Annotated in this window: 47 protein-coding genes (1 of these 47 cut by a window edge); 17 read left to right on the top strand and 30 right to left on the bottom strand. The window is 37.4% G+C overall.

The features are described 5' to 3' along the window. Nucleotides 1-557, top strand: the 3' end of a protein-coding gene (locus KG732_RS06650) for a methylmalonyl-CoA mutase family protein (RefSeq protein WP_213521669.1). 2977 nt of this gene lie to the left of the window's left edge; the window shows 557 of its 3534 coding nt (coding positions 2978-3534); its start codon lies off the left edge, out of view; the stop codon is at nt 555-557. Nucleotides 558-1314: 757 nt separating this feature from the next. On the opposite strand, the gene crcB is transcribed toward KG732_RS06650, so the two are convergent. From crcB to KG732_RS06580, 14 genes are all read right to left on the bottom strand, one after another. Continuing rightward, nucleotides 1315-1686, bottom strand: a complete 372-nt coding sequence (gene crcB / locus KG732_RS06645) for a fluoride efflux transporter CrcB (RefSeq protein ID WP_213521668.1) — start codon at nt 1684-1686, stop codon at nt 1315-1317. Continuing rightward, nucleotides 1687-2676, bottom strand: a complete 990-nt coding sequence (locus KG732_RS06640; RefSeq protein ID WP_300980351.1) for an SRPBCC family protein — start codon at nt 2674-2676, stop codon at nt 1687-1689. It lies immediately after the preceding gene. 268 nt (nt 2677-2944) lie between these two features. After that, the gene (locus KG732_RS06635) at nt 2945-4282 is read right to left on the bottom strand and encodes a M28 family peptidase (RefSeq protein ID WP_213521666.1); all 1338 of its coding nucleotides are present in this window, start codon (nt 4280-4282) and stop codon (nt 2945-2947) included. Nucleotides 4283-4374: 92 nt separating this feature from the next. After that, a complete protein-coding gene (locus KG732_RS06630) occupies nt 4375-5034 on the bottom strand; it encodes a hypothetical protein (protein ID WP_213521665.1) in 660 nt (219 codons plus the stop codon). A gap of 133 nt (nt 5035-5167) precedes the next feature. Next, nucleotides 5168-5983, bottom strand: coding sequence for a mechanosensitive ion channel domain-containing protein (locus tag KG732_RS06625; protein ID WP_213521664.1), 816 nt, complete (start codon nt 5981-5983; stop codon nt 5168-5170). Between the two features lie 202 nt (nt 5984-6185). Then, complete coding sequence (locus KG732_RS06620) at nt 6186-7997, bottom strand: acyl-CoA dehydrogenase family protein (protein WP_213521663.1); 1812 nt, start codon at nt 7995-7997, stop codon at nt 6186-6188. A gap of 38 nt (nt 7998-8035) precedes the next feature. Further along, entirely contained in the window at nt 8036-9226 is a 1191-nt protein-coding gene (locus KG732_RS06615) for an acetyl-CoA C-acyltransferase (RefSeq protein WP_213521662.1), read from the bottom strand. Between the two features lie 4 nt (nt 9227-9230). Next, nucleotides 9231-11639, bottom strand: coding sequence for a 3-hydroxyacyl-CoA dehydrogenase/enoyl-CoA hydratase family protein (locus KG732_RS06610; RefSeq protein WP_213521661.1), 2409 nt, complete (start codon nt 11637-11639; stop codon nt 9231-9233). A 1-nt stretch (nt 11640) separates the two neighbouring features. After that, complete coding sequence (locus tag KG732_RS06605; protein ID WP_213521660.1) at nt 11641-12099, bottom strand: MarR family transcriptional regulator; 459 nt, start codon at nt 12097-12099, stop codon at nt 11641-11643. Between the two features lie 171 nt (nt 12100-12270). After that, nucleotides 12271-15189 (bottom strand): gliding motility-associated C-terminal domain-containing protein, encoded by a 2919-nt coding sequence (locus KG732_RS06600; RefSeq protein ID WP_213521659.1) that lies wholly within the window; start codon nt 15187-15189, stop codon nt 12271-12273. A 23-nt stretch (nt 15190-15212) separates the two neighbouring features. Further along, nucleotides 15213-17261, bottom strand: a complete 2049-nt coding sequence (locus KG732_RS06595; RefSeq protein WP_213521658.1) for a gliding motility-associated C-terminal domain-containing protein — start codon at nt 17259-17261, stop codon at nt 15213-15215. Between the two features lie 35 nt (nt 17262-17296). Then, on the bottom strand, nt 17297-20578 hold the full coding sequence (locus KG732_RS06590) for a T9SS type B sorting domain-containing protein (RefSeq protein ID WP_213521657.1): 3282 nt from the start codon (nt 20576-20578) through the stop codon (nt 17297-17299). An 80-nt stretch (nt 20579-20658) separates the two neighbouring features. Beyond that, complete coding sequence (locus KG732_RS06585; protein WP_213521656.1) at nt 20659-21501, bottom strand: ABC transporter permease subunit; 843 nt, start codon at nt 21499-21501, stop codon at nt 20659-20661. Nucleotides 21502-21509: 8 nt separating this feature from the next. After that, nucleotides 21510-22406, bottom strand: a complete 897-nt coding sequence (locus KG732_RS06580) for an ATP-binding cassette domain-containing protein (RefSeq protein ID WP_213521655.1) — start codon at nt 22404-22406, stop codon at nt 21510-21512. A 59-nt stretch (nt 22407-22465) separates the two neighbouring features. Here KG732_RS06580 and KG732_RS06575 point away from each other — a divergent pair, with 59 nt between their 5' ends. Next, complete coding sequence (locus tag KG732_RS06575; RefSeq protein WP_213521654.1) at nt 22466-23548, top strand: hypothetical protein; 1083 nt, start codon at nt 22466-22468, stop codon at nt 23546-23548. A 115-nt stretch (nt 23549-23663) separates the two neighbouring features. Here the strand turns inward: KG732_RS06575 and KG732_RS06570 are convergent, their stop codons facing one another. The 5 genes from KG732_RS06570 to KG732_RS06550 all read right to left on the bottom strand — a co-directional run bounded on the left by KG732_RS06570 (nt 23664) and on the right by KG732_RS06550 (nt 29179). Next, nucleotides 23664-24722 (bottom strand): nucleoid-associated protein, encoded by a 1059-nt coding sequence (locus tag KG732_RS06570; protein ID WP_213521653.1) that lies wholly within the window; start codon nt 24720-24722, stop codon nt 23664-23666. 3 nt (nt 24723-24725) lie between these two features. Then, the gene (locus KG732_RS06565) at nt 24726-25250 is read right to left on the bottom strand and encodes a hypothetical protein (RefSeq protein WP_213521652.1); all 525 of its coding nucleotides are present in this window, start codon (nt 25248-25250) and stop codon (nt 24726-24728) included. A gap of 200 nt (nt 25251-25450) precedes the next feature. Beyond that, complete coding sequence (locus KG732_RS06560; protein WP_213521651.1) at nt 25451-26701, bottom strand: alpha/beta hydrolase-fold protein; 1251 nt, start codon at nt 26699-26701, stop codon at nt 25451-25453. A gap of 628 nt (nt 26702-27329) precedes the next feature. Next, the gene (locus KG732_RS06555) at nt 27330-28379 is read right to left on the bottom strand and encodes a heme A synthase (protein WP_213521650.1); all 1050 of its coding nucleotides are present in this window, start codon (nt 28377-28379) and stop codon (nt 27330-27332) included. A gap of 194 nt (nt 28380-28573) precedes the next feature. Beyond that, on the bottom strand, nt 28574-29179 hold the full coding sequence (locus KG732_RS06550; RefSeq protein WP_213521649.1) for a tRNA-(ms[2]io[6]A)-hydroxylase: 606 nt from the start codon (nt 29177-29179) through the stop codon (nt 28574-28576). A gap of 350 nt (nt 29180-29529) precedes the next feature. Between KG732_RS06550 and mtaB the strand changes: the two genes are divergently transcribed. The 8 genes from mtaB to KG732_RS06510 all read left to right on the top strand — a co-directional run bounded on the left by mtaB (nt 29530) and on the right by KG732_RS06510 (nt 38212). Continuing rightward, on the top strand, nt 29530-30858 hold the full coding sequence (gene mtaB / locus KG732_RS06545) for a tRNA (N(6)-L-threonylcarbamoyladenosine(37)-C(2))-methylthiotransferase MtaB (RefSeq protein WP_213521648.1): 1329 nt from the start codon (nt 29530-29532) through the stop codon (nt 30856-30858). Between the two features lie 80 nt (nt 30859-30938). Then, nucleotides 30939-31952 (top strand): type IX secretion system protein PorQ, encoded by a 1014-nt coding sequence (gene porQ / locus KG732_RS06540; RefSeq protein WP_213521647.1) that lies wholly within the window; start codon nt 30939-30941, stop codon nt 31950-31952. Further along, complete coding sequence (gene cmk / locus KG732_RS06535) at nt 31953-32648, top strand: (d)CMP kinase (RefSeq protein ID WP_213521646.1); 696 nt, start codon at nt 31953-31955, stop codon at nt 32646-32648. A 553-nt stretch (nt 32649-33201) separates the two neighbouring features. Beyond that, nucleotides 33202-35055 (top strand): 30S ribosomal protein S1, encoded by a 1854-nt coding sequence (rpsA, locus tag KG732_RS06530; protein ID WP_213521645.1) that lies wholly within the window; start codon nt 33202-33204, stop codon nt 35053-35055. A 379-nt stretch (nt 35056-35434) separates the two neighbouring features. Beyond that, entirely contained in the window at nt 35435-35980 is a 546-nt protein-coding gene (pyrR, locus tag KG732_RS06525) for a bifunctional pyr operon transcriptional regulator/uracil phosphoribosyltransferase PyrR (RefSeq protein WP_213521644.1), read from the top strand. Continuing rightward, entirely contained in the window at nt 35980-36915 is a 936-nt protein-coding gene (locus KG732_RS06520; RefSeq protein ID WP_213521643.1) for an aspartate carbamoyltransferase catalytic subunit, read from the top strand. Before pyrR ends, KG732_RS06520 begins: the two co-directional genes overlap by 1 nt. Then, entirely contained in the window at nt 36908-37240 is a 333-nt protein-coding gene (locus tag KG732_RS06515) for a ribonuclease Z (protein WP_213521642.1), read from the top strand. The genes KG732_RS06520 and KG732_RS06515 overlap by 8 nt, the downstream gene beginning before the upstream one ends. Before the next feature lie 66 nt (nt 37241-37306). After that, entirely contained in the window at nt 37307-38212 is a 906-nt protein-coding gene (locus tag KG732_RS06510; RefSeq protein ID WP_213521641.1) for a ribonuclease Z, read from the top strand. A 92-nt stretch (nt 38213-38304) separates the two neighbouring features. Here KG732_RS06510 and KG732_RS06505 read toward each other — a convergent pair whose 3' ends face one another. From KG732_RS06505 to KG732_RS06495, 3 genes are all read right to left on the bottom strand, one after another. Continuing rightward, nucleotides 38305-38820 carry a DUF2892 domain-containing protein gene (locus tag KG732_RS06505; RefSeq protein ID WP_213521640.1) on the bottom strand — a complete coding sequence of 172 codons (516 nt, stop codon included), beginning with the start codon at nt 38818-38820 and terminating at the stop codon, nt 38305-38307. A gap of 92 nt (nt 38821-38912) precedes the next feature. After that, complete coding sequence (locus KG732_RS06500; RefSeq protein WP_213521639.1) at nt 38913-40031, bottom strand: GNAT family N-acetyltransferase; 1119 nt, start codon at nt 40029-40031, stop codon at nt 38913-38915. A gap of 3 nt (nt 40032-40034) precedes the next feature. Beyond that, nucleotides 40035-41015 carry a transporter gene (locus KG732_RS06495; RefSeq protein ID WP_300980350.1) on the bottom strand — a complete coding sequence of 327 codons (981 nt, stop codon included), beginning with the start codon at nt 41013-41015 and terminating at the stop codon, nt 40035-40037. A gap of 84 nt (nt 41016-41099) precedes the next feature. On the opposite strand from KG732_RS06495, the gene KG732_RS06490 reads away from it, so the two are divergent. The 4 genes from KG732_RS06490 to KG732_RS06475 are packed head-to-tail and all read left to right on the top strand — an operon-like array spanning nt 41100 to nt 46625. Beyond that, nucleotides 41100-41378 carry a DUF4834 family protein gene (locus KG732_RS06490; protein WP_213521638.1) on the top strand — a complete coding sequence of 93 codons (279 nt, stop codon included), beginning with the start codon at nt 41100-41102 and terminating at the stop codon, nt 41376-41378. Between the two features lie 31 nt (nt 41379-41409). Next, on the top strand, nt 41410-43878 hold the full coding sequence (locus tag KG732_RS06485) for a YfhO family protein (RefSeq protein WP_213521637.1): 2469 nt from the start codon (nt 41410-41412) through the stop codon (nt 43876-43878). 3 nt (nt 43879-43881) lie between these two features. Continuing rightward, on the top strand, nt 43882-45177 hold the full coding sequence (locus tag KG732_RS06480) for a glycosyl transferase family 1 (RefSeq protein ID WP_213521636.1): 1296 nt from the start codon (nt 43882-43884) through the stop codon (nt 45175-45177). Continuing rightward, nucleotides 45168-46625 carry an oligosaccharide flippase family protein gene (locus KG732_RS06475; protein ID WP_213521635.1) on the top strand — a complete coding sequence of 486 codons (1458 nt, stop codon included), beginning with the start codon at nt 45168-45170 and terminating at the stop codon, nt 46623-46625. Before KG732_RS06480 ends, KG732_RS06475 begins: the two co-directional genes overlap by 10 nt. 126 nt (nt 46626-46751) lie before the next feature. On the opposite strand, the gene KG732_RS06470 is transcribed toward KG732_RS06475, so the two are convergent. The 8 genes from KG732_RS06470 to KG732_RS06435 form a co-directional block, all read right to left on the bottom strand. Beyond that, nucleotides 46752-48056, bottom strand: coding sequence for a hypothetical protein (locus KG732_RS06470; RefSeq protein ID WP_213521634.1), 1305 nt, complete (start codon nt 48054-48056; stop codon nt 46752-46754). A 563-nt stretch (nt 48057-48619) separates the two neighbouring features. After that, nucleotides 48620-50095: an NAD(P)/FAD-dependent oxidoreductase gene (locus tag KG732_RS06465; RefSeq protein WP_213521633.1), complete on the bottom strand. Its 1476-nt coding sequence runs from the start codon at nt 50093-50095 to the stop codon at nt 48620-48622. A gap of 167 nt (nt 50096-50262) precedes the next feature. Next, nucleotides 50263-50490, bottom strand: a complete 228-nt coding sequence (locus tag KG732_RS06460) for a DUF2007 domain-containing protein (RefSeq protein WP_213521632.1) — start codon at nt 50488-50490, stop codon at nt 50263-50265. A 91-nt stretch (nt 50491-50581) separates the two neighbouring features. Further along, nucleotides 50582-52078 (bottom strand): cryptochrome/deoxyribodipyrimidine photo-lyase family protein, encoded by a 1497-nt coding sequence (locus KG732_RS06455; protein ID WP_292889366.1) that lies wholly within the window; start codon nt 52076-52078, stop codon nt 50582-50584. A 294-nt stretch (nt 52079-52372) separates the two neighbouring features. Beyond that, the gene (locus KG732_RS06450; protein ID WP_213521631.1) at nt 52373-53695 is read right to left on the bottom strand and encodes a deoxyribodipyrimidine photo-lyase; all 1323 of its coding nucleotides are present in this window, start codon (nt 53693-53695) and stop codon (nt 52373-52375) included. Between the two features lie 5 nt (nt 53696-53700). Further along, nucleotides 53701-54396 carry an SDR family NAD(P)-dependent oxidoreductase gene (locus KG732_RS06445; protein WP_213521630.1) on the bottom strand — a complete coding sequence of 232 codons (696 nt, stop codon included), beginning with the start codon at nt 54394-54396 and terminating at the stop codon, nt 53701-53703. Between the two features lies 1 nt (nt 54397). Beyond that, nucleotides 54398-54910 (bottom strand): SRPBCC family protein, encoded by a 513-nt coding sequence (locus KG732_RS06440; RefSeq protein WP_213521629.1) that lies wholly within the window; start codon nt 54908-54910, stop codon nt 54398-54400. A 257-nt stretch (nt 54911-55167) separates the two neighbouring features. Next, the gene (locus KG732_RS06435) at nt 55168-55920 is read right to left on the bottom strand and encodes an autotransporter outer membrane beta-barrel domain-containing protein (RefSeq protein ID WP_213521628.1); all 753 of its coding nucleotides are present in this window, start codon (nt 55918-55920) and stop codon (nt 55168-55170) included. Nucleotides 55921-56226: 306 nt separating this feature from the next. Between KG732_RS06435 and KG732_RS06430 the strand changes: the two genes are divergently transcribed. The 3 genes from KG732_RS06430 to KG732_RS06420 all read left to right on the top strand — a co-directional run bounded on the left by KG732_RS06430 (nt 56227) and on the right by KG732_RS06420 (nt 57636). Beyond that, nucleotides 56227-56514, top strand: coding sequence for a 4a-hydroxytetrahydrobiopterin dehydratase (locus KG732_RS06430; protein WP_213521627.1), 288 nt, complete (start codon nt 56227-56229; stop codon nt 56512-56514). Nucleotides 56515-56623: 109 nt separating this feature from the next. Further along, complete coding sequence (locus tag KG732_RS06425; protein WP_213521626.1) at nt 56624-56866, top strand: hypothetical protein; 243 nt, start codon at nt 56624-56626, stop codon at nt 56864-56866. 590 nt (nt 56867-57456) lie between these two features. After that, nucleotides 57457-57636 (top strand): hypothetical protein, encoded by a 180-nt coding sequence (locus KG732_RS06420; RefSeq protein WP_213521625.1) that lies wholly within the window; start codon nt 57457-57459, stop codon nt 57634-57636. Nucleotides 57637-57671 lie beyond the last annotated feature (35 nt).

The raw sequence follows: 57671 nt of genomic DNA, 5'->3' as shown, positions 1-57671 counted from the left end.
CACCTACTGAGGAATCGGTAAGACGTGCGATGGCGATCCAATTGATCATTAATAAAGAATTAGGTCTGGCTAAAAATGAGAATCCAATTCAAGGAGCTTTTATTATTGAAGAGTTAACCGACATGGTAGAGAAGGCTGTTTTGGAAGAATTTGACCGCATTACAGAGCGTGGTGGCGTGCTAGGAGCTATGGAAACAATGTACCAGCGCAGTAAGATTCAGGAAGAATCTATGCACTACGAGATGTTGAAGCATACCGGCGAATTCCCTATCATAGGAGTGAATACCTTCCTAAGTTCAAAAGGTAGCCCAACTGTGTTACCAGCTGAGGTGATTCGTGCGACAGAAGAAGAGAAGCAAGCTCAAATTGCTACTAAGAATAATTTGCATACCGCTTTCGCGAAAGCGCAACAAGTACAACTATCAAAAATCCAAGAAGCAGCCGTACAACAAGGCAATATCTTTGAGCACTTGATGGAAGCCACCAAAATCTGTACACTAGGACAGATCACGGAAGCCTTGTTTGAAGTAGGTGGGCAATATAGACGAAATATGTAAGCAGAGAACCACCAGCTCTGCTGGTGTGTGAATCGCTTATCCCGATGAGTGACGCAGGAGCGATATCGGGATCTGTACCTTTCTCGGTTTGTGTGTGAATCGCTTATCCCGATGAGTGACGCAGGAGCGATATCGGGATCTGTACCATTATTAATCAATGGTGTCCATCCGCTGCAGAGCGGATTCGCTAACAAGCTTTCTCAACAGCTATTTAATAGCATCAAGGTTTCCGTTCCCTAACCTCAAAGGCTGCGGAAACACGAGCTCTATAAAAAATACTATTAAGCACCATGAATTTCCGCACTTGATGCGCAAACTGCTGGAATTTATGAGGTTTGCGCTTTTCTATTCAATGCTGTCGTCAATCCGCTGCATAGCGGATGCGCTAACAAGCTTTCTCAAAAGCTATTTAATAGCATCAAGCTTTCCGTTCCCCACCTCTAAAGGCTGCGGAAACACGAGCTATTTAAAGGAAATGCAATTAAGCACCATGAATTTCCGCACTCGATGCGCAAACTGCTGGAGCACTATCTGTGCTAGTTACCCTCTCTTTCCAGGCGTTCACTTCAGCCGTTGGTATCCAACTAGTGGGGTTTAGGAATATCAAAAAGTAATGAAGCGCCTAATTATTTAGGATTGACTATTCTTAACAATAAAACCAATTTAAGTATGGAAAAGATATAATTAGAGCAAGACTTTATTTTATAATTAAAACAATTCTCTTCTAGATCCTGATAAGTAATTCTATCTTGATCCTTTAAGTCAATAGCTTTTCAATTGACCAATAGCTCCATCCAGCAGCTAAAATCCCTAAAACAAGACTTAAAACGAGGTACAAAATAGCAGAAGAATAAGAACCGTTTTTAATCAAGAAAAAAAGCTCTGCGCTAAATGTCGAAAATGTGGTGAGACCACCACAAAAGCCAACTCCTAGTAACACATACCAGTGATGGGTGAGGTGTTCTTTGTGAAAAGCTGCGAGAAAACCTCCTAATAATAAACAACCCAAGATGTTTACACTAATCGTGGGAATCCACTTCAGACTATTGCTATTTTCTATAATAGAAAAATAAAATCGGAGACTACTTCCCAAGCCGCCGCCAAGAAAAACAAATAAGAATGCTTTCATTTATTGAATAGGTAAGTATATTTCTGTGAGATAATTTGCTGGGTTTGGAGTAAGCATCGGATCTGTTTTATAAACTTCATAGGGTGCTTCTTCAGATCGTACCAATCCGTTTTGATCAATGAACTCTTCTCCTTTTTTTCTTGCTTCTTCTAAATTGCTATAAGCTCCTTTCAGAGTCACCTTTACTGTTTTTCCTGGTTCTTGATAGCTGCACAATATATTGCTGTTAGTAGCGGTAATCTCTCTATTCTGTACAGGTATTGCAGCAGAAAAAATCATATTACCGTCATAAGGATTTATTTTCTCATAGATAACACGAGGCATGCCGTACATATCTATCTTGTTGCGCTGCATATAGGACATGATGTTTTGGAGCATCTGGGTTTTCAATTCTTGAAAATTTTCTTTTTTTGCACTAGAGGACATGTATAAGAAATAACCGCCTCCAGTTTCTATGATGCCGTCAACACTTGAAGAACTTACCTTCATGTTTTTAATGACGATAACTTCTAAGTTTTCTAGTCCTTTTTTATATTTAGGAGTGATCTCCTCTTCCATATGGAAACCAAAAACAGTAGCCATTGCTTTATCTAATAATCCTTGTTCTCCTTTAATATTCCAGCTAACAAGTGTTCCGTCTTTAACTTGTTCTAGCACTATCATCACCTCACTATTAGAACTGGTTATACCGTTATCGTAAAACCTATTCATGCTAATTGACTTATTTGGTTCAAGACCTGTGATGGTTATTTTACCATTGCCATAAGATTCTATAAAAGAATAATTAGCATCCAGACCTTGAGTTGGTATTCCTATTGTGGTTTTAATTTCTTCATCTTTAAACCATGGATTCCAGTTCTCCCATTCTTTAAAATCTTCTATTTGCTCGTATATTACCTCTGGAGGTGCGGCTATGACGCGAGTTTGAGTAATATCGTATGTGCCCTCTTTAAGTGAAAAATATACAGCACCTCCTATGATAAGAATCATTAGAAGAATAAAAATATATTTGAAAGCTTTCATATGTAGTAACAATTAGCATATCAAATATACGATTATTGAACTTCATAGTTTTTTTGTCCGTAAGAGTCATCAGAAAAAAGAAAAATAAAACATAGTTCTAGGTCTACTTAAATACCTTTATAGGGTTTATTTTAATACTATGGGCTCCTAAAGGATGCACTAATTTAAATAAAAAGTTGAAAAAAAGCTCTTGGAAGTGAACACCAAGAGCTGTAATAAGTTGAAAACTTGTTTTTTATCTAAAAACGCCACTAGGAAAACTTACCATACTTTCTATACCATCTGTTCCAACCGCTGCTACTCCAAAAAACGAGTTGTCGATCACAATGCCTTTTAACGTAAACTCAGATAGATCCCCTACATAACGAGAGTGGTCCCAAGTAGGACTGGTAGTATCTCTCCAATAGATTTTATAACCCACCGCTTCTGTTACTCGATCCCATTGTAATTTCACATCAGCTTCTACAATACCGCCAATTTTTACATTTTGTGGTCGAGTAGGAGCCCATGCCAGTTGTGCCAGGTTGATGGCATTTACTGCTGTTAATTTTTTTGCATACGCAAAGTTGACATGCGCTACAACATCTCCATAGTTGATGCCGTCTTCTGTTCTAATGTCTTGGTGCTGTTGGGTGTAATTTTCATGGGCTTCCATGATTCGAATTCCTGGAAACCCAAGGTCGGCGAAAGGCCTGTGGTGTCCACCACGACCAAAACGATCCAATCGGTACACCATCATGGGTTTCATTTCGGGCATATAATCGGTCACTGATTTGTGTATGTATCTTGCTAATTGTCTTGAGATTCCATCTACTTCACCACCGTAAAAACGTCTTCCGTTTTTTTGTCTTTCTGTTTCTGTAGGATCTGTAGGTTCTGAGAAAATTCTGAATTCGCGGTTATTAATCACTCCATCGACGCCTGTTATATTACCTATCATGTCATTGTTTAAAAAGCCTATGACATTCCATTTTTTTTCCTGCGCATATGCCGCAAGTCCCTTACCGCCAAAAAGCCCTTGTTCCTCACCACTTAATCCCACATAAACAATACTATTGTTCAACTTCCTCTTGCTCAATACCCTTGCTGCTTCAATGGTTCCTGCCATCCCGCTAGCATTGTCGTTTGCTCCAGGGGCATCTGTAGTGAAATCCATGGTGTCACTAGCTCTTGAATCTATATCACCGCTCATCATCACCATATCATTAGGGTTTTTTGTACCGCGTTGAATAGCAACCACATTTACCACCCAAGCATCTTTGGGAATGCGGCTCCCCATTTCTTTAGTTACGTAATCTTTTTGATAAAATACTTCCAGACACCCACCACAATCTGCTGATATTTTATCAAATGCTGCTTTTATCCACCTTCTTGCAGCACCTATTCCTCTGGTGTCAGAGATCGTATCGGAGAAGGTGTTTCTAGTTCCAAAGCCAGCCAATATTCTGATATCTGTTTCAATACGGTCGGCACTCACTTCTTCAATAATATTGTAAAGGTCCATTTGATGATCTGTAGGCACTTGTGCGATTCCTGAAAAACTCACCAATAAGGCTATAATAATAATTTTCATACTAAAAATTTGTTTTAAAGATAAGTTATGACTCGCTTTCGCGAAAGCGAGAATAAAAAAAACTGCTTTTATCTAACAACTCGCAATACTAGTCAGTCTTCTATTTCTATGGTCACTTCTTTTTTTAAAGCGGTAAAGGCAGCATCATTGATCCAGTAATGTGAAGTAATAATCTCGTATTCATCGTTTTCTAAAGTTTTGAAATACCAAATAATAGCTGCAGCTTCAACAAATTCTTCTTTTCCTGCCAGCTGGTTGTTATACAAACGTTTGATTACTGAATGGTCATTGATAATAGGAGCCAGACATTTAAGTGCAATTGCTTCATCCACTACCATATCAGTTTTATGATGAGGAACGAGTTGTACTTTGATCACACTGGCTTTGGCATGTGGAAATTTTCCATTATAAGCTTTATAGAGCAATTCATTAATATCAAATAATCTAGAATGAAAAGAGATATCAGAGTAATGTTCGGCCACATTCTCTTTGAGCATATCATGAGAAATTTGCTCTATTTGACCTTGATTTAGTTCTTCTCCTAATTGGTGTTGGAGTATAAGTGCAGCAGCTATTTGAGGTTCAAAGTCGCTAATTGCCATATAGAGCAATTCCTTAAGATCCTGATCAGTAGCTTCACCAGGATCTCCAAATTCAAAAACATTTAGTAATGCCATATAATCATCATGCGACCATCTGCCCTCAATTTCATTTATAGAAGTCACATCTAACAAGCTTACATCGTATATCATAAAATCAACTTTTATATAAGTTGTAGAAAGGTAGCCGAACCGTTTCTGACTTTTACTAAATTGATGGTAAATAATACAACAGAATGCCTGCTGATTTCTAGAGCAGGCATTTCATATTTGTATATCGGAACTTTTATTTTCGAATTTCTACTTGGTGCGGATATGGGATCTCCACACCTATGGAGTCCAAGGTAGGTTTAAAGTTTTCTTGCAGGTAAAAGTTGACGGTCCACACATCGGCTGTAAGTGTATAAGGCCGCACTAAAATATTGATAGAACTACTTGCATTTTCTGACACTTGAACAATAGGAGCTGGGTCTTGAAGCACTAATGGATGGTCAGTACATAATTTTGTAAGTGCTTCTAGGGTTTTTGGTATATCTGCATCATAACTAACACCAATCATGGTATCGCATCTTAAAATTCCTTCTGTATCAAAGTTAATGATGTTCCCATTAAGAAGCGGTCCATTAGGAATAATAGCAAGTTTGCGGGAAAAGGTAACTACTTTAGTCTGTAAAATATCTATTTCTTTGATTGTGCCCGTGATTCCTTGTGCTTCAATGGTATCTCCTACTTTAAAGGGTTTGAAGACCAGTAAAAGCACACCACCAGCAAAATTAGAAAGAGACCCTTGTAAGGCCAGCCCTACAGCCAGTCCAGCGGCAGCAAGAATAGCAGCAAAACCGCTGGTTTCAATACCAAGAGTTCCTACAATGGCAACTAGGAGTAGAATCCATAGCGCCCAACTTATGATTTTATTAAGGAATTTTTGAAGTGTCAATTCAAATTCACGAGCCTCCATAACTTTGCTGGTTATCTTAGCTATCCTTTTAATAAGCCAGCTGCCTATGATATAAATTGCAAGCGCCTTAAATAAAGGGATTCCGTATTCTAGTACGAGTTCAAATCCTTTTTCTAAATTAAAGTTTTCTAGTAGTTGTATCATAATTACAAAGTTAAAGTAAGCTGCTAATTTCCTTCTTTAGGATATGTTAAGAATTAAGGTGTATGAGGTAATTCTCAGTTGCTCTATCACACTTCTATAGTTTTCCTATCAATTTATATGTTGACACACATTAGAAAGAAACACAAAAAAGCCGCTTTACTAATGCTAGTAAGCGGCTTTTTATTCACAATGACTTCAATTTCTAAAATGGATATTTATTAGTTGCGGTTACTTTATCGGCAATAGTATTTCTTAATTCTACGACATTAGGAAGATTTACATATTTTGTAAATCGCTTTAATCCCAAAAGCATCATGCGTTGTTCATCTCCTTCAGCAAAACTTGAAATTCCTTCTTCAGCTCTTGCTTGTACTATTTTTGAAGCACTGTACAAATACAATTTAGACATCGCCATTTGCTCTTTTTGCTCTTTAATACTAGTACGTGCGATGTTCTTTTGGGTTCTAAGAATAGCGCTTTCGGCCATATAGATTTCAATTAAGATATCAGATGCAGCTAGGAGTAACTGTTGGTGCTCTTCTAATTCAGGTCCAAATTTTTGAACAGCGCTTCCTGCAACCATTAGAAATACTTTTTTAAGTTTTTTTACCATATCCATTTCTTCTGATAAGGGCTCAGAGAAGTCTGGGGTATCAAAGGAAGGTATAGAAGTCAATTCATTTCCTACTGCCATAGCTGGCTCTAGCAGGTTGACATGGCCTTTCATTGCTTTTTTAACAAGCATTCCTACAGCTAGCATGCGATTGATTTCATTGGTACCTTCATAAATACGTGAGATACGGGCATCTCTCCAAGCTGCTTCCATCGGAGCGTCTGCACTAAATCCCATTCCGCCATAAATCTGGATGCCTTCATCTGCGCAAGCTTGCATGTCTTCAGATACGGCTACTTTAAGGATGGAACATTCAATAGCAAATTCTTCTACGCCTTTCAATTCGGCCTCGGCAAACGTGGCTCCTGCTTCTTGACGCAAGTGAATTCTGTTTTCAATATCCTTTGCGGCACGGTAAGAAGCACTTTCGCCCACATAAGCATTGGTTGCCATTTCAGCTAGTTTTTTTCTTATGGCTCCAAATTTTGCGATAGGAGTATTGAATTGTTCGCGTTCATTTGCGTACTGTGTTGCAAGAGAAATCACTCGACGTTGAGCATCTAGACAAGCTGCCGCAAGTTTAATGCGGCCTACGTTTAATGCATTCATAGCGATTTTAAACCCTTCCCCACGACCGGCAAGCATGTTTTCTACTGGGACCATACAATCGTTAAAGAATACTTGACGAGTAGAGGAGGAGTGTATACCTAATTTGTGTTCTTCTTCACCCATAGAGATACCATTACTTGCATCATTATCTACGATAAAACCAGTAATATTTTTATCATCTCCTAAACGAGCAAATACTATAAATACGTTACAGAAACCAGCGTTTGAGATCCACATTTTTTGGCCGTTGATTTTGTAATGTTTGCCGTCTTCGGTAAGTTCTGCTTTGGTTTTACCAGAGTTGGCATCAGAACCTGCCCCGGGCTCTGTAAGACAATAGGCGCCAAACCATTCACCAGTAGCAAGTTTAGGTACATATTGTTTTTTTTGAGCTTCAGTTCCATATAAAGTTATAGGCATGGTACCTATTCCTGTATGAGCTCCAAATGCCGTTGCAATGGAACCTGTGGCACCAGATATGTAATCACATACCAACATGGTAGAAACAAATCCCATTCCTAACCCATCGTACTCTTCAGGAACAGCGACTCCCAAGAATCCCATTTCACCAGCTTTGCGCATAACTTCTTCAGTAAGGGCATAGTCTTTCTTTTCAAAGCGCTCTTTATGAGGAATGATTTCCTTATCTACAAATTCTTGTACACTTTCCCGCATCATCTTTTGCTCGTCCGTAAAGTCTTCAGGGCTGAACACATCTTGTGGATTGGTTTCTGTCACGATGAATTGACCACCGCGTATCATTTTTGCTTGATTAATTGTTCCTATTGACATAATATATAGTGTTATCTCGTTTTGTAAAAGCCTTTTTTTTAATTTAAAAACTCAAATATTCCAGCTGCCCCTTGCCCAGTTCCAACACACATGGTTACCATACAATGTTTTCCCTGATGACCTCTTTTGCGCATTTCGTCAAAGATTTGTACCGATAATTTAGCTCCTGAGCATCCCAGAGGATGACCTAGTGCTATAGCTCCACCATTTACGTTAACAATATCCTTGTTGAGTCCAAGTTCTCTAACCACAGCAACTGATTGACTGGCAAAAGCTTCGTTCAATTCAATAAGAGCCATATCTTCTTTTTTAAGTCCTGCTTGTTTAAGGGCTTTAGGAATGGCTATAATCGGGGCGATCCCCATTATTTTGGGCTCAACAGCTGCGACAGCAAAACTGACTAATTTTGCAATAGGTGTAATACCTAATTCTTTAACCATTTCTTCGCTCATTACAAGGGTAAAAGCAGCCCCATCACTCGTCTGTGAAGAATTACCAGCGGTTACACTACCACCAGCAGCAAAAACAGGACGCAGTTTTGCAAGTGCTTCAATACTGGTACCTTGCCTAGGACCTTCATCCTTAGTTACCGTATAAGTTCTAGTTTTTTTCTTTCCGTTCTCGTCTAGATAGGTCTCTTCCACATCAATAGGTACAATTTGATCTTGAAAACGATTTTCGGCTTGAGCTTTTAAAGCCTTCCTGTGAGAGTCATAAGCAAACTGATCTTGCTCTTCTCTAGAAATTTTATATGCATTAGCAACTTCTTCTGCTGTAAGTCCCATTCCCCAGTAGTAATCTTCATGACCTTGTATAGCTAAGCTATATGCTGGAGCAGGCTTGTATCCACCCATAGGAACATAGCTCATACTTTCAACACCACCGGCTACTATACATTGAGCCATTCCAGATTGTATCCTTGCCACAGCTGCACCTATAGCATCAAGTCCAGAAGCGCACCATCTATTGATACTGATTCCGGGAACATCTACTCTGTCCAGTGCCAGGAGTGAAATTTGACGTGCCATATTAAGCCCTTGCTCAGCTTCGGGCATAGCATTTCCAATAATCATGTCATCAATGCGTCCTTTGTCAAATTCAGGAAGATCTTTCAACATTCCTTGAATTGTTTCTGCTGCTAGTTCGTCTGGTCTTTTAAATCTAAAAACACCACGACCTGATTTTCCTACTGCCGTTCTTTTTGCGGCAACTATATATGCGTTTGTCATTTTCTTAATTTCTTAAAGGTTTACCTTTTTGGATCATGTGTTGTAACCTCTCTAAAGTCTTACGTTCTCCTGCAAGGCTTAAGAAAGCTTCACGCTCTAAGTCTAGTAAGTATTGTTCGGTAACTAGTGTAGGAGCACTTAAATCACCACCTGCCATAACATAGGCAAGTTTATTAGCTATTTTCAAATCATGGTCACTAATGTATTTCCCCGCTTTCATAGCATCTGTTCCTACAAGAAACATTCCTAAAGCTTGCTTTCCTAATACTTTTATATCGGTACGTTTCACAGGTTGTGTGTAACCTTTATCAGCTAATAATCTCGCTTGCGCTTTCGCGAAAGCGATACGTCTATGATCATTAACCACTACATGGTCAATTCCTTTTCTAAGGATACCTAGGTCAAATGCCTCGTAAGCACTAGTGGCCACTTTTGCCATACCTATAGTTAAGAAGTATTCTTGCAGTCTGTTCAATTCTACATCGTTTTTCTCAAATGTGTCGCTAGCGCGTAAGGCCATCTCTTTAGATCCACCACCACCAGGAATTACACCTACACCAAATTCTACTAAGCCTATGTACGTTTCTGCACTGGCAACAGCCACGTCTGAGTGCATGGTCATCTCACATCCTCCACCTAAAGCCATTTGATGTGGCGCCACTACAGTAGGAATACTACTGTAACGCAATCTCATCACTGTGTTTTGGAATTGTTTGATTGCCATGTTCAATTCGTCATACTCTTGTTCAACGGCCATCATAAATATCATACCTATGTTTGCTCCTACAGAGAAGTTGGTACCGTTATTTGCTACCACTAGACCATCAAAACGGTCTTCGGCAATATCAATAGCTTTGTTGAGCCCAGCGAGAACGTCTCCACCTATAGAATTCATCTTAGACGTAAATTCTACATTTAGAATACCATCACCTATATCATGAACAGTCACTCCAGAGTTTTTAAATACTGGAGCATTAGCACGCAAGTTATCTAGAATAATAAACCCATCTTGTCCGGGTTTCTTTACATAATCTTTATCTGGAATGGAGTAGTAGTAAGTCGCACCGTCTTTTACCTTGTAAAAAGATTCAAAACCTTTTTCAAGCATTTCTATAACCCAAGCTGCTGGTTCTTTACCAATAGCTTTCATGAGTTCTATACCTTTTGTAACGCCTACAGCGTCCCAAACTTGATAGGGGCCATGTTCCCATCCAAAACCTGCACTCATCGCATCATCGATGCGGTATAGTTCGTCAGATATTTCAGGAATTCTATGTTGCACGTAGGCAAACAAGGAGGCAAATGATTTTCTGTAAAAATCACCAGCTTTATCCTTCCCTTTAATTAAAACTGGAAAACGGTCGGTAACGGTATCAATTGATTTGGTCAATTCTAGTGTAGCAAACTTAGCTTTAGGTTGAATCTCGTATTCCATGGAATCAAGGTTCAAGGCTAGAATTTGTTTCTGTCCATCCTTAGAAACATTCTTTTTATAAAAACCTTGACCGGTTTTAGAACCTAACCATTTCTTTTCCACCATGGTATTGATGAAATCAGGAAGTTTAAAGGTGTCTTTATGCTCGTCATTTGGACAGTTTTCATAAACACCATTAGCAACATGTACCAATGTGTCTAATCCTACTACATCTACTGTTCTAAAAGTAGCTGACTTTGCACGACCTATAACAGGACCCGTTAATTGATCAACCTCAGAAACGGTCAATCCCATTTCTTTTACGGTATGGAACAAGCTTTGTATAGAGAAAATACCCACTCGGTTTCCAATAAACGCTGGAGTATCCTTTGCAAGAACAGAGGTCTTTCCTAAGTATTTTTCACCATATTTCATTAAAAAGTCAGTCACTTTAGGATCACAATTAGGACCTGGGACTACTTCAAATAATTTTAAATATCTCGGCGGATTGAAAAAGTGAGTGACTGCAAAGTGCTTCTGGAAATCTTCACTACGTCCTTCATTCATAAAAGAAATAGGAATTCCAGAAGTGTTTGAAGTAATTAAAGTTCCTGGTTTGCGGTACTTTTCAATTTGTTCAAAAACAGACTTTTTAATGTCCAGTCGCTCTACAACCACCTCAATAATCCAGTCGGTATCTTTTACTTTGACAAGATCATCTTCTAAGTTTCCAGTGGAAATTCTACGGGCAAAGGATTGATTGTACAAAGGCGCCGGTTTACTGTTAATAGAAGCTGTTAATTGATCATTAACCATACGGTTACGAACGACTTGGTCTTCTAAATGAAGACCAGTTGCTTTTTCTTTATCCGTAAGTTCTCTAGGAATGATGTCCAAAAGAAGAACTTCACAACCTATGTTTGCAAAATGGCAGGCAATACCGCTTCCCATAATTCCTGAACCTATAACGGTTACATGTTTTATTCTACGTTTTTCCATTTTATTTTTGAACTACTAGAGTTTGTTTTTTGAATATCTTTTTAGAATTAACTATTTCATTGATTTTGAAGGCAACTTCTAGAAAAGTTTCTAATTTTTCAGGTTCAATTTCATCTTTAACCACTTGGTCAAATGTTTTAACCACTGATTTAGAAAAATTGCGCATTTCCATTCCGAAATCGGTTAGATGTATCAAAACACTTCTCCCATCTTCCGGGTTTTTGCGTCTTTCTATAAGTCCTTTATTCTCCATCATTTTAAGAGTACGCGATAGAGAAGTAGCTTCCATTCCCATCTTTGGACCTAAAGAAGTGCTAGGTGTTCCCGTTTCTGGATCAATACTGATAAGTGCAAACCCTGTAGACATGGTACTGCCTTTTACAGAAGCCTGTTCATTATACATTTTTGATACAGACATCCATGTGGCCCGTAAAATGTAATCAATAGTTTTATCTCTCATGGTTTCAATTATACTGCAATATACATTTTTTTGTTATGCACGCATAATAAAAAGCTAATTATTTCAATCGATATAGTGTATTGGGTGCGCTTTCGCGAAAGCTTAAAATGTAAGACAAAAAAAGATCCCAGTTGATACAACTGAGATCCTTTAAATTAGAGCAGGGAACCTTTAATAGTTGATGTATACCCAACTAGCGGAGTCTGGGGTATCAGCATCATTATATTGGATCACATAGAAGTAAACACCGGTTGGCAGCAATCCGTTGCCAGCTAATACTCCTGTATTAGGTATTCCAGCAAATTCTTGATAGTTAGAAGCGGTTGTTTCATAAACTACCGAACCATTGCGATTAAATACCTTTAGGATAAAGTTATTGTACTGTTCTGCAAGACCAGGTATGGAAAAGGTGTCGTTAATCCCGTCATTATTAGGGCTAAAACCTTCGGGGAAAATAATTTCACATCTTTCAAAAATGATTGTAAAAGCAGACGTATTGAAACATCCAGTAGTATTGTTTTCCAGTCTAGCAAATAATAAATCGGTGGTCACTCCCGCCTGAAAAGGAACTACATAAGTGATGGGAAGTGCATTTGTTCCTGCTTGAGCATCAGCATCTGTAGTGTGGTAGGTTATAGTAACATCTGCTGGATTAGCACCATTAAGTATGATCGCATCTTGAACGCTTAGTTCAAATAGGTTTTGATTAAGGTCTACACTATCATCGCAAATATTAGTTAGATCAGGTGCATTTCCTATAGAAGGAGCTTCTTGCACAGTGATCATAAAACTTGTGGTATTGTAACATCCCTCTAGTGTTTCAGATCTTACAAACAGTTCTTCCGTTCCTGCAACGGAGTAAGGAGAGCTTAGAGGATTGTTTCCAGAATTAGCATCATTTAAGTTGTTGTAATAGCTTACGGTATTTAATCCAGAAGGATCGACTTCAAGATCTAGATCCTCAAGTATAAAATCGTTGCTTCCATCCAAAGGCGCATCATCACAAACTTCAATAGCTACAGGAGTTGAAATAGGAGGAACGTCTCGTACTACCAAGTTAAATGGAGCGGTACCAAAACAGTCTGCATCATTGGTATTTTGAAGTCTTACATAAATTACTTGAGGATTTGTAGTGTTTGTAAAAGGTACACTTGTATCTATAGCAGCCATATTCATGTCTGCATCCGATTGAGAATTATGAAGAGTATAAGCCACATCGGTAGGGTTGCCAGCAGTATTGTCAATGACTGATAGGTAACCTGCTAGGTCAAAACCTTCTAAACCATCTTGACTAGAGTCGTCGCATACTTCAAAGTCAGGAATATTTGAAACACTAGGTGTGGTGCTTACAGTTAAGTCAAATGAAGCAATAGCGCTACAACCGTCATCAATAGGTGAGGTATTATTTGAGATACGCACCCATATTTGAATGGTGCCTACAGCCACATCATAGTTATCAGGTAATGGATTGGTATCCATTTCTGCGTCCATCATCGTTGGGTGGTAACTGATGTCAAATGTAGCGGCATCTTGAGTACCTAACACATCTGCAGTAAATTGGGTTAAATCAATTATTTCAGATCCAGAATTATCATCATCACAGTAATCTAATAAAGTCGTATCAATAGGATCAACAATTCCATTTTCAAAAATCGTGATGTCCTGAGTAAAATTTCTTACGTCACCAGATACGTTGGTGACGTTAACAGTTACAGTATAAGTTCCCGCGGTTGCATAGCTATTTTGTACAATTCCAGGTCCAGTAACCGATAAGGTATTTCCATCCCCAAAATCCCACATAGAAGCAGCAACTTGTGGTAAACAAGCGAGCTGAAAATCAGTTATGTCACCCTGACACTGATCACTTACCGTAAAGAAACTTTGAAAATTGGATTGTATAAATACGGGTAAACCTTGCTTACCTATTCCTGGACTGATGTCAAATGCCGTTGGGTTATATGTAGCAGTAGCCGTTTCAGAGTTTTCAATTTTACCTATGGTGGTTTGGTCAAATCGTGATACGTATATATCACCATCTTTTGCAAGTTGTAAAGTGCTTCTTCCTTCAGAAACATTGGCTATTTGAGTTTTGGAAGAAAGTATATTGGCATCATCACATAATTCGTATTGAAAAATCAATTTAGTGCCATTAAAACCATAGGTCGAACTATCGTCGTGATACAGGTATTGAGAAGAGGCAGAGAACTCAGCTCCGTAAACAGGACCTGTATGAAGGGTTAATCCAGCGCCACTTACCTGGCCATTACCAGGATTGAATTCATATAAATATGCTCCAGTAGAGGTCGTACCTCCAAAACCACCGTTTTGATTACAGATTACTAGCTTAGTACCATCAGGGGAAATACGTAACATACCACGGTCACCACTTGTAACACCTACTGGAGTAGGGAACCATCCTTGGTTGGCATTAGAAGATTGTGGAATAGGGGTCGGGAAAACGAAAGATACATTAGGGCCAGGAATACCTCTTACTTCCCAAGTAAAAAGTGCATTAAAATCTCCAGTTCCATTGTTTTGTGCAGTTGCATTACTCTCTGCAAAGGTCATGACATAGGCATTATTAGAGTTGGTTTTGATCGTAGCAGCAACTTTTTCTGCACAACTTTGAAGTAAAACAATATTTTTAATTCCTCCAACGACATCACCTAAGCCACCGTTTAATGCCATTTCAACTCTTGAATAGGATAAAGGACCTCCGCCAGCTGCACCTACGGTAAATATAAAATAGACACCTGGAGTTTCTGGAGCTTTAACTACTATAGCCGATTGAGTCGAAGAAAAATTTCCGTCGAGTCCAGTTCCATTTGGCATAATGGCTCCATTACTATTCCAAACGTTAGATCCATCTGTAAAAAACAACAGGTTGCCATTGTCATCTGATATTACTGCTACACCTTCATCGGTATCATATCCAGAAGTTAGTACTGCGGGGCTATTGGATCTGTTTTGAGGGTTAGGAGTAAATTCTATACCAGCTCCATCACCAAAAATCCACCAAGAAGATTCATTTTGGGCTGAGAGCGATAAACTAAGAGTTAAAGTTAAGGTAAGAAGTAAAAGTCTTTTCATCTTTACATGTAATTGTTTCAGGCTTATCTAAGATAAACATAGCCTGATTTAGGGTTGATATTTGGTTCGTTTAATTCTAATACATAAAAATAGGTTCCGGTTGGAAGCTTTTCTCTCGAGTGGAATAAACCACTGTTAGAAGTGCCATCCCAACCGCCAGAATTGTTATCTCCTTCCCATATTTTTTGTCCGTACCTGCTAAATATATACATTTTATGGTTAGCATAGATATTATAAAGACCAGAAACGATAAACGTATCATTTAATCCATCACCGTTAGGAGTAACCACATTAAAAACTTCTACAGGACAATTTTTTATCTGTATCAAAAAGGAATAAATCTGGAAGCAATTTGGATTGGATACGCGCACAAAAATTTCTTGAGTAGGAAATAGATTGGTGTAATTCGAAGGATTTAAAATAGAGTTTTGATCTTCTAGCGCATCTACCTCTAATTCATAAAAACGTATTGTTTGATTGTTATTGGTAGAAATAATCCCACCAATTTCCGTCAAGTCAAATACAGCTTTATCAAAACCCTCCTCACAAACTTCTAATAGAGGGGGAAAGCTATTGATAGCAACTTGTTCCAATACTTCTATAGTCTTTGTAATAGTAAAGACTTGAACTAAGGTCTCTACTGTTGCTGAGATGGTATAAACTCCTGGAGCTGAGAATAGATGAAAAGGGTTGAGTTCATTGGAGCTATTAGCAGCTCCTGAGGCAGCATCTCCAAAATCCCAAACTACAGAAACTAAGTTTGCAGAGCTATTGATACTAAAAGATTGTTCTTCACCAAAGCAATGATCTAGTGCTTCAATCTCTCCATTTAGTAAAAAGGATTGCACAAAAATAGGCAACCCATACCATGCTGTGGTATTTTGAGTTAAAGGAAAAGAGTTAAAAGTATAAGTTGCATTGGTTCCTGCGTCATCCGGATTATTAATTACACTCAATGCATTTTGTTGAAATCTAGAATGGTAGATTTTATTGTCCAGCCCCAATTGAAGCGCACCTCTAAAAGGCGTGATGTTATCCTGATGAATAACTGTAGCACTAGTGGCAATATTAGAAGCTGTTAAGTCATATTGAACAATTTCGCCTCTTATTAATTCAAATATTTGAGTAGTGGAGGCATTCATATAATCCACTTCTGCATATAAAAATTGTCCATTTCCAGAAAATTCTACGCCATAAATGGACCCACCATCTTGTCTAGTCAACAAGGGTTGCGGATTTGAAACAACACCTGTAGCATTATCAAAGTCGTATAGGTATAACTCGCCACCGTTAGCATAAGCAGCGCTGCGTGCCGTTAAAATATCTGTAATTCCGGCAAACTCTGCTGTGGTATTATTTGAAAAATGAGCGGCAACCAGTCTATTACCTCTAGCGTTGACCTTAATATACCCTCGCATGGCAGCTACATCAACATTTGTTATAGGTGAAGTAATCAACTCTACAAAAGGAGCCACTTGAGAAATAACAGGACTCGTACTTAAACCACTGGCGGTTAATTCAAAAGAATAAAACAAATCTTGAAACTGCGAAATGATCCAAAATCCATCACCCGTATCGTTTGAAATAGCGGTTAGTTTTTCTGAAGTTATTGGGAGTAAATTGATATTCTTATTAAGTGGATCTATATCTCCGGTGCCTCCATTTAATGACATATCTACGATAGAATAGTGCAGTCCTTCTGTATTGCGGTAGACCAAATCATCAGTATCTACGGTAAAGACATAATATAAATTAGGAGTTCCAGGTAATGGAACGATGATAGCGCTGCTGGTACTGGAAGAGTTTCCTTTTAGACCAGTTCCGTTGGGCATTACGATATGAGCAGCGTCATAAACTAATGAGCCGTCTGTATAGAATAATAAATTACCGAATTCATCAGAGATCGTAGCACAACCTTCTCCAGTTATTAATTGGCCATCATTAATAGCTACAGCACTCCCGGTATTAAAATCAATCCCTGCGTTGATCCCAAAATACCAGAAGGAGGATTCTAGTTGCGCTTTCGCGAAAGCGGAACAAACAAAAACGAAAAAATATAAAATATACTTCATTGCTCTATTCTACGGTAAAAATAGGCAAACTGAATTTATCTTTTTAAAGCAAAGTGAGAAGAAAAGATTGTTCCGTCTATTAACGTAGCTTTGAACCAATAATCGCTGGAAGGTAAAGGAGTGCCGTTATAGGTTCCATCCCAGCCCGGACCTTGCGGGGAAACTTGCTTTAACATTTTTCCGTATCGGTCAAAAATAAAAATTTCAGAATTGGGTTCAAAAACTACAGAAACACCTATTAATTGCCAGTAATCATTATATCCATCATTATTAGGAGTAAAAAAACGAGGATAACCCACAATACTGAAATCTTGAGTGGTAGTACCACATCCGTTTTTATCCCTTACATAGGCGGTATAAAATCCAGGCGCAATGTTGTTAAAAATAGGGCTGTCTTGATAAGAGGCTTCTAAATTGATGCGGTATTCATAATCACCCAATCCAGTTACATTAATGGTTGCAGATCCACCACTTCCCGTACCTGCATTTATAGTTTCTATACTAGTAATAGTTGCAGGCTCACTTATGATTACCGTAATCAGTCTATCTTTAGAACAGCCTTCTAGGTTGAATACGGTCACACGATAATCACCACCAGCAGTTACAGAAACAGATGCTGTTGTAGCTCCAGTATTCCATAAATAGGTGTAGTCACTTACAGATCCAGTTAAGAGGCCGCTATCAAGAATTAAAGCTTGCGGATTGTTACCACAGTAATCATACAATTCGGTTAATTCTATAACCGGTAGTGCCTTCACTGTTAATAACACCTCGCTGATTCCAAAACAGTTTCCATCTGGAGATTCAGCTCTTGCAAAAATGATTTGATTATTGGGAATTGTGTTGGTCAGTAGATTCGGTAGAACGTTTTGCTCGGTTAACGCATCATTTAAGGATGTGTAATAATTTACAGTCACGTTTGATGGAGCATTAATCAACACATTGTTATTGGCAGTAGACAGATCAAACACTGCAAGACCATCCTCGATTCCGTCATCATCACAGATCGACAATTCAGTGTCTTGAGCATCGCTAGCACTAACGGATAAAGTAATAGTAGAAGTAGTATAGCATCCAGTGAGATCATTAGTAACTCTGGCAATGATGTTTTGCATAGGAGTAAGGTTGGTATAACTCACATTATCCAATGAATTTATATTGGTGTCAGCATCGTTTTGATTATTAAAATAGGAGACATTAACATCTAATGCGTTTGCACTGATTGAATCATCAAAACTCATAAAACTAAACACAGTTCTTCCATCTGGAATCCCGTCTTCGTCGCATTGAAAGGCGGAGAAGTCGTTAGCTACAGGTTTAGGATTAACAATTAAATCAAAAGATTGATTGGTATCAGCACAACTGGGTTCTAAAGCGTTTTCTATACGGATAAATAAGGTTTCATTAAAAGGGGTCGTATTGGTATAATTCAATACCAACGCGCCAGAGTTAGTGTCTGCATCATTTTGTGAAGAATGGTACGAGATATTAAAATCAGCCGCATTTTGAGAGCCTAGTATCGTATTGGTCTGGTTGCTCAAATCAAAAGTCATCACACCATCATAATCGTCATCACAAACCTCTAAATCAGTTACCAGATTAGAAATGGGTTGATCAAACAATTTTAAATCAAAGGTTAAGGTTTCATAACAGCTGGCGCTATTACTGTTATAAATTCTAGCAATAAGTGTTTGTTGAGGGACACTTACTAGGTAGGGAGTAGTAATAGCATTTCTGTTCAAATCGGCATCTGCTTGATCAGTAAAATACCGCACGGTAAAAAGGTTAGGGTCTTGAGTACCTAAAATTTGTGGTGTAGCAAATAAGTCTAAATCAACTATTTCTCTGCCGTTTAAATCAGCATCACAGGCAATGATATCGCTTATGGTATTTGCGACAGGAGTGTCATAAATCTGTACATTTTTACGATAGACTCTGGTACTTCCGCCTCTGGTTAATGATAAAACCACATTGTAAATTCTAGCAGTAGCATAAATGTGAGTTGGGTTTTCTAGGGTCGACGTGTTGCCATCACCAAATTCCCATAGCACAGAATCTGGTGGGGTGTCTGATTGAAATTCAAATGTGGTACCATCCCCTAAACACAGATTTTCTACTTCTATCAAAGCAAAGAAACTTTGAATAAAAGGAGGTAACCCTTGAGCTGACATGCGCCCAGCCAAAGGAATGGCATCGTGTTGGTAATTACAACCAGTACCTACGACATTAGGATTGTTAATAACCCCTAAAAAGTTTCTCCCTAGGGTAAAAGTGTCAGCAAGAGCTCGGTAAATTTTCCCATCGATACCCAATTGTATGGCGCCTCGGTAACCTGGACGTGTATCAATTTCCATACCATTCAAAAATGGAGCTGCTAGATTTGCTGGAGTAAGTTCAAATTGATAAAGAGTAGAGGAATGATTTGCTGGATTATTTCCAAAAGTATCATTAGAAGCTGTAATGTACAATAAGCTGCCGTCTGGTGAAAACTCTGCTCCATAACCAGCTTGGTTAGAAGTAGTTAAGTTTATAGCCCTTTCATTAGAAACGATTCCAGTGCTTTGATCAAAATCATAGATATAACTTTGAGCACCCATGGTACAAGAAACTAGAAAGCGACCGTCTGGTGAGAATTTTAGATACCCCCTTCTTGCTAAAGTAGGAGTAGCAACAGTTGAAATAATAGGTATTGGATTCACTCCAGTGGCAGAAACAGTAAATGTGTGGAATGAATCAAAAAAGCCAAAACCTGTAGAGTTAGCATAAGTAGTTACAAATATTTCATCATTAACGGCGTGATTAATTGCGGTCAGTTTTTCAGAAGCCTCATCTACTAACGATGGCGGATTGTTGATATCGGTAGTTACCTCTCCGAGTCCAGAATTACCTCTCATGTCTACTTCGTAATAATGAACTTTATCACCACCACCCTGATTTCCTGGTGGGAGATCCACAGTGAAGATATAATAGATATTGGCATCTTGAGGTTTTGGAATAATAATCGCGCTTTGGCTGCTAGATGGATCCCCTCTTAATCCTTGACCATTGAGCATGATTTGATGGGTGCGATCATACACGATAATTCCATCAGTATAAAACAACAGCTGTCCATTCTCATCTGAAATGGTAGCACAGCCTTCGTTGGTTGAAACCTGACCATTAGTTAAGGGGGTTACCACTCCAGTTGACGGATCAAAATTAATACCAGCATTGAATCCAAAATACCAGTTCGATGCCTGTAATTGAGCACTTACCATTCCGCAAGACAATGTGATGGACGCAATAATTAAGGAAAATAAGAATTTCTTTTTCTGCATATGCGAATTTAACACACCTGTATCACAATTAATACTTTTTTAGTAATTCTTCATTTAGTTGCAGTCCTATAAAATGTAACTTACAAATCTCTTCTTTTTAGTAAGGCATAAGACCAGTATATAAATAAAGCACTCCAGATACTTACGGAAAGGATATCAATCCATTCCATATCATAAGTAAAATCCAGGCCTTGGATATCTATTTGTTTTATTGTAGAAGAAATCAAATCAATTTTAGTTACTGGCTCTTTGATTAAATTAGACATGGCGTTAAGTGGTAAAATGTGTAACAACCAATCATAAATATGCGTTTCATAGAGTTGATCTACACCTCTAGCAATTAAATTTAATACAGCTTCAAAGATCCACCATACAGCTACGAACCCTAAAGCAAAGGCGCTTCTTTTTACTAAAATACCCGCAAATAGGCAAAAACAAAAGAATACCAAATGGGCTAAGAAGAACGCTCCGAGATATCCCATTTGGGAGAAAATTATGGAGGCCTCATTAAAGTCAGAATAAATCAAGCCTAATATTAAAGAGGCTAAGAATACGATCAAAGTAGTGAGTATAGCCAGAGTAAGCGCTAAATAAAACTTAGATAGTATTAATTCCTTTTTACTTAAACCATCTATCAAGTTTTGCTTTAACGTTCTATTACTGTATTCATTTGCCGTTAAGGATACGATCACTATCGCAATAAAAATCTTAAGAAAGCTGGTGAAGTAAGTACTCACGTGCCAGATCAATGGAAAATTAAATATTCCTAAATCGGAGAAGCTGCCATTAAAGCCATTCAATTTGATTCGTATCATGCCCGAAAGCATTAATAGGACTACTATAGCTAAATAAATAATGGTAAGTGTTTTGCTGCTTTTACTGTATCTGAATTTGTGAAACTCGATGTCTAATAATCTTTTCATGGCCGGGATTAGTTTTGGTTGGTTAACTCAATGAATTGGTCTTCGAGACTTTGTTTTTTATGAAATAGCTTGCATAGAATAATACCGTTTTCAAAAGCTTCTTTATTGATTTGTGTAAGATCTACGTCTTCATAAAGTGTTACTTCTAGACCATCATCGTGTACCGTGATGCTTCCAGCATAGGCTTTAGTTTTAAGAAAATGATGCAGGGCTTCTCTGTCAACTGCGTCAATAACTATAGAACCGTGATTTCTATTCATTTCATTTACGGGACCTGAATACAACATTTTACCTAAGCGTAATACCACTACGTCGGTGCATACTTTCTCTACTTCATCAAGTAAATGAGACGCCAGAAGGATCGTAGTTCCATTGGCGGCTATTTTTTGGATAATATCCCGTATTTGTCTTATTCCCTGAGGGTCTAAGCCATTAGTTGGTTCATCAAGGATCAATATTTCCGGATCATTGAGCAGGGCACTTGCAATCGCAAGGCGTTGTTTCATCCCCAAAGAGTAGGTTTTAAAAGCCGAATGCTTGCGCGAAAGCAAATCTACAAGAGCTAATTTTTCTTCTATTTTATAAGGCGCTATATTTTTAATTTTACAGACCAGCTCTAGATTTTGAATCGCACTCATGCTGGGATAAAAATTAGGTCGCTCTATAATAGCTCCTATTCTTTTTAAGGCGTCATGATTAGAGGTGCTTCCTTCAAACCATCTATAATCGCCACTAGTGGGATTCACTACGTTGAGTACCATTCCTAAAGTGGTGGATTTACCACTGCCGTTAGGACCCAGAATTCCATAGACATGGCCTTTTTTTATTTTAAATGAAATATGATCCACTGCGGTGAGCGAACCATATTTTTTATGAAGTTGATTAATTTCAAGGATGGTTTCCACTAATAAAGTTTTTTTGTTGTATTATGGGACTGCAAGAAACACCAAATGTTACACTAGTGATGTCTAATAAGATCCTCAATGATAAATTACTCTCTAATAAGAAACCTACATTTCCTATTGGAACCTCCTTATCAGATTACCTAAAAAGATACAATAGAGCTACTTCTATCCCAGTTTCCTATGATGATTTATTGAGGTTTGCGGGTTGTATTACTGTTTATGATAAAAATGATGAAGACACTTTGTGGGTGCGCTGTTTTTATTCTGATTCTGATCGGGAGCAAATAGATGGCCATTTAAAAAGAATTTACGATATTCTTCACAGTGATGGACGGGACAAATCATTGGATTATCTCAATGTAGACGCTGTGGATTACTGCACCTTTGGTAATACAAAACCATTTCGTATCCGGATACGAAATATTCTTAACGATGGATTTACCTATTTCTATGTAAAAAAAGCAGATGCTTCAAGAGTCTATGGATTAGAAGTAGAACATTTATTATCACCTCACCGCATTAATTTTTTAGTGTATAAGAATACCTTAATTGAAGAACATATCGCGGGTATTCCAGGTGATGAATTCATAGAGAATTATATGGAAGATTGCGATCAGCAAGAGCTGACTCAAATAGCTAAAGAGTTTGTCAAATTTAATGAACGTTGCTTGATCCGATTATTAGGAGATATGAGGTCGTATAACTACGTGGTTATTCCAACTCATGATTTTGACAGAGTTAGTTATGCGATACGCGCTATAGATTTTGATCAGCAAAGTTATGAAGGCAACTTAAAAGTATACCGACCGCAATTTTTTAAAGAGAATTTAGCAATGGTTACTAATGTAGCAACTCATCTTAAGAGCGAAAGTATTGAGCAATATAAAAAAGAAGAAAGGGCACTGATTGCAAAACGATTGATTAATACCCAAAAACGATACCGACAGTTGATAAAATGCATGAAGGCCGATTTTATATCAACTCCTTCAAAGTTCAAACAACTTAAGAAAGAGCTTCATGACTTTACGGGAGATATAGCGTTTAAATCTACTAGAAGTATGGGTGGTGTATTAAACACGGCAATGGAATTCGTAAAAAGAAACTATCATGATGCCGATTATGAAAATAAATTCAGGATATAAGTTACAAATGGCAAGAACCAAGCATTTATAACCTAAAACTAAAGCGGCCTTCACAAAGAAAACCTGAGTTGTATTCCATCAAGAATAAAAATCAGGTTTTTTTAAACCTAATTTTTTATTTTTTCTCTTCTCGATTGAAGTAAACGAGATAATAATACATTTGTTTTTCTTCGTCCCAGCCTTTTTCTATAAACTTCTCTGCACTGCTAGAATTGGTAAAATCCATCTTTATTTGTACATGAGTGTCTAGATGGATAACACTTTTGATCCCTCTACGCGCAGCACTTACTGCAGTATTAGAAATAGGGAATGTGGACACATCTTCTATAGAATGTTTGGCGCCTTTTTCTAATTTATAATTTTTAAATTCCGGAATCAAGTCAGGGTTTTCTAGTGTTTCATTTAAGAAAGCCGATTCTTCAAAAGTGTCGTTTTTAGCAAAGTGATTTACCGCACGGTTCATAAACATGACTTCTTCCTTCTTATCTTCGGCTGGTAATACCACGTCCTTTGCAAAGTCTTGACAAAATTTCAAATACTTCTTTGTAAAGAAATTTTCGTCCTCAAAAACATCAACTCCCAAAAAACTTTCCAGCCAGTACTTAGCATCATAACGATTAGAATCAACAGAAAGAATCTTGTACCCGGCTTCTTCTTCTACGTTTAAAATAATAGCTCCTTTGTCTAATTTGTTCAAATTAACGCCTTGTTGAAGAATCATTTTTAGATCTGTTTCTCCTTCTTCAAACTGTAAAAACTCTTGTTTGATCTCACTTTTGAAAATCCCTATCGCGTTGGTCTTATTGTTGTCCACCATAACATTATCAAAATAACATATATACACTTCTCCACTTCGTATGTGTGGATGGTCTGATTGTTCATAGAGGTGTTTTGCCATCTTCTTACTGTTTTCTAGTAGAGATGCTGGTGTGGAGAATATCGCTTTCGCGAAAGCGTACATTTCATGAAACTCTAAGTCATCTTCATGAAAGAAACTGTAATAGGCTTCTTCTTTAGAGCGAAAAGATTTCAAGAAATATTCCTTTAAAAGGGAGTGCATCTCATCATCCAAACTTGTAGAACTGTTGGAAGTAAGTAAAGCCTCTCCTTTATTTTTATTACCTACACGATGTATGGCAAGATTTTCAATTCTAGTATTGTATAAATTGATCATAGTTTAATAGAGGTCATTTTCATCAAAGGATTCTTCATCATAAAATTCTTCATCTTCATCATCGCTGTATGCTTCGTCATCGTCGTCATCGTGAAAACGAGGGTCTGCTTCAAATTCTTTATCTGGTGCACTGTCTGGTAATTCACCTACAGAAAATATGACTCGCGGATAAGTAGTACCCGGATGATGAGGAACTGCATCTGCTAATTCAACAGAAAAGGTCCACAAACTCAAGAAGTCATAAATATAGATCATTCTTGTTTTCTTTTTACTTAGGGCTTTTTCCAAAAGCGTATCGGCCATCTTTTTTACAGGTGCCATTCCACCACTCATATCAAAAAGACAGTATTCCTCGCCTTGATTCCACTCTTCATCACTGGCATAGAAACTAGCCATTTCATCACCTTGCAGCTGGAAAGCTTGCACAATCACATTATGAAACTCTTCTAAAGTGCTTTTTTCATCTATCTCAATGTCTCTAAAACAGTCGTCGTTTGCATCGAGAAGAACTCGTAATCTATAGATCATTTACTCTAATTTTTAAGGATGGCAAAGATAGGATTTTTGAGTAGGAACTTGAACTTGAAATCGAATTTGAATTTGAAGATCATTGGAGTTTTTTTTATGGTTTAAATATCTTAACTTATTGCTCACGTGCACCTGCATAATACTTCATATAACAAGCCTGTTATAGTAAAGGCTACGCAAAGAATCACCTACAATAAGGCTTATTCTTTTTTCAGTTCATCAATTCTTTTGATATAGGAGTCATCTCCACTTATTTCAAAGGCTTGAGTGAAAAACTTTATGGCATTCTCCTTGTCATTATTTCTTATATAATAGGTTGCCATAGCGCTATAAGCATCGGCATTTTCAGGATAATATTCGAGGGCAAAATCAAAGTACATCTTTGCTTTGTCCATTTGTTCCATATCCATATTCATATCGCCTTGTATATACAATAGGAAATAGGGTAAGGGGGGTACAGAATAACCAAAATAAGTTTGGAGTTTGTTTTGACGGTATCTAAGGACCTTTGTAAGCTCTTCGACCGTTGTAGTAGGCGTGTTGTAGGCATCAACATGTTCCAATTGATACCATTGAAAAATAGAAATTAAACCATCCATAATAGAGGGAACAGCAATAGTTCCATGTAACTCTCTCGGATAAAACTTCCATTCAAAAGATAATTCATTTTGCTTGCTACTATTCAAAAGTTCTGAAAAAGCAAGATTTGATCGTGCAAATAAGGTAAAGTCTGTGGTGTCCTTTTTAACTTCCTCTAAAGTCATATTTGGCTTCTGCATATGCACTTGACCGCCAAGAGACATAAATAAGGCCTTGCCTTTATAATTAGTGCTTGAAATTTTATCTGTTGCTTCTTTAAGTAGTTTTTGGTTGTCCCAATCTAAACTAGGATCAATGGCTAAATAATTTGAAAATTGATGTGGCTGATGAACTAAGGAATACAAGGTGAATAGTCCTGCATAAGAATGGCCAATTAAAGTTCTAAAATTAGTAACCGGATATTTCTTTTCTACAAATGGAATTAACTCAGTTTCTAAGAATTTACTAAAATTGGCTGCCTCTCCATTTTGTTGTTTAAAGGGCATTCCATACATCTCGGTTACTTTTGATGTAGTCAAGTCCCGCATTCTATTCTTATCGTTTGAAACACCTACAATAACCATTTCTGGAATAAAACCACCACTGTAAAACCTATGAACATTAGTTACATTAGGTAAGAATACTTCACCATCTAGCACATAAACTACCGGATACTTTTTATCTTCTGCAGGATTATAATCGGCTGGCAGTTGAATATAAATTTCTCGGTATTCATTTAGTGTTTTGGAATAGAGGCTATCTAGAGTACCTACTTTTTGTAAAAACTGAAGATCGGAATCCGTTTGCCCATTTGTAAATTGTTGAAGCAAAAAGAGCATTACAATAGCTGCTACTATTTGTATCTGATTCATAAAGTTGACTTTTTGTGAATACACATTTGAATTTGTTTTTATTCCAGACGCATTTCTGAAAGTAGCTGTTGTCAACTGACTTCCAATAAGCACCAGTAGAATGATACATAGGTATAGGTTTACAATTCAAAACGTTCATCAGAGAAGACAGATGGATTGCCAGTGGATTTCTAATTATTATTTTTTAGATTTTTTCAACCTCTTTTCTTCCTTTTTTTCTTTTGGAGTTTTGGTAGCTTCTTTTTTTACGTTTTTCTTGGAGTCTTGACTTTTTGCCATGATGTTATTTAGTTAATGAGAAAACATTTCTTTGTTGAACTTTTAAATATAGTTCTATTATTGAATCCATGTATATGCCTTTTAAAAGAATGTGAAATCTTTTATATGGTTAAGGTGTTTGCATTGACGCTTTCGCGAAAGCGTCAATGCAAACACTTATTTTAGAAACACCTTGACTTCATATGGAAACCTCATAACGGTAGCGTCAGCTAAAATTAGGCGCTGAATACACTAGTATCACTAGATCCCACATAAATTGGAAACACTTATTGTTCTTTTCTAAAACTTTTTTATTGATGCTGTGTTCTATTTTGAAAAGAACTATAAACTAGTAAGGCAAGTGGATTTCTTATTTTAATGCCACTCGCAATCGCATCCACAAATAAAACTGCATTCCTAGAATTAAGGAAGCAACTACCAAATGCACTGCTTGAGAACCGAAAGGGAAGTCCAAATAATTCATAAAGACTCCGCTTAGAATCGTGACAATAAATAACGAAGCGAGAACGGAATAGGATTTTTTAGGATGATGGAAGATATGAACCGCTCTATAAATAAACCAACCGTGAAGCACCAGCACTAAAATAGAATAACTTCTATGAATTAAGAAAACCAAAGGGCCCTTTTCTAACCACTCTGAACTTAGTGGGTATCCAAAAAGATCTACTTGCTCATCTATAAATTGGCGTACTTGGGTCCCCATAACTACTTGAATGAGAGTGAGTATAATTAACCCAGCGACAGTACGCACCATTGTTTTATTGCTTGTATATCGGTAGTCTATTGGTTTTACTTCATGAAGCAAATAAATAAGCAATCCTACAATTAATAAAGCAGCGATCATGTGAAAGGTAATGAGCGCAGGAGAAAGATTGGTATCCACAACAATTTTACCTATTACGGCTTGAATACCCATAGAAAGTACCGAGACAAAACTAAGAATAGTAAGTCGTGGTCTTTTCTTAAGGTAGCGTAAGGAAAATAAAAACATGATAAAGACAACTAGGCCCCCCAATGCGCCAATGAGTCTATTAATATATTCGGTCCAAGTATGGTATACGTTAAATACCGAGTAATCGTGTTTGGTATACGGTTCCCAGTTTTGTGGTTGGTAACTGGCACCAGTAAAAAAATCTTCTTTGGCCACCCGCAGTTCCTTATCAACGATAATGACCATTCCTTCTTTATAAGGAGTATCTGGAGAGAACTCTATTTCCACTTGCTCAGTAGGGGGGATCCAATACCCAAAACACTTTGGCCAGTCTGGACATCCCATACCGCTCCCAGTCATTCGTACAATAGCTCCGGCAACAATAATTAAATAAATAATAACAATACTGGCCATGAGCCACCAGCGGTAACGCTTTTCGGAAAAGAAGTTTTTGATCTTTTGGTTCATTTAGTTTAATCTGTTTTTTAGCTTTTCTTCCCAAATGGCAGAATTAATTCTGCCCTTTGGGAAACATAACTTGCCTGCGGCTTTTTTTATTTAGCAGAATACTTCTACAAGCTTAGCACATGGGAATTCCGCTTTTTTTAATTTCTTTTCCAATTTCAATTTCGAGTTCGAGTTCAAGTTCAATTTCGAGTTCATCAATGCATTCGATCACCTCGTACTTCAAGATGAGGTAAAAAACCAGCTTCATGATCCAACCAATACTGCCATCTCGTCATCACTTTTTCTTCTTCAAAAAAGCTTTTGGCAAGCTGAAGAAACAATTTGTAATGAGCTGCTTCAGCCACCATGAATTGATGATAGAACTCTTTTAAATCGGTATCTACTAGTTGTTGAGAAAGGATTTTAAAACGCTCACAACTGCGTGCTTCAATAAGCGCACAAATCAATAACTGATCCAAAAACAACTGATCACGTCCAGTGCCTTTTGGTTTTCCTTTCATCAATTCTTTGATGTATTGATCGGGGCGTTGTATACCAAGAGTTAAGCCTCTTTTCTTTAACTCTGCCAAAACCATTCTAAAATGCCCCCATTCTTCGGTAACTATAGGGGAAAGGGCTTCTACAATTTCAGGTTTATCAGAATGCATTTGAATAATAGAAATGATCGTACTCGCCGCTTTTTGTTCACAAAAGGCATGATCTGTTAGTATATCCTGCAGGCTCATAGCAGCAAGATCAACCCATCGCGGATCTGTAGGTAGGTTCAACCCTAAAGTTGTTTTAGAAACAGTATTTTCCATAATACAAAGGTCGTTTAGAATGTTGATTTATAACAAGAATAAGTGATAATATTCATCCTCCTAGAATTGTACACCATTAGATCCATGCTGATAAGTTGACATTTCCGATTCATAGAACAAGGTTCAAAAGAAACCTGCTATTGTTTCATTCGTCAATAGTAAAGCACATAGAATCAATTGCTCATTTTTTTTAAAAAAAACTTTAGGATTTGAGAATAGGGGAAGAGCTTTGATTTTAAAATAAGAGGTTGTTATTCTAGCTTTCGCGAAAGCGGTAACCACAAACTAAAAAGGCTGATTGCGACTGTAAACTAATACTTACCTTTGCAGCCTTAACTTCATCATACATCATGCTTGTAGAGACAGCTGCAAAATCCGTTGCATTTTATACCTTAGGTTGTAAACTCAATTTTAGTGAGACCAGTACTATTGCTCGTTCTTTTGAGCAAGAAGGGTTTCATAAAGTTGACTTTGAGCAAAAAGCAGACATTTATGTGATCAACACCTGTAGTGTTACTGAAAATGCAGATAAGCGTTTTAAATCCATAGTAAAAAAGGCACAGCAAGTAAATGAGGAGGCTTTTGTTATTGCAGTGGGTTGTTATGCACAACTGCAACCAGAAGAACTGGCTGCTGTAGACGGTGTTGATCTCGTCCTAGGCGCAACAGAAAAATTTAAAATTACCGATTACCTGAATCAATTGTCAAAGGAACAACCTACTCAGGTGCATTCCTGCGAGATTGATGAAGCCGATTTCTATGTGGGATCTTATTCCATAGGAGATAGAACCAGGGCATTTTTAAAGGTACAAGACGGTTGCGATTATAAATGCACTTATTGTACTATACCATTGGCACGGGGGATTTCGCGCAGTGACACTTTAGAAAATGTGATGAAAAACGCACGCCAGATAAGTGATCAAGGAATCAAAGAAATTGTTCTTACCGGAGTGAATATAGGAGATTATGGAAAAGGGGAATTTGGCAATAAACGTCATCAGCATACTTTTTTAGACCTCGTTCATGCACTGGACACTGTAAAAGGGATTGAACGCTTGCGTATTTCTTCCATTGAACCTAATTTATTAAAAAACGAAACCATCGAATTTGTCTCTGGAGCCAATGCTTTTGTTCCGCATTTTCATATTCCCCTTCAAGTTGGTAATAATGAGTTGCTCGGTAAAATGAAGCGCCGTTACAATAGGGAACTGTATACAGATCGAGTGAGTAAGATCAAAGAGGTCATGCCAGACTGTTGTATAGGAGTGGATGTTATCGTGGGTTTTCCAGGCGAGACTGATGATCATTTTCTCGATACGTATAATTATCTGAATGAGTTAAACATTTCTTACTTACACGTTTTTACCTATTCAGAACGAGAAAACACACCAGCTGCCACTATGGAAAATGCGGTTCCACTTAAGGTGCGTAAAAAGCGTTCTAAAATGCTGCGCGGTCTCTCTGTGAAGAAACGACGTGCTTTTTATGAAAGCCAACTAGGAAAAACCAAAACGGTACTTTGGGAAGCTGATAATAGAGAGGGATTTATTCATGGATTCACAGAGAATTATGTAAAAGTAAAATCCTATTGGAATCCAGAATTGGTTAACGAACTCCAAAAAGTGCAATTGGTTGCTATTGATGAGGATGGGCTGGTAAGAATAGAACCAGCAGATTAACTATCAAAATCTCTACTACAAGATAAAAATAAATTAAACTTGCACTCGTTATCTCATTAGCAGTTTTTTAAAGCCATTTAATGCGTCATTTGTTTCTTCTTATTTTTATATGTTCCGCTTTCGCGAAAGCGCAAATAGGAGGACAATCAACTTACCAATTCTTAAATTTGGTTTCCGGTACTAAACAGGCAGCTTTGGGCGGCAGGGTATTGACTGGTGTGGATTACGACCCTACTTCTGGAATCTACAATCCAGCGACCATCAATCCAAAAATGGATAATCAATTACAAGTTAATTATGTCAATTATTTGGGTGACGTGAGTTACGGTACCGCAAGTTATGCGTACACTTGGGATCGACACGTACAGACTTTTCACGCTGGAGTGACTTATTTGAACTATGGGAAATTTGACGGATATGATGAGCAGGGGAATTCTACAGGAGAATTTGGCGGAAATGAAGTTGCTGTTTCTATGGGGTACAGTTATAACATTCCATGGTCCGATTTTTATGTAGGAGCTAACTTAAAATTGATCTCTTCTAAACTCGATAGGTATACCTCTTTTGGTGGTGCAGTGGACATAGGAGTACTTTATTACAATGAAGATAAAGCAGTAAGAGCAGCGCTTGTGGTGCGTAATTTAGGAACCCAATTCACTCCTTATAACGAGATTTATGAAGATTTGCCTTTAGAGATAGCTGTAGGATTTTCTAATACGATGAAAAACCTTCCCTTAAGACTGCATGTTACCTTGGAGAATCTTCAACAATGGAATATTGCTTTTTCAAACGACGCTAATGCGCAAACTGATCTGGATGGCAATGTCACTGAAGACCAACCTGGTTTTGTCAATAATGTTTTACGTCATACGGTTTTGGGATTAGAGATTTTCCCCGAGCAAATTTTTGAAGTGCGATTGGGTTATAGTTTTAGAAGGGCAGAGGAGTTGCGTATTGAAAATACTAGAGCCTTTTCTGGAATCAGTGCCGGATTTTCTTTAAAAATGAACAACTTGCGATTTAGCTATACCCATGCGAGGTATACACTGGCTTCACATACAAGCCTATTTGGTGTTAATATTAATTTACAATAAATGAGTAAAAAAATAACTATTGCCATTGATGGGCATTCCAGTACTGGTAAAAGTACCGCTGCAAAGCAACTGGCTTTGAAATTGCACTATGTTTATGTAGATACAGGGGCCATGTACAGAGCGGTTTCCTATTTCGTTTTACGCGAAGGGCTGCTGGTTCAAGGTAACTTAGACAAGCAACAACTCATTGAACAACTTAAGGATATTCGCATCAGTTTTGTTTTTAATAAAGACACTAATAATGCAGATGTGCATTTGAATGGAGAAAATATTGAAAAGCAAATACGTACGCTGGAAGTAAGTAGTGTCGTAAGTAAGGTGGCGGAAATTCCTGAAGTACGCGCCAAACTCGTGGAACAGCAAAAAGCAATGGGTGAGAAGAAAGGCATTGTTATGGATGGTCGCGATATAGGAAGTGTGGTGTTTCCAGATGCCGAACTCAAAGTATTTATGACCGCAGCGCCTGAAATACGCGCGCAAAGGCGTTATCTAGAGTTGGTAGAAAAAGGCGGTGATGTTTCTCTGGAAGAGGTACTTAACAATGTGGTAGAAAGAGATCATATGGATTCTTCTAGGGAAGACAGTCCGCTGATACAATTGCCAGAAGCAAAATTACTAGACACGTCAGAAATGACTCGAGAAGAGCAATTTGAATTATTGGTTTCTTGGGCTGAGGAGGCAATAGAAAAAGCGTAGTTATTTTCGTGTCATTCCCCACTCGATGCGGAATCGCTTAGAAGTGTTCTTGATTTGTTTTTTAATAACAGCCTCATCAAGTCCATACATTCATTCGAAGTCATTTTGCTTCACAATCCTGCAATCAACTCTAAAGGAATTGCATCATAACCGACTTGTTTAGAGCGAGGTTTTCCTTGATATGCGCTGATGCATTTAATGAAAAGAGAATAATTGAGTGTGCCTGATGATTTTTACTGTATAAAATATTGAAAAACAAATGGTTGTGATGGTGTAAAAGCAGTAAGTAATTTAATAACTTTTAAGTGTTTAGTCCAGTAGTGGTAGGTGAGAGATTTTAGTAATGATTCCGCTTTCGCGAAAGCGATATAAAAAACAAGCTATTTCATGCAATGAGGTATTGGTAATGAGGAAAAAAGAACGTATTTTTGCAAACCCAAATCGAGAACAAGGAAACCGGTTGGGAATCAAAACGTTATAACCATATCTTCTAGAGCAGTTCTGTGAGTTTCCGAAAGTCTTTAGAATACAAATTTTAATCAGCAAACAAATCATGGCTGAAGAAACAAACAAACAAGAACTTGAAGCTGTACAAGAAGGTGCAACTGATATCCAAGTTCAAGAACAAGTAGAAGAAGTGACTGCAACAGCTACTTCTCCACAACAAGAAGACCCAACCGCATTTCTAGACTCTTTTGACTGGGACCGTTATAGTGAGGGTATTGAAAAAGTGGATGAAGCTCAGTTAAAAGCATTTGAAAAATTAGTATCGGACAACTTTGTTGACACTATAGATACTGATGTTATTGAAGGGATTGTGATCAAAATTACGGATCGTGATGCCATCATTGATATCAATGCAAAGTCTGAAGGTGTTATTTCTCTAAATGAGTTTCGTTACAACCAAAACCTGAAAGAAGGTGATAAGGTTGAGGTTCTTGTAGATGTACGTGAAGATGCGACGGGACAATTGATCCTTTCTCACCGTAAGGCACGTCTTATCAAGGCTTGGGAACGCGTTAACAATGCACACGACACTGGCGAAATCGTAAACGGTTATGTGAAATGTCGTACAAAAGGGGGTATGATCGTAGATGTATTCGGTATCGAAGCATTCTTACCAGGTTCACAAATTGATGTGAAACCTATACGTGACTATGACCAGTACGTTGATAAAACAATGGAATTCAAGGTGGTGAAAATCAACCACGAATTCAAAAACGTTGTAGTATCTCACAAAGCGCTTATCGAAGCAGATATTGAAGAGCAGAAAAAAGAGATCATCTCTCGTCTAGAAAAAGGACAAGTACTAGAAGGTGTTGTTAAAAACATTACTTCATATGGTGTATTTGTTGATCTAGGTGGTGTAGATGGATTGGTGCATATTACGGACCTTTCTTGGTCGCGTATCAATCATCCTAACGAGATTGTAGAATTAGATCAAACACTTAACGTGGTAATTCTTGACTTTGATGAAGATAAGTCACGTATACAGTTAGGCCTAAAGCAGTTAGAGGCTCACCCATGGGAAGCGCTATCTGACAAGATCAAGCCAGGAGACAAGGTAAAAGGTAAAGTAGTTGTTATCGCAGATTACGGTGCATTTGTAGAGGTAGAAGAAGGAGTTGAAGGACTTGTTCACGTATCTGAAATGTCATGGTCTACTCACTTAAGAAGTGCAGGTGACTTTGTAAAAGTAGGAGATATTATCGATGCTGAGGTACTTACTATAGATAGAGAAGATCGCAAGATGTCTCTAGGTATGAAGCAACTTCACCCAGATCCATGGACAGACATTACTACTAAGTATCCTGTAGGTTCACGTCACTCTGGAACGGTAAGAAACTTTACCAACTTCGGTGTATTCTTAGAATTAGAAGAAGGAGTAGATGGATTAATTTACATCTCTGACCTTTCATGGACTAAGAAAGTGAAGCATCCATCAGAATTCTGTGCGGTAGGAGATACACTAGAAGTAGTGGTTCTTGAACTAGACGTAGAAGGACGTAAATTATCACTTGGACACAAGCAAACAATGCCTAACCCATGGGATAAATACGAAGCTGAATTTGGTGTAGGAACAACTCACGATATTGAAATTACTGAAACTGTAGACAAAGGCGCTGTAGTGAACTTTAATGAAGATATCTCTGTATTCATTCCAACTCGTCACTTAGAAAAAGAAGACGGTTCTAAATTGAAGAAAGGAGAGAAGGCACAAATCCAAATCATTGAATTTAATAAAGAATTCAAGCGTGTCGTAGGTTCTCACATGATCCTTCATAAAGAAGAGGAAGCTAAGAATGTACAACAAGCCGCTGCTAAAGCCCAAGAAGATACTAAACCTACTATGGGTGATGCTAATTCTAAGCTTCAAGCTCTTAAAGATAGAATGGAAGGAAAGTAAGATCACGTTTCTTTTAACTCAAAATCCCTTATCGGAAACCGATAAGGGATTTTTTATGCGTTAACTTTAAGGTAGGATCAATTAGTAATATGGCCTAAAACTATAAGTATTAAGGTCATATTCCATAGCCAAATCGAGAAGGGGAGCATGTTAAAATAGTAAGGTGTACAGGTAATTCCTATTTTAATTCCTATCAATAAAAAAGCATACAGGACGGACCTTGCTTTAATTTGAAAATCAATGAGTGGTTTCAAGTCGCACTAAAATTATTTTTAATTTCATTAATTAATATTCAAACTTTAATCACAGTCCAAAATACTTATCTTTGCTTTATGAAATGGTGATGTTACTATTTCATTTTTGAAATTAAATTGGTTTCATGAGTCAAAAATTACTTCTCGATGCCGCAGCTCTGGATATTATACTTCACAGGCTAGCTTGCCAATTAATTGAAAATCACGATACATTTGAAAACACAGCACTAATTGGGCTGCAACCTAGAGGAAGTTTTTTATTAAAGCGCCTGGCTGATATTTTAACAACCCACTATAAAATCAAAAACCTAAAAACCGGGTTACTCGATATTACTTTCTATAGAGATGACTTTAGACGCAGTGATGAGCCTCTTAAAGCAAATTCTACCGAAATCAACTTCTTAGTAGAGAGTAAAAAAGTTGTCATCGTAGACGATGTGTTGTATACAGGACGAAGTATACGAGCAGCACTCACGGCACTGCAATCTTTCGGTAGACCGGATACCATAGAGTTACTCACACTTATTGATAGAAGATTTTCCAGACACCTACCTATACAGCCAGATTATAATGGACGTCAAGTGGATGCCATAAACAATCAAAAAGTAAAAGTACTCTGGAAAGAACATGGAGGAGAAGATGCGGTGTACCTTATAAAAAATGAAGACTAATGAGTGAATTAAGTGTCGATAATTTATTGGGTATTAAATACCTTAGTGTTGCAGACATCAACCTGATTCATAAAACTGCAGACCAGTTTAAAGAGGTTATTAATAGACCTATTAAAAAAGTCCCTTCCTTAAGAGACATCACTATAGCTAACCTCTTCTTTGAGAACTCCACTAGAACAAAACTTTCTTTTGAACTGGCAGAAAAGCGTCTGAGTGCAGATGTTATTAATTTTAGTGCTGCTCAAAGCTCTGTAAAGAAAGGGGAGACGCTGGTAGATACGGTAAATAATATTCTTGCCATGAAAGTGGATATTGTCGTGATGCGACATCCCAATCCAGGAGCCGGAGTATTTTTATCCAAACACATAGATGCGCGAATAGTTAATGCTGGTGATGGCGCTCATGAGCATCCCACACAAGCGCTATTAGACAGCTACTCGATTAGAGAAAAGCTAGGAAGCCTTCAAGGTAAAAAGGTGGTAATCGTAGGTGATATTTTACACAGCCGTGTCGCCCTTTCTAATATTTACTGCCTTAAAAAATTAGGTGCTGAAGTAATGGTTTGTGGTCCTGCGACACTATTGCCCAGACATATTGAATCTCTAGGAGTAAAGGTAGAGTTGAACCTTAAAAAAGCACTAGAGTGGTGTGATGTGGCAAATATGCTGCGTGTACAAAATGAGCGCATGGACATTTCTTATTTTCCAAGCGTTAGAGAATACGTACAACAATATGGTGTCCATAGAGAATTACTCGACAGTCTTAAAAAAGACATTGTCATCATGCACCCAGGTCCTATCAATAGAGGGGTAGAAATAACAAGCGACGTAGCAGACTCTGATCAAGCGATCATTCTGAATCAAGTAGAAAATGGTGTTGCTATTAGAATGGCAGTCTTGTACCTGGTTGCCGCAAAAATTAGAAGAAATGATTAGTGAAGAACACGATACCTATATTCTTTTAAAAGATGAGCGCGATGATATTAAGGATTTTGCCTCATTTATAGAACGCATATACGTTCAGTTTAAAGGGAAGAACCTCATCATAGACTTGTTGCAATACGACAAGGTTACTTTGATGGATTTGATATCTTTTCTAGAGTTAAGTAACAAGCACAGAGCTACAAAGCAGTCTTTTGTAATGGTCAACACGGCCTTATCTGTAGACGAAATTCCTGATGAATTATTAATTGTACCTACTATACAAGAAGCACAAGATGTCATTGGGATGGAAGAAATAGAACGCGATTTAGGGTTTTAAGCTCTGTACAATCCTTGCCTCTAACTGAGACTAAACGCGTATTTTTATAGTCCAAAACAAGTTGATTTGAAACTAACTATACTTGGTTGCCATAGTGCCACGCCAAAAGATAACGCTCGTCCTACAGCTCAGATATTAGAAATGAAAGGACATCTCTTTCTAATTGACTGTGGAGAAGGAACACAAATGGCATTGCGTCAAAACCGCATCAAGTTTTCTCGCATCAAGCATGTTTTTATTTCTCACCTTCATGGAGATCATGTGTATGGTTTGATCGGTTTGATTTCTACTTTTTGTCTTTTGGGTAGAGCGTCAGAGTTAACCGTCTATGGACCTAAGGGAATCAAGGAAATGATTTTGCTGCAGTTAAAATTGGCTAAGGTGTACACTTCTTTTGATTTACGCTTTCGCGAAAGCGTAGAAAACATCCCACACCTTTTGCTGGAAGACGACTCGTTGACGGTAATAACTATTCCATTAGAACATCGAGTTTTTACTCATGGATTCCTTTTTCAAGAAAAACCAGGGGATAGACACTTAGATGTGGTGGCCTGTGAAGAATACGGAATTGATCATGCCTATTACCGTAAAATCAAACAAGGCCATGACTTTGCACTTGATAATGGCGAGGTAATTCCTAATCATGAGTTGACAATGGATGGTGACCCGCCCAGGAGTTATGCGTTTTGCAGTGATACGGTCTATAAGGAAGATATAGTGCCGCAAATTACAGGTGTTACCGCCTTATATCATGAAAGCACTTTCTTAAAATCACACGAGCACCTCTGTGAAAAAACAAAACACAGCACTGCTGCCCAAGCTGCAACTATCGCACAAAAAGCCAAAGTAGGAACCTTGATTCTCGGTCACTATTCTTCACGTTATGGCGATTATGAGCTTTTTAGAAATGAAGCCAAAGAAGTATTTGAGAATTCAGAGCTGGCGCTAGATGGTAAGGTATTTGAGTTTTAAATAGAATTATATACGGTACAACAAAGCCCCTTCTCGCGATGGGGCTTTGTTGTACATTCTAAAATTGGAAAAAGTCTCTTTTTTTTGAAAAACTAGATTTTCTTCATTTGATCTTTCATCATTTTGATCTGATCTTTTAGCATCCCGTGTTTGTCTAATTTCTTAGCTTCGCTTAATAGCATAGTGGCTTCACGTTTGCGTCTTTTCATCATGGAAATACCAGCAAGATTGAGCTTTGTTACCGCAATGTCTTGATCCATGCTGAGTCCTAAAGAGAGCGCTTTTTTAAAGTACTTCTCTGCTTTGGTCATATTTTCTTGCGAGATCATCAAACCGTGTAAGTAGTTGTAATAGCCTTGTTGTTTCTTAACCAGAGCAGTTTCTGGATGAGAGATTTTATCCAGCCATTTTTTTGCCCCAGGAAAATCTTGTTTTCTCAAGCGTAGAAAAGCGAGTAAGATCATTTCATTTTTGAAATAAAGAAAAATGAATATTCCAGAAAAGAGAATCAAGAAGATTCCAGTAAGAATCTCGTTTCTAGTAAATTGATATATGGCATAGGCTACAATTAATGCAGTAATGACCAATTTGATGTTTTTGTTAAACATTATGAGGTGTGTTTTAAAGTTTGTAAAGATAAGGATTTAGACGGTCTCTGTTTCCAGCCACTAGCTCGTTTTTAGTTGATTTTAAAGCTTCACTAAATATCTTTGCGGTACGTTCTTCTTCTTTTATGAAGTGTGGGTTCGTAATTTTTCCAAGAGGCTTGTACAGCGAGGTTGTCCTCTAGTTCTGGATTTGTCTCACATTTGGTAATACCATAATTCATGAAGTTGACGATTACATTTCTAAACATCATTGCGGTAACCCCTTTACCTTGGTATTCTGGATCGATGCCTATCAAATAAAAGGCTGCCTCGTTGTTTTTCTTTTTTGCTTTTAATAAATGTATAAAACCAAAAGGAAATAACTTTCCATTAGCTTTTTGCAAGGCTTTAGAGAAAGAAGGCATGGTAATCGCAAAACCCACTAACTTATCTTCTTGATCCACTACCAATTCTATAAAGTCTGGATTGATAAAAGGAAGGTATTTTTCTTTATATAATTCTATTTGATATTGTTGTATTGGGACATAAGTAATAAGATTGCTGTATGTTTTGTTCAACAAGTCAAACATAGCATCTACATAGGGTAAAATTTCGTTTGTCGTGCTAAATTGAAGTGTTTTTAAGTTGTAGCGCTTTGCAATGATATCTGCAAACCTATTGATTTTATCAGGAATAGGATTTGGTGGTTGGAACTTAAACTCCACCCATTCTGCGGCTTTTACATAACCTAGCTGTTCTAGATGTTCCTTATAATAAGGATGGTTGTACCAGGTGATCATGGTGCTTAATTCATCAAATCCTTTGATTAGTAAACCAGCCTTATCCATGTTAGAAAAACCTACAGGCCCTTCTAGGAACTCTAATTGTTGTTCTTTTCCCACCTTTTGAACTTCAGCAAGTAATGCTTTGGTCACCTCTATATCATCAATCATATCCAGCCAGCCAAAACGCATTTTAGGTTTTTTCTGTTCTTTAATTTCAATGTGATTGATCAATGCTGCGACACGTCCTACTATCTTATTATCCTTATAAGCAAGAAACATCCAGCAATCTGCATTTTTGAAGACCTGATTTTTAGTCGGATCAAATATTGCCAGTTCATCTTTAATGATAGGTGGTACAAAGAACTTATTGTCTTTGTATAGGTCCATTTGAAACTGGACAAATTTTTTGATATCCTTTTTGGACTCAATTTTACGTACTTCAATCATAAGTTATATGCCGCCTCCTTCTCCTTCAAGATTGAGTTTGTTTTTTTTCTTTTTCTTCTTTTCTTTTTTACCGTCAGCTTGTGGGTCGCTTGTCTGTTGTATTGGAGGATCTTCATGAAAATCCAAACGGTACGACATTCCTAAATTTACTTGAAAGACTGTTGGAGTGTCTTTAAAATTTAAAGTAACACTGGAATCCACTTGCCAGTCTTTGGTAACCAAATAAGTCACACCACCGCGACCCAGATCATCACTATAAAAATCAGATTTTAAGCCTTGATACTCTGCAAATATCGCCCATTTATTATTCAAACTATGGGTCATGGTTAATACCCATTGATAAGAAGGGAAATCAGTAGTGATGCGATCTGCGACAAAGTTAGTCACAAACACCCAACGTCCCCAGTTGTTTTGAGTGATTAATTCCAGTCGTGGAGATAAAGTAGCATTGTCTGGGGGTGTTAGTAAATTGTTCTCGCTAAAATCAAAATTAGCACCTGCATAAACCGACACAGCAGGAACAAGGTCCCTCCAGTCCAATTTGTTATTTGCTTTCCAACTTAATAAATTGACTTTCTTCTCACCAAAAAACTGTAAAGGATCAAATATGAGGTATTTAGCGCCTACTGTAAATCTTGAAAAATTAGAAAAAGAAGTTTCCGAAGAGACCGTACTGTTAAAATCGGTCTGTTGTAACCTGTTATAAGTGCCAAAAATGGAAAACTCTAGTTTTTCAGTAATAGCACCATAACGCAGTTGGAAACTAGTTCCTATATCATCTCGCTCATATCTTTGAAGAAGATGCTCCTCAGCACTATAAAAAAGCGAACCTTCTATTTGTGCCACTCCTTTTCCTACTGCAAAAGCACCTTGAGATCTACCAGGGTTATTCGTATTGATAGTTTCTGTATATTGGCCATGTGCTAATGGCATGGTAACAAACAGCAATAAAAACAGTCTTATACCTTGAATGGAGTTGTTCATATTTCTTTTATTCTAGCTCAAATTTAATATTTCTTATAGAGTATAAAGACCTACACTTATTATTTTTACACAAAAGATTATTACTTGAAATTTTTACAAACATTATTAGTTATTTTACTGGTTCTAGTGGGCACAAGATTGGTATGGAAAGCCTTTGGTAAGATGTTCCTTAAGTGGTTAGGAATGAAAGCCTTACAACGGGTTCAAAATAGTTTTGAAAAACGTGCGGGCTTTCAAGAAGGACAAAATCCCTTCCAAAACACTAGCAGTAAGCAATCAACCAATGCCAAATCTTCGACACCGTTGAAATCAAATGAAAAGAAAAAGGTTGGTGAGTACATCGACTTTGAGGAAATTGATTAATTTCCCTCATTCATTCTTATTTAAAATTTTCATGAATTTTGATTTCAAGAAATTAGTACCGCATTTAGCCGTATTTATAGTTTTTATCATTGCAGCACTCGCTTATTTTCATCCCGTTTTAAGTGGTAAAAAGTTGTACCAAAATGATATCGTTCAATATAAAGGTAATGCCAGGCAGCTTATCGACCATAGAGCAGCTACAGGAGAAGAGTTGTATTGGACAGATGCCGTTTTTGGAGGGATGCCTACGTATCAATTAGGTGCACGATATGAATACGATTTTATAGACAGTCTCGATCGTGCCTTGAGATTTTTGCCTCGTCCAGCAGATTATCTATTTCTTTATTTTGCCTGTTTTTATATACTCATGTTGGTCATGAGAGTAGACTGGAAGATAGGTTTACTCGGTGCACTAGCATTTGGTTTTTCTACTTACCTGATCATCATTATTGGAGCTGGTCATAATTCAAAAGCCCATGCTATTGCTTATTTCCCTTTGGTATTAAGCGGTCTTATTCTGGTTTTTCAAAAACGTTACTTACTTGGCTTTGTGGTTACGGCACTAGCCATGTCTTTAGAATTGCAGGCAAATCATCCTCAGATGACTTATTATTTATTGCTAGCGGTTGTGATTTTAGGAATAGCCTATTTCATTGATGCCGTTAAAAAGAATTTGATTCTGCATTACTTTAAATCTATTGGAATTATGATTGCTGCCGTAGTTCTCGCTTTAGGAACTAATGCCGGTAATCTCTTAGCTACTAGTGAATATTCCAAGGAAAGTACGCGTGGGGTCGTCAATTTGACGGTAAACGCTCAAGGCGAAAACGTCTCAAAAACAAGCGGCTTAGACTACGATTATATTACGGATTACAGTTATGGACTATCAGAAAGTATGAATCTTGTTTTACCGCATTTTGCCGGTGGAGGAAGTGGAGAAGTTTATGATGAAACCAGCCAAAGCCGTGAACAGCTTTCTAGAATAGATCCTTCTAATTTAAATGAAGAAGAGATGAGTTACCTCAATCAGTTGGTCTCCCTGAGTCAACGTAAATATTGGGGAGATCAAGCCATTGTAGAAGCACCTGCTTATCTAGGAGTAAGTGTTGTGTTTTTAGCTTTATTATCTCTGTTCTTAATCAAAGGCAGGTTAAAATGGTGGACCCTTACCGCCATCGTACTCACACTACTTCTTTCTTATGGTAAGAATTTAAGCTGGCTTACCGAATTCTTTATAAACTATGTGCCTTTTTACAACAAGTTTAGAGCGGTAACCTCTATTCAAGTTATTATTGAATTGTGCGTACCGGTGCTTGCAGCAATCGGTTTGTGGCAGATCTTTAATAAAAAAACAGCTCTAGAAAAAAAGCGCAACGCATTATTATATGCAGGAGCAGGTTTTGGCGGATTATTGCTTCTTATAGCCTTTTTAGGTTCTTATATCTTTAATCTTACAGGACCTTATGATGAATATTTATTAGACTTTCCTCAGTTAGGGTCAAGGTATGTAAAAGCACTACAAGCAGATCGTTTTGCAATGATTCAAACAGATGCGTTTAAGGCATTGTTATATGTAGGATCGATATGTGGCGCCTTGTATTTGTTCTTAAGCGATAAAATTAAAGAGACAGCGGTTGTAATTGTTTGCGTTGTAGTTATACTATTTGATTTGGTCAGCTTTGATTTGAATTATGTCAATTCAGACGATTACGTCAGCGCTAGAGAATATGCTTTTGCATTTGATAAAACTCCCGCAGATGAAGTGGTGCTTCAAGACAAAGAGCATTTTAGAGTATATGATCAATTAGCAGATCCAGTGAATAGTGGTAGAGCCGCTTATTTTCATAAAGCCATGGGTGGTTACCATGGAGCAAAACCACGTAGGTTCCAAGATTTAATGAATTTCTATTTTGTAGAAGAGCAAGGAATCACTCGAGAACAATTAGAAATATTAGGGATGTTCAATACCAAATATATCTTAGGTCAAAATCAAAACGGAACCGTTGCTCAACAAAACCCAGTAGAATTAGGCAATGCTTGGTTTGTAAGTGAGATTAAAACGGTAGCAGATCAAAACAAGGAAATTCTAGCTTTAAAAGAGCTACATGCAGACTCTCTAGCTGTTATGACCAAAGATCAAAAAGAGTTGATAGGTTTAAAGAGTGTAGGTAAAGATGCTACGGCGACCATAAATCTCAAGGATTACCAAACAGAAGCATTGACCTACACCAGCAACAACAGCAAAGAAGGATTGGCCGTATTTTCAGAGATGTATTATCCATATGGATGGAAGGCTAGCATAGATGGTAGTGAAGTTCCTATTGCAAGAGTTAATTATGCATTGAGAGGATTGAAAGTTCCTGCAGGACAGCATGAAATCGTTTTTAAGTTTGTACCAGAAGTCGTAAAAACAGGTTCTACCATTATGTTGATTAGTAATATACTATTGCTATTGATCGTTTTAGGTGGTTTATTTTTAGTTTACAAAAAGAACGTTTAGCCCTTGAAAAAGCCAGTGTTGATCATCAGTTATTATTGGCCGCCAGCTGGGGGGCCAGGTGTACAGCGCTGGTTGAAGTTTGCAAAATACCTTCCTAGAAATGGTTATGAGGTAACAGTAGTGGTACCCGAAAATCCTGATTATCCAGTATTGGATAAAAGCTTAATAGAAGACATTCCAGAAGATATTAGACTGATTAAAGTTCCCATTAAAGAACCTAGTAGGATGGCTGGTAAGCTTTCGCGAAAGCGAACCAAAAATCTACAACGCGGTATTTTAAATAAAAAAGCTAGTTTTCTAGAGCGCACTCTGGTATGGCTGCGCGGCAATTTTTTTATTCCAGACGCTAGAGTAGGATGGAAGCAACATGTTTTAAGAGCAGTAGAACCTTATCTTTCAGAAAATAGGGAATGTACGGTGATCACTACAGGTCCACCACATTCGGTTCATTTAATAGGAATGGAATTGAAAAGCCTTGTCCCATCTATCAAATGGCTGGCCGACTTTCGGGATCCATGGACCACTATAGGATATCATAAAGACTTAATGCTAGGAAAACGCGCTCAAAAAAGACACTTAGCATTAGAAAAAGAAGTGCTTCACACAGCAGATTTGCTAATAGTTACCAGTCCACACACTGGAAAAGAATTTAAATCAAAAACAACAACACCCATACAGTTGATCACTAATGGGTACGACATAACGCCTAACGCGCAAAGTAAACAGCCAGATGCTGGGTTTGTGCTTGCTCATATTGGAACCTTATTATCTGATCGCAATCCTCAATTGTTGTGGGAATCCTTGCAAGAACTCTGTCTAGAATCAGAAGACTTTTCAGCCGATTTTAAATTACAACTCGCTGGTAATGTGAGTCAAGAAATCTTAGATAGTCTGGTGGAACACCAATTAGACCAGTATCTGGACAATAAAGGTTATGTATCACATGATCAATCTGTGGAGTTGATGTTTCAGGCACAAGCTTTATTGCTTATAGAAATAGATACCGCAGAAACTAGAGCCATTATACCAGGTAAAATCTTTGAATATTTTGCAAGCCGCCGTCCTATTATAGCCATAGGTCCTAAAGAAGCAGCCATAGAATTACTGATTACGGACACTCATTCTGGTGAGTTTTTTAATTACCAACAAAAGGAAGCCTTAAAAAAGTATATCAGTCACCTCTATGAGCTTTATAGAAAAGGTCAAAATGACAGTAATTTCAATGATCAAATAGATAGGTATCAGCGTGCTCATTTGACTCAAATTCTTTCTAAAACCATAGAATTTGTATGGGAATAGTCGTCAAACAATCCGTTTGGAACCTAGTAATTACTGGGTTGGGTTTTGTGCTAGGAGCACTAAACGTACTGATTCTTGCCCAGGTCTACCTCTCTGATGATTATTATGGTTTATGGAATTATGTGCTCTCCACCTCATTTCTTTTCTTTCCATTGATGTCCTTTGGTATTCATAATACCATCGTAAAATATTACTCGAGTTATACCACTAAAGAAGAGCGTGATGGCTTTTTAACTCAAATGTTGTTGTGGCCTTTATTCATTATTATTCCAATAATAGGAATCATTTATCTGGCTCAGGATACCATAGCTTCTTATATTTCTGATAAAAATGAAATCACAGGGGCTTTTTTATGGTGCATTCCTATGATAGCTATTTTTCAAGCTTATTTTGAGATTTTTTATGCTTGGGTAAAAGTCCACATGAAAACTATAGTCGGTAACTTTCTAAAGGAAGTTTTTTATAGAGCTGGCGCTATGCTTACTTTAATGATGCTTGCTTTGGGTTGGATTGATCAAACAGAGTTCATTTACAGTTTGATGGTTATTTACGCATTACGGGCGTTGTTAATGAACATCATTGCATTTAAAACCTACCTCCCGGTGTTTAGATTTCAGAAGTTGATGAATACGTCAAAGATCATCAATTATAGTATTTATATGATTGTAGCGGGTTCTATTTCTACGGCTTTAATTGATCTTGATAAATTTATGCTCAATCAGTATGTGGCTATTGATCAAATAGGATACTACGGTATTGCCATTTTTATTGCTACTGTGATTGCGGTGCCTGCAAGAGGAATGGCTCAAATAACACACCCGCTTACTGCTGGTCATTTTAATAGAGACGAGATGGGAGACGTAGCACAGTTGTATAAAAGAAGCTCTCTTAATTTAAGTGTGGTTGCCGGTTTTTTATTGGTAATTATCTTTTGCAATCTCAAGGAGTTCTATGCGATGATGCCCCCAGAAACACGTATTGCAATTCCGGTGGTATTTCTCATTGCGCTAACCAAATTTTCAGAAAACTTATTGGGTAGTAATAATGCTATTCTTTACAACAGCGATTTATATAAAGTTACTTTGTGGTTGGGGCTCGTATTAACCCTTTTAGCTATAGGTCTCAATTGGTGGCTTATTCCTATATTCGGTATCATAGGTGCTGCAATAGCTACTTGTGTGGCTTATTTGTGTTACGCTTTCGCGAAAGCCTACTACGTATATATGAAATTAAAAATTCACCCGTGGACTTCTAAAACATGGAATACGTTATTCTTAATAGCTGCCATCATAGGTATCTTTTACTTTTGGGATTTCTTCTGGCATCCGTTAGTAAATATAGCTGTAAAGTCTGTTTTAATCTCACTGACATATCTTTGGTCGATCTATAAATTGAAGTTGTCTTCTGAAATGAATCAGATCATAAAAAGATACCTTTTACGAAACTAGAATCAAATAGGAGCGTAACATCCTTTTGTTTTGTGGGTAAACAATTCAGCTTCTTATGAGTCCATGTAACAAGCCATAAAAAAAGCCGATTCATTGAGAATTGGCTTTTTAGTAAACTTATAAATCTTATCCTCTTTTATTACTCCTTTTGGAGCCATTAGAGCGGTTTGCGTTGCTATTGGAACTTGTTCTAGAACTTCTAGCTTGAGTATTTCTTGAAGACGAGTTTCGCAAATTTACAGTTGTATCATTTCGAGGTGCTGCTCTTCTAGTTGCAGTATTTCTACTCGGAGCAGAATTGCGATTCAATCTTGTAGCAGCAGCTCTGCTGTCGGCGCTACTATTACGACTAGGAGCAGCTCTTTCTGTACGATTTGCTCGGTTACCAACGTTAGCATTTGTGTTTCTATTAGATCGATTAGACCTAGTAGTTGCAGATGCAGTTCTGGTATTCCCTACACTTAGGGTTGTAGATCTAGAAGTACCTCTTGTATTTCTAGTAGTAGCATTTGTTGCTCTATTACTTCTAGTGTTTACAGCGTTGGTACTTCTTCCATTTCTTGAAGTAGATCTTGCATTAGCAGCAGTTGAGCTACGTCCAGTATTTCTATTCGTAGTCGCAGTAGTTCTACCACGATTATTTCTAGTTACTTCACTTCTTCCAGTAGCAATAGCTTGTCTATTTCTAGAAACTCTATTGTTTACTGCTACCGCTCTACCACGTGCATCACGTCGTCCTCTTTCAAAACTTCTGTAGTTCACTCGATCAAAAGGTCGGTAGAAGTCACGTCTGACATTTGCTCCAGCATAAAACCCATTGTAATAGGAAGGCGTATTCCAATAATTTCTGTGATAAGACCATGTATAACGTATCGGGAAATATGACAATCGGTAGGGTGTATGGTACAAAATACATCTACTTACCAGTGGAACACTATAGAAATTGTGCCATGGTTGAAAAACATAGTTTCTATTGTACACATTAATGTATCCATTATAATAATCGATGACACCAGGTCTGCTATAGTAAACATTCAGGTTACCTATACGGTTAATGTAACCACCACGATAGTTTATAAAAACTTCACCTATCTGATTCACACGACCATAAGAGTCGTAGAATACAGGTATTTCCTCTATCTGTATCACCGCACCATAAGAATCATACTGTACGAAGCGGTTGTAATCATAACCAGTGTTGAAAGATACTTGCAGGTTTCCAGTATTTACATAAATATCGGTACCATTTCTATCTTGTAAATAGTTAAAATCAAATTGGCCATCAGGAAATACAGCAAACTCGATTCCATTTTGATTAAAGATAAAGTTCTTTGTGTAATTACGGAAGCGTCGGTCATCTTCTGTGTTTTCTGCATTTGAAAAACCAATTCCAAAAAGAAAAACAAGTGCAAGTGTAAATAGCTTTTTCATAATTAGTAGGTATTACTGTCGGTACTTCTTTATACCAACACTACTACCTAATCAACCAGCATGCCAAACCTCAAAACGCCCCTATGGCATAAGATGCTAACCATCTTTTAAATACCGTAAAATTCTTTAAGTCAGTATTCTATAATTTATTTTATTTGAACAACAATTTGTTTGATAACAGTATTATCAGGAATTTGATACTTTATGATTTGTATTTTTTCAGTTTGAACAAAAGATAGTGTTTGGTCGTCTCACAAAACAAGGCCTAATAAAATCCGTTCCATATCGGATTAGTTAAATGACATCAACGCATAGCCTGGCAGCACGATAACCATTTCTAGGTGTTGGTTGATTTTATTTTTTAGAGTAGTTCAGTTTGGTAATTCTTTACCTATGTACAGTGGTTGCGTACTATTATATTTGAAAGGCGGTGTCAAACCAAATGCCTGGGGTGTTTGATCACTTTCTGAATGAGCGATTTTGACTATTTTTAGAATTTATATTCGTAATTACAAATACAAAAGGGATGCGTATCTAATTAATAAACCAAACAACAATTACATTTAATTTTGCAGTGTCTCTGTATTTTTTAGAATACGTCCTCTGGGTTGATCCCCTTTATAAAGTACCACTTCAGAATGTAAGAATTTAGCTGCCGCAGCAGAATCCTTTACTTTAGAAGCAGTTCGCTCTAACATTTCTGATTCAAAATTGGTTAATACGCTTTCTCTTAGACCCTTTTTTCTCCAATTATTTTGGGGTCTACAGCCTAATGCTATTCCGCGAGCTAGTGCCAGTGCATCTAGCAAAGCTTGATTAGCCCCTTGACCTTTAAATGGGCTCATGGGATGCGCAGCATCACCAACGAGTGTTACTTGTTTTGCTTTTTCTAGGTCTAAAGGATCCAGTAATGCTCGATCATAAACTGGATAACCAGAAACTTGAGCTGCAGAGGTAGCTTCCATAATTTGTGGAATAGGATGGTGCCATTGGGTTCTAAAGCATGCCTCTTCCTTAAGAGCTGCAGGGCCTTTTTCACTTAGGGCTTTAGCATCTTCCTCTGTCATTGGAAAACTAAGTTGCCACATGATGGAGTCTGCGTTGTAAGGCATCATATAAATACGTTCGTGACCGTTAGCAGTTTGAAATACAGTAGCGGAGTCTAATAGTTCATGATCTAAATTATTTAGTTGCTCCAAAGGGCAAATCCCCAAAATAACAATACAATCTAAGTATCGCAGTGGATAAAGTTTTTCATCAATTAACAAATTACGTACCGAACTGCGAATTCCGTCGGCACCGACTACAAGGTCTGCTTTCCTATTGTTCCTTACTCCATCTACGTCAAAACTCAACTCCACTGATTGATGCTTACCTTCTTTAAAATCGATCAACTGATGGCCCCATTGCACCTTTTTATGACCACCTAGTTGATGGAGTAGTGCTAGGCGTAAGGATTGTCTTGCGATATGAATATTGGTGCGTTTAGTAAAATTGTTCTCCTCTGATTCCAGCCATTTTCTAATTCCCCACTCACCGATGACCGTTCCATCTGTAGTATGAACCATATGTTTTGTAGATACTATTCCTTCTGTTAAAGAAAATATACCAAAGCCCTCCATGGCTTTACTCGCTTGTTGCAATGTCAAACCATAACCTTGCGAACGAGCATCAAAGCTTTTGTCGCGCTCGTACAATGTAAAAGGAATTCCCCGGTGCATACAAGCTACAGCCAGTGCTACACCACCGATTCCTGCACCTATTATAGCCACATGCGGGTAGTTTTCTACATCAGGAAGGGTTGGAGAAGAAGCCGCAACCAATCCAGAGCCATTGCATGCGGAGCAGGTAATTAAATGACCTTTTGGTTTTATGGGAGCAGTTCCTTGATCATTTGACTTTTCAAATTGCTCTAAGGCTCGCTGATAACTCAATCTCACCTTCTTTCTCAGGCGCTGACTTTTCTTACCTTGTCCTTTACAAGTTGGGCAGGTGGTGTAGTTCGGGTGTTGGATTTTATTATTTTTTAAGGAGTTCAACAATTAGTTGGTATTATTTTATTTTTCATTCTCCTTTAACAACTATGTTTTTTCATTTCTTAGATGCGTTAAGTAGTTGATTCCTATGTATCAAATATTTTTATTTAAAATACGATCTAAGAATATATGAACTGATTGTAAATTTCTATTACAGCTTCTTCGGCTATTTATAAATTACTGTTTACTTCAAAAGCTCCAAGTAACCTCTTCGACATTTTTAAATCTGAATTTAAAACAAAAACTTCAACACTTTCTCCAGAAGTACCAAAACCTGCCAGTCTTCCTGATTCAATAGGATTCTTAATAAGAAAAGATATATGATGCTCTTCTAGTAAAGATGCTATTCTATTTACTTGAATAGAAGTTCCAGTAAATACACTTATGTGTTCTTTCATATTCAGGTATTATTTGTTTTATATTTTTAATTCAGAAAAGGAATATACAAAAAAGACTTATCATTATTGGCTTTGTAACTCGATGCCAGTTCTAACTTCTTATTTCACCTCCACCAGGCCAAATTTCTCTTCCGGGATTGGTATGCGTATTGACAATTCTACGAGACTCTGACTTTGATCTAGCGTCTTTTTTTATTCCATATAAAATGTCTTGAGCGTGTTTTCGCGCAAGCGTAGTATCTACGATGGGTAGCGGATAATCTTTGCCTAACTCAAAGTTATAAAAAACAGCTTCCATAGCCGGTATTTTCCAGGGTTCATGAATATAGGGAACAGGTAATTGTGCCAGTTCTGGCAGCCATTTTTTAAGAAATACAGCCTCTGGATCGTGATCGAGGCTATTTTTTACAGGGGAATAAATTCGTACCGTATTGATACCGGTAACACCAGCTTGCATTTGTAGTTGTGGGTAATGAATTCCCGGTTCAAAGTCTAAGAATTGTCGCGCCATATGTTCACTAGCCTCCTGCCAAGGTTGCCATAGATGATGCGTAAAAAAACTCACTAACATCGCTCTGATTCTAAAATTCACAAAACCAGTAGCTATCAGACACCTCATACCAGCATCCACCATAGGATAACCAGTCCTTCCTTCTTTCCAAGCTTGTTGAAACTCAAGGTTGATGGGCTGGTGTAAGGACCTAAAAGCTGCATGTACATTGCGGTATTCCATCTGGTATTCCATTTCAAATTTTTCTATGAAATGTGCTTGCCATCTCAATCGCGATAAAAAGCTATTTAGATTGCGTTTGTTTTTAATTTGGCTTTTAAAACTTGCGGCTTTTTGCGCCACCATTCTAACACTTAAGTTTCCCCAAGCGAGGTAGGGTGACAGCCTACTGCTGTAATTTCGACTGGTTAGTGGTTTGGAATAATGAGTATTGTAGCCGTTGATGCGTTCCTCTAAAAATCCTTCAAAGTATTTAAGAGCAGTTGTAGTGCCACCTTTTTGGAAAGGGGTATCCTTATTTGTACTTAAATCAACCGATTTGAAGCTGGAGGAGAGTTGTTTAATTTTAGAAATACCAAACAACGAGCTATTGTCAAAATTAGGGTGGTCAAAGTCTTTATTGATAAAGGCAATCCAATGCTCTTTCCAATTGTTTCTATTTTTTAATCCGCGTATGACTCCATTTGCAACAGATTCGCTCCAATGGATCTTCTGATTTTTAAAGTATTCTTTAAGTTTTATATCTCTTTTAAAGGTAAGCAGCAAGCCTGTTTCTTGGTAAGAAAACACATTCTTAATATCCAAGCTAGAAGCTAAGGTCTTAAAAGCAAGTAATGCATCGCTTTCTATGACCAATAATTGCGTTCCTACCGCAGCCAATTTCTCGTTCATATTAACGAGCGATTGTTTGATAAAATCAAAATGACGTTCACTGTAATGAGTGTCATTTAACAACATGGGTTCAAAAATATAAAGTAGAAGGACAGGAACTTCTGAGTTTAAAGCAAGCATCAACGGCTCATGATCCAATAACCTTAGATCTCGTTTCAACCATACGATATTTACTTCTTGTTTCAAGTTGCGGATTCTATTAAGTACAATTTGTACTGGTAAAAAGGGTGCTAAACAGTATTCTGAATTAATTCAGAATCCCACCAATTATTTTAAAAGGGTAATTTTCATTTAGAAAACAACCTTTACTTATGACCCGAAACCTATTGTCGCGACAAAGACTAACCTATAAGGTTTTGAACATTCACAGTATAAGCGCTGGTTTAGAACGCTGATTGGATGATAAATTTGAAATCGGTTTTTGAGTACTTTTTTCCTTGTATCTACCACATTCCTAATTCCTCATGACTTCACCCTTTTCTAAGAAACTGCTTCTTTATAGGTTCTTAAACATCGTTCTCGGGCTTGCTTATGGTCTACCATCATATCTGGGTAGCTTGGAGTTCCAAACTCAGGAACAAATTCTTTGATGTATTTACGTTCCTTGTCAAACTTGTCTTTTTGAGTTATCGGATTAAAAATTCTAAAATAAGGAGCTGCATCAACACCACTTCCAGCGGCCCATTGCCAATTCCCTACATTACTAGACAGTTCATAATCGTTGAGTTTTTCAGCAAAATAAGCCTCTCCCCAACGCCAGTCGATTAATAAATGCTTGATAAGAAAACTTGCCACCATCATGCGTACGCGATTGTGCATGTGACCCGTAGTGTTGAGCTCTCGCATTCCAGCATCTACAAGCGCATAGCCGGTAGTACCGGTTTTCCATTTTTCAAATTCATTTTCATTATTACGCCACTCGATGCGATCGTACTTGGATTTAAAAGCTGCGTCTTTGGTATGAGGAAAATGATATAAAATCTGCATAAAGAACTCTCTCCAAATAAGCTCACTTAAAAAGGTTTTATTATCGGCATGATCGGCTTTGCGTATCATTTTACGAACGCTAACCACACCAAATCTTAAGTATGTACCCAATCTCGATGTTCCTTTTTCTATGGCTGGAAAGTTTCTTGTCTTTTCATAATCTTCAATCAAAGCTGGGGTGACGGTATATGCTGGGATTTTGATTTTTGATTTTGAAAATCCCATATCGCTTAGAGAAACATTAGGTAGATGGGTATTTTTAATAATATTTTTAAGGTAGCCGTCGGTATGATAAAACTTCTGTCCCTCTCCAGAGCCAAAGTCCTTTCTAAAATGCTCCAGCCATTTATTCTTATAAGGTGTGTACACTACATAAGGATCACCATCATTTTTTACAACATCATCTTTTTCATAAACTACTTGGTCTTTGAAAGTTTTGAAGTCTATTTGATGTGCTGCTAGAAGCTCATTTACCAGTAAATCTCGTTCTCTGGCATAAGGTTCATAGTCGTGATTGGTATAAACACTAGCTATGTCATAAGATTTTATGATCTCTTTCCACACCTGCATGGGTGTTCCGTAATACATGGCTATAGAACTCTTGTGTTTGTCTTGAAGTTCTGAACGCATGCGTTGCAATTCTTCATGAATAAACGTGACCCGAGCATCATCTTCTGGGAGTTTATCTAAAATATCGCGATCAAAGATAAAAACAGGTAGCACGCTGAGGTCGCTTTTTAGCGCTTCATAAAATCCTACATTGTCATCTAATCTTAAATCCCTTCGGAACCAAAATACATTTACCTTTTCACTCATAGTACTTATCCTATACTAAGAGAACCTTTTCCTCCATTGACCCCTATTACTTGACCGGTGATCCAACCTTCATTTTGGTTTAGTAAAAACACGGCTAGACTAGCAATATCTTCTGGAGTACCTACACGTTTCAACGGGTGCATTTCGCCCATTTTCTCTTTTTTCACATCGTTGTTCAACAACCTTCCAGCGAGCGGTGTGTCCACTAATGAAGGTGCAATCACATTTACTCTAACCGTTGGAGCATACTCGGCTGCAAGCGCTCTGGCATACCCTTCTATGGCGCCTTTTGCAGCGGCAACACTGGTATGGAACGGCAATCCTGTTGCCACTGCAACGGTGGAAAAGTAAACAATACTACTGGTTCCATCTTTAGTAAGTAATGGCAAAACAGCTCTTGTCGCTTTAATTAATGAAAAGAAATTAATTTCCATATCTTCTTCAAAATGAGACTGTTTCAGCATTTTGAAAGGTTTTAAATTAATACTCCCAGGACAGTAAACAAAACCGTCTAATGAGTCTGGTAAAAGAGAAGTGTCTAATTCGTCAGATAATGCATCAAATGGGATATGAGTTACACCTTCTGGTAAGTTCTCATTCTCTCGGGAAGCTACAAACACATTATTTCCTTCGTACATGTGTTGAACAATTGCATTTCCTATTCCGTGGCTTCCGCCTATAAGTAGTATATTTTTTGGCATTTTAAAAAGTGTTTTTTTGTTTTATTTCTGATTCTTGAACGTTGTTATGGTTTTCTTCAAAAGCACCGAAGTGTTTGATGAGCGCGCTTTCGCGAAAGCGGAATAGTTCTTCCAACTTTTTTCTTACCAATGGAGCACCTAATTTACCTATCGCTCCAAAAGGCAATCTATAATGAATCAAATCTTCCATTAATGTGCCTCCATCGATCTCGTAGATAAAGTGTTTGTGATGCCAAGTGGCGTAAGGGCCATACATTTGCTCATCCACAAAGAACTGCTTCTCTTGAACTTGAGTAATGTGAGTTACCCAATTGGTTTTATAAAAAGGAAGTGGTGTGACTGTATATTCTATAAGCTGACCTGGATACATACCTTTTTCGGTACCATATTGCACTTCCATTTTTAATTCTGGAGGAGTGAGAAGTCGGAGGTTGTTAGCATCTGTCAAGAACTTCCAAGCTTCTTCTATAGGGATAGGTAGCTTTTGTTGTGCGGAAAATGAATATAATTTCAAATCTTTTTGTTTAAGTTATAAAGGTAACCCTTAAACAAAAAATAAAGAATAAAGACTTGTTAAATTTGAAGGTAAAAATAAAACCAAAAGGAATATTAAAAACAAAGGCTTGTAAGTTTAAGGAATCATTTTTTTACAGTTGGTATTCATAGAGGCAGCTTTTTTCATTGAAATTTTAATGCGTAAAATGGGTTGAACTATAGCTCAACCATATATTTTATATTTTTAAAGACTTATGAAGAGCTACTCGATTTCAATTAGTCATCAATACGCATCTCAGCATTGCTGTATTCTTTACCTATGGCAATTTTTATCCCTATACTGAAGATCAGGTTAGAAGCATTAATTTTTTTAAAAAGATTAGGTGGTATAGGAGCGTTGGAAGTGTCGTCTCTATAGGAATAAGCAATAGGTTTCCCTAAAGTAGTATGGTATTGAGGGGAGAAAAACACTTGGACTGATCTTCGGAAGTAGTAGTTAAAACGCAACCCACCTTCTAGATAAGCACTTGATGCCGACTCGTTTGCTGTATCATTTGAAAATACTTGTGTGTTACCAATTCCTATTTCAGAAACAGTATTCTCAGGAGTATTTAAAAAAGCAACTCCAGTTTTTGCAAAGGCATCAAATTGGAATCTTCCTTTTGTAAACGAGTAGGTAGGACCTATAGCTATAGAGGTATTGGTCCAGTTGTTAGAGGTTACACTGGTACGATCGTCATTTTGAAAGTCAAGAAAACCAAATTCGTTGGATTGGTGCCTTATGGAAATACCTAGTCCCAAATGCTTATTGGTGTAATAGGAAAACTCTGCACCTATTTGAAGTCCAGATCGAGCGACATCGCCATAATTTGCTGTAGGTTGAGTTATTCCTAGGTCTATAATCAAGTTATATCTTGGGACTTCTCTTAAATGAACCGCATCTTGGATGGCTTTTTGTTGTGAGGAATCGGTTTGTGCAAGGCCAAAAGCAGCAACAAATACAACAATGCATAGGGTAAGTTTTTTCATAGTATAAATATAAGAGTATCTTTTTTATTGCGATTCCTTTAAGTGAGATTAAGGTATTAATAATACGATTTTTGAATATCCTAATGGTATTTAGATAAATCTAATCAATACAGATACTATGAGTACAAAGAACTAGAAGGAAAAATGGACGAGACAAAATATAAATCACAGAATACGTTAGAAAACTATCTGATGGTTCATTTATCAAAGTCGAAGGAAAAGCGGATCAATCTACAGGTAAAATTTAAGATGAATTAGGCGAGGTTAAAAGAAAAATAAAAAATACCTTTGAAAAAAATAAAAAAGATGGAAAAATTAACAGAGGCACAAATAGAAAAGCATTTAGAAAATGTCGATGGATGGGATTATTATGATGATGCGATTCACACCACATTTGAGTTTGATAACTTTATGGATTGCTTTTCTGTGATGACCCGCATTGCTTTGGAGGCAGAAAAAATGGAGCATCACCCTGATTGGCATAACACATATGCAACTCTAGAGATCACTCTTTCTACTCATGATGTCAATGGGTTAACAGAAAAAGATTTTAAACTCGCAGCAGCTATAGAACACATCGTAGGAGACGAGTAATATCTCTTAAGGAAATTTAAAACGCTACACGTTCATATGAACGTATAGCGTTTTTTTTATTTTATAGATTGTCCCGTCCTAAAATAGCGATACACTAAAATTTAGTGTAATGAACAAGTCAGTAAAGAAGGGTTATGCAAAAAGAACCCAAAAAGACTACTCGCTTTCTTTTAAGCTTCAAATAGTCGAAGAGGTGAGTCTGGTCAATTGGGCAAGGTTGTCTACTCACCTTAAGTATGGCATTCAAGCCAGGTCAGCGATTACCACATGGCTCAAGAAAGATATAGATACCTTTGATTGGGAGAACCTATCCGTTGTGACCATGGCAAAACACCAGAACAAAGAATCATAGAACTAGAGGCAAAAGTCAAACTTTTGGAAAACAAAAGGCTCGAGCTGAACATCTTGCAGAAAGAGCTGATAGAAGGTAATCATCTTTGATATGCTAGTTGATATGGCAGAGAAGAATATGACATCGCTATCAGAAGAATTACACATGAGTTATTGAACGCTTCAAAGAAGATCAAGAAGAAACAATAGTTTCCACCTGTAACTTACTTAGGCTGAACCCAGACAGGTATATTATCGAGCCATTACGTCTAGAACTCAAAAACAACATATCTCACAACAAGTTATTGAGCTAGTCAGGGCTATACATGTATAATGCCTAAACTAGGCACTAAGAAAGCTATATCATATGTTGAAAGATAAACTCTCTGCTATAAATGTAGGAAGAGATAAATTATTTAGAATACTCAGTGGAAATCATATGCTTATAAAACCTAAGAGATCTATCCTTATAACCACAGACTCACATCATCGCTTTAGAAAGCATAAAAACGTTGTTTGTAACATGGTGATTAATAAACCAGAACAAGTATGGGTTAGTGATATCACTTATTTAGGGACTAGAGAAAACCCATCCTATCTAGCATTAATAACTTGATGCTTATTCAAAAGAATCATGTAGGATATAATGTCTCAGCAAGTCTTTCTGTTAATGGAACACTACAAGCTCTTGAAATGGCCTTGAATAATAGAAAGTATAAAGATCAACCACTTATTCATCATTCTGATGAGAAGTTACAATATTGCTCTAATGAAATACCAGAACCTACTTAAAACAGCATGCTATTAAACCTAGTATGACTGAAAGT

The sequence above is a fragment of the Nonlabens sp. genome, assembly GCF_018401815.1.
GTDB lineage: Bacteria > Bacteroidota > Bacteroidia > Flavobacteriales > Flavobacteriaceae > Nonlabens.
The sequence above is the reverse complement of the archived record's forward strand: the minus strand, read 5'-3'. Positions and strand labels throughout refer to the sequence as shown.

Excerpts from the sequence above, each read along its gene's own strand:
- KG732_RS06425 (WP_213521626.1), top strand. The coding sequence starts at position 56,624 with ATGAACAAGTCAGTAAAGAAGGGTTATGCAAAAAGAACCCAAAAAGAC.
- KG732_RS06620 (WP_213521663.1), bottom strand. The coding sequence starts at position 7,997 with ATGTCAATAGGAACAATTAATCAAGCAAAAATGATACGCGGTGGTCAA.
- KG732_RS06485 (WP_213521637.1), top strand. The coding sequence starts at position 41,410 with ATGAATTTTGATTTCAAGAAATTAGTACCGCATTTAGCCGTATTTATA.
- KG732_RS06595 (WP_213521658.1), bottom strand. The coding sequence starts at position 17,261 with ATGAAGTATATTTTATATTTTTTCGTTTTTGTTTGTTCCGCTTTCGCG.
- KG732_RS06600 (WP_213521659.1), bottom strand. The coding sequence starts at position 15,189 with ATGAAAAGACTTTTACTTCTTACCTTAACTTTAACTCTTAGTTTATCG.
- cmk (WP_213521646.1), top strand. The coding sequence starts at position 31,953 with ATGAGTAAAAAAATAACTATTGCCATTGATGGGCATTCCAGTACTGGT.
- KG732_RS06575 (WP_213521654.1), top strand. The coding sequence starts at position 22,466 with ATGTCTAATAAGATCCTCAATGATAAATTACTCTCTAATAAGAAACCT.
- KG732_RS06500 (WP_213521639.1), bottom strand. The coding sequence starts at position 40,031 with ATGATTGAAGTACGTAAAATTGAGTCCAAAAAGGATATCAAAAAATTT.
- KG732_RS06605 (WP_213521660.1), bottom strand. The coding sequence starts at position 12,099 with ATGAGAGATAAAACTATTGATTACATTTTACGGGCCACATGGATGTCT.
- pyrR (WP_213521644.1), top strand. The coding sequence starts at position 35,435 with ATGAGTCAAAAATTACTTCTCGATGCCGCAGCTCTGGATATTATACTT.
- KG732_RS06615 (WP_213521662.1), bottom strand. The coding sequence starts at position 9,226 with ATGACAAACGCATATATAGTTGCCGCAAAAAGAACGGCAGTAGGAAAA.
- KG732_RS06515 (WP_213521642.1), top strand. The coding sequence starts at position 36,908 with ATGATTAGTGAAGAACACGATACCTATATTCTTTTAAAAGATGAGCGC.
- mtaB (WP_213521648.1), top strand. The coding sequence starts at position 29,530 with ATGCTTGTAGAGACAGCTGCAAAATCCGTTGCATTTTATACCTTAGGT.
- KG732_RS06435 (WP_213521628.1), bottom strand. The coding sequence starts at position 55,920 with ATGAAAAAACTTACCCTATGCATTGTTGTATTTGTTGCTGCTTTTGGC.
- KG732_RS06495 (WP_300980350.1), bottom strand. The coding sequence starts at position 41,015 with ATGAACAACTCCATTCAAGGTATAAGACTGTTTTTATTGCTGTTTGTT.
- KG732_RS06430 (WP_213521627.1), top strand. The coding sequence starts at position 56,227 with ATGGAAAAATTAACAGAGGCACAAATAGAAAAGCATTTAGAAAATGTC.
- KG732_RS06445 (WP_213521630.1), bottom strand. The coding sequence starts at position 54,396 with ATGCCAAAAAATATACTACTTATAGGCGGAAGCCACGGAATAGGAAAT.
- KG732_RS06470 (WP_213521634.1), bottom strand. The coding sequence starts at position 48,056 with ATGAAAAAGCTATTTACACTTGCACTTGTTTTTCTTTTTGGAATTGGT.
- KG732_RS06560 (WP_213521651.1), bottom strand. The coding sequence starts at position 26,701 with ATGAATCAGATACAAATAGTAGCAGCTATTGTAATGCTCTTTTTGCTT.
- KG732_RS06630 (WP_213521665.1), bottom strand. The coding sequence starts at position 5,034 with ATGATATACGATGTAAGCTTGTTAGATGTGACTTCTATAAATGAAATT.
- KG732_RS06635 (WP_213521666.1), bottom strand. The coding sequence starts at position 4,282 with ATGAAAATTATTATTATAGCCTTATTGGTGAGTTTTTCAGGAATCGCA.
- KG732_RS06460 (WP_213521632.1), bottom strand. The coding sequence starts at position 50,490 with ATGAAAGAACACATAAGTGTATTTACTGGAACTTCTATTCAAGTAAAT.
- KG732_RS06550 (WP_213521649.1), bottom strand. The coding sequence starts at position 29,179 with ATGGAAAATACTGTTTCTAAAACAACTTTAGGGTTGAACCTACCTACA.
- KG732_RS06555 (WP_213521650.1), bottom strand. The coding sequence starts at position 28,379 with ATGAACCAAAAGATCAAAAACTTCTTTTCCGAAAAGCGTTACCGCTGG.
- crcB (WP_213521668.1), bottom strand. The coding sequence starts at position 1,686 with ATGAAAGCATTCTTATTTGTTTTTCTTGGCGGCGGCTTGGGAAGTAGT.
- rpsA (WP_213521645.1), top strand. The coding sequence starts at position 33,202 with ATGGCTGAAGAAACAAACAAACAAGAACTTGAAGCTGTACAAGAAGGT.
- KG732_RS06505 (WP_213521640.1), bottom strand. The coding sequence starts at position 38,820 with ATGTTTAACAAAAACATCAAATTGGTCATTACTGCATTAATTGTAGCC.
- KG732_RS06450 (WP_213521631.1), bottom strand. The coding sequence starts at position 53,695 with ATGAGTGAAAAGGTAAATGTATTTTGGTTCCGAAGGGATTTAAGATTA.
- KG732_RS06610 (WP_213521661.1), bottom strand. The coding sequence starts at position 11,639 with ATGGAAAAACGTAGAATAAAACATGTAACCGTTATAGGTTCAGGAATT.
- KG732_RS06640 (WP_300980351.1), bottom strand. The coding sequence starts at position 2,676 with ATGATTCTTATCATAGGAGGTGCTGTATATTTTTCACTTAAAGAGGGC.
- KG732_RS06565 (WP_213521652.1), bottom strand. The coding sequence starts at position 25,250 with ATGATCTATAGATTACGAGTTCTTCTCGATGCAAACGACGACTGTTTT.
- KG732_RS06570 (WP_213521653.1), bottom strand. The coding sequence starts at position 24,722 with ATGATCAATTTATACAATACTAGAATTGAAAATCTTGCCATACATCGT.
- porQ (WP_213521647.1), top strand. The coding sequence starts at position 30,939 with ATGCGTCATTTGTTTCTTCTTATTTTTATATGTTCCGCTTTCGCGAAA.
- KG732_RS06625 (WP_213521664.1), bottom strand. The coding sequence starts at position 5,983 with ATGATACAACTACTAGAAAACTTTAATTTAGAAAAAGGATTTGAACTC.
- KG732_RS06585 (WP_213521656.1), bottom strand. The coding sequence starts at position 21,501 with ATGAAAAGATTATTAGACATCGAGTTTCACAAATTCAGATACAGTAAA.
- KG732_RS06475 (WP_213521635.1), top strand. The coding sequence starts at position 45,168 with ATGGGAATAGTCGTCAAACAATCCGTTTGGAACCTAGTAATTACTGGG.
- KG732_RS06590 (WP_213521657.1), bottom strand. The coding sequence starts at position 20,578 with ATGCAGAAAAAGAAATTCTTATTTTCCTTAATTATTGCGTCCATCACA.
- KG732_RS06520 (WP_213521643.1), top strand. The coding sequence starts at position 35,980 with ATGAGTGAATTAAGTGTCGATAATTTATTGGGTATTAAATACCTTAGT.